The 43,307-nt window shown below is 60.0% G+C and carries 43 protein-coding genes; 23 read left to right on the top strand and 20 right to left on the bottom strand.

Annotated elements, in window-relative coordinates; translation table 11 throughout:
- Positions 1–122: 122 nt before the first annotated feature.
- The 5 genes from HMPREF3096_RS08745 (at position 123) to yciA (ending at position 4,852) form a co-directional block, all read left to right on the top strand.
- Positions 123–536, top strand: a complete 414-nt coding sequence (locus HMPREF3096_RS08745; RefSeq protein WP_008807763.1) for a YkgJ family cysteine cluster protein — start codon at positions 123–125, stop codon at positions 534–536.
- Positions 537–561: 25 nt separating this feature from the next.
- Positions 562–1,305 (top strand): YciC family protein, encoded by a 744-nt coding sequence (locus HMPREF3096_RS08750; RefSeq protein WP_008807762.1) that lies wholly within the window; start codon positions 562–564, stop codon positions 1,303–1,305.
- Positions 1,306–1,359: 54 nt separating this feature from the next.
- Entirely contained in the window at positions 1,360–1,899 is a 540-nt protein-coding gene (locus HMPREF3096_RS08755; protein ID WP_008807761.1) for a septation protein A, read from the top strand.
- Between the two features lie 271 nt (positions 1,900–2,170).
- The gene (locus HMPREF3096_RS08760) at positions 2,171–4,354 is read left to right on the top strand and encodes a TonB-dependent siderophore receptor (RefSeq protein ID WP_032730986.1); all 2,184 of its coding nucleotides are present in this window, start codon (positions 2,171–2,173) and stop codon (positions 4,352–4,354) included.
- 99 nt (positions 4,355–4,453) lie between these two features.
- A complete protein-coding gene (gene yciA / locus HMPREF3096_RS08765; RefSeq protein WP_008807759.1) occupies positions 4,454–4,852 on the top strand; it encodes an acyl-CoA thioester hydrolase YciA in 399 nt (132 codons plus the stop codon).
- A 29-nt stretch (positions 4,853–4,881) separates the two neighbouring features.
- On the opposite strand, the gene HMPREF3096_RS08770 is transcribed toward yciA, so the two are convergent.
- Positions 4,882–5,418: a YniB family protein gene (locus HMPREF3096_RS08770; protein ID WP_032730136.1), complete on the bottom strand. Its 537-nt coding sequence runs from the start codon at positions 5,416–5,418 to the stop codon at positions 4,882–4,884.
- Positions 5,419–5,606: 188 nt separating this feature from the next.
- Between HMPREF3096_RS08770 and hxpB the strand changes: the two genes are divergently transcribed.
- The 4 genes from hxpB (at position 5,607) to HMPREF3096_RS08790 (ending at position 9,395) form a co-directional block, all read left to right on the top strand.
- Entirely contained in the window at positions 5,607–6,275 is a 669-nt protein-coding gene (hxpB, locus tag HMPREF3096_RS08775) for a hexitol phosphatase HxpB (RefSeq protein WP_012968454.1), read from the top strand.
- Between the two features lie 149 nt (positions 6,276–6,424).
- Positions 6,425–7,186 carry a 2-dehydro-3-deoxy-D-gluconate 5-dehydrogenase KduD gene (gene kduD / locus HMPREF3096_RS08780; protein ID WP_032730134.1) on the top strand — a complete coding sequence of 254 codons (762 nt, stop codon included), beginning with the start codon at positions 6,425–6,427 and terminating at the stop codon, positions 7,184–7,186.
- Positions 7,187–7,277: 91 nt separating this feature from the next.
- Positions 7,278–7,868: a metal-dependent hydrolase gene (locus HMPREF3096_RS08785; RefSeq protein WP_032730133.1), complete on the top strand. Its 591-nt coding sequence runs from the start codon at positions 7,278–7,280 to the stop codon at positions 7,866–7,868.
- Between the two features lie 135 nt (positions 7,869–8,003).
- Positions 8,004–9,395 (top strand): L-cystine transporter, encoded by a 1,392-nt coding sequence (locus tag HMPREF3096_RS08790; protein ID WP_008807755.1) that lies wholly within the window; start codon positions 8,004–8,006, stop codon positions 9,393–9,395.
- A gap of 57 nt (positions 9,396–9,452) precedes the next feature.
- Here the strand turns inward: HMPREF3096_RS08790 and cedA are convergent, their stop codons facing one another.
- Positions 9,453–9,692 carry a cell division activator CedA gene (cedA, locus tag HMPREF3096_RS08795; protein WP_004151919.1) on the bottom strand — a complete coding sequence of 80 codons (240 nt, stop codon included), beginning with the start codon at positions 9,690–9,692 and terminating at the stop codon, positions 9,453–9,455.
- Between the two features lie 205 nt (positions 9,693–9,897).
- On the opposite strand from cedA, the gene katE reads away from it, so the two are divergent.
- Complete coding sequence (katE, locus tag HMPREF3096_RS08800) at positions 9,898–12,156, top strand: catalase HPII (RefSeq protein WP_032730131.1); 2,259 nt, start codon at positions 9,898–9,900, stop codon at positions 12,154–12,156.
- 57 nt (positions 12,157–12,213) lie between these two features.
- On the opposite strand, the gene chbG is transcribed toward katE, so the two are convergent.
- From chbG to osmE, 8 genes are all read right to left on the bottom strand, one after another.
- Positions 12,214–12,972, bottom strand: coding sequence for a chitin disaccharide deacetylase (chbG, locus tag HMPREF3096_RS08805; RefSeq protein ID WP_012542072.1), 759 nt, complete (start codon positions 12,970–12,972; stop codon positions 12,214–12,216).
- A gap of 12 nt (positions 12,973–12,984) precedes the next feature.
- Positions 12,985–14,331, bottom strand: coding sequence for a 6-phospho-beta-glucosidase (locus HMPREF3096_RS08810; protein ID WP_008807751.1), 1,347 nt, complete (start codon positions 14,329–14,331; stop codon positions 12,985–12,987).
- A gap of 110 nt (positions 14,332–14,441) precedes the next feature.
- On the bottom strand, positions 14,442–15,266 hold the full coding sequence (chbR, locus tag HMPREF3096_RS08815; protein WP_012968458.1) for a transcriptional regulator ChbR: 825 nt from the start codon (positions 15,264–15,266) through the stop codon (positions 14,442–14,444).
- A gap of 27 nt (positions 15,267–15,293) precedes the next feature.
- A complete protein-coding gene (gene chbA / locus HMPREF3096_RS08820) occupies positions 15,294–15,641 on the bottom strand; it encodes a PTS N,N'-diacetylchitobiose transporter subunit IIA (protein ID WP_004140356.1) in 348 nt (115 codons plus the stop codon).
- 53 nt (positions 15,642–15,694) lie between these two features.
- Positions 15,695–17,053 (bottom strand): PTS N,N'-diacetylchitobiose transporter subunit IIC, encoded by a 1,359-nt coding sequence (gene chbC / locus HMPREF3096_RS08825; protein WP_008807749.1) that lies wholly within the window; start codon positions 17,051–17,053, stop codon positions 15,695–15,697.
- Positions 17,054–17,064: 11 nt separating this feature from the next.
- A complete protein-coding gene (locus tag HMPREF3096_RS30830) occupies positions 17,065–17,181 on the bottom strand; it encodes a hypothetical protein (protein WP_012542074.1) in 117 nt (38 codons plus the stop codon).
- Positions 17,182–17,200: 19 nt separating this feature from the next.
- Positions 17,201–17,521, bottom strand: a complete 321-nt coding sequence (chbB, locus tag HMPREF3096_RS08830; RefSeq protein ID WP_016160760.1) for a PTS N,N'-diacetylchitobiose transporter subunit IIB — start codon at positions 17,519–17,521, stop codon at positions 17,201–17,203.
- A 278-nt stretch (positions 17,522–17,799) separates the two neighbouring features.
- Complete coding sequence (osmE, locus tag HMPREF3096_RS08835; RefSeq protein WP_008807747.1) at positions 17,800–18,138, bottom strand: osmotically-inducible lipoprotein OsmE; 339 nt, start codon at positions 18,136–18,138, stop codon at positions 17,800–17,802.
- A gap of 282 nt (positions 18,139–18,420) precedes the next feature.
- Between osmE and nadE the strand changes: the two genes are divergently transcribed.
- Positions 18,421–19,248, top strand: a complete 828-nt coding sequence (gene nadE, locus HMPREF3096_RS08840; protein WP_008807746.1) for an ammonia-dependent NAD(+) synthetase — start codon at positions 18,421–18,423, stop codon at positions 19,246–19,248.
- Between the two features lie 98 nt (positions 19,249–19,346).
- A complete protein-coding gene (cho, locus tag HMPREF3096_RS08845) occupies positions 19,347–20,210 on the top strand; it encodes an excinuclease Cho (protein ID WP_032730128.1) in 864 nt (287 codons plus the stop codon).
- 88 nt (positions 20,211–20,298) lie between these two features.
- Here the strand turns inward: cho and spy are convergent, their stop codons facing one another.
- The 6 genes from spy to HMPREF3096_RS08875 form a co-directional block, all read right to left on the bottom strand.
- Positions 20,299–20,784, bottom strand: coding sequence for an ATP-independent periplasmic protein-refolding chaperone Spy (gene spy / locus HMPREF3096_RS08850; RefSeq protein WP_008807744.1), 486 nt, complete (start codon positions 20,782–20,784; stop codon positions 20,299–20,301).
- Between the two features lie 343 nt (positions 20,785–21,127).
- Positions 21,128–22,093 (bottom strand): succinylglutamate desuccinylase, encoded by a 966-nt coding sequence (gene astE, locus HMPREF3096_RS08855; protein ID WP_022065123.1) that lies wholly within the window; start codon positions 22,091–22,093, stop codon positions 21,128–21,130.
- Positions 22,094–22,102: 9 nt separating this feature from the next.
- Positions 22,103–23,428 (bottom strand): N-succinylarginine dihydrolase, encoded by a 1,326-nt coding sequence (gene astB, locus HMPREF3096_RS08860; protein WP_032730126.1) that lies wholly within the window; start codon positions 23,426–23,428, stop codon positions 22,103–22,105.
- Positions 23,425–24,903: a succinylglutamate-semialdehyde dehydrogenase gene (gene astD, locus HMPREF3096_RS08865; protein WP_008807741.1), complete on the bottom strand. Its 1,479-nt coding sequence runs from the start codon at positions 24,901–24,903 to the stop codon at positions 23,425–23,427. The genes astB and astD overlap by 4 nt, the downstream gene beginning before the upstream one ends.
- Entirely contained in the window at positions 24,900–25,934 is a 1,035-nt protein-coding gene (gene astA, locus HMPREF3096_RS08870; protein WP_002901491.1) for an arginine N-succinyltransferase, read from the bottom strand. Before astA ends, astD begins: the two co-directional genes overlap by 4 nt.
- Positions 25,931–27,151 (bottom strand): succinylornithine/acetylornithine transaminase, encoded by a 1,221-nt coding sequence (locus HMPREF3096_RS08875; protein ID WP_032730119.1) that lies wholly within the window; start codon positions 27,149–27,151, stop codon positions 25,931–25,933. The genes astA and HMPREF3096_RS08875 overlap by 4 nt, the downstream gene beginning before the upstream one ends.
- Before the next feature lie 438 nt (positions 27,152–27,589).
- On the opposite strand from HMPREF3096_RS08875, the gene xthA reads away from it, so the two are divergent.
- From xthA to HMPREF3096_RS08915, 8 genes are all read left to right on the top strand, one after another.
- Positions 27,590–28,396 carry an exodeoxyribonuclease III gene (xthA, locus tag HMPREF3096_RS08880; protein WP_012968464.1) on the top strand — a complete coding sequence of 269 codons (807 nt, stop codon included), beginning with the start codon at positions 27,590–27,592 and terminating at the stop codon, positions 28,394–28,396.
- A 213-nt stretch (positions 28,397–28,609) separates the two neighbouring features.
- A complete protein-coding gene (locus tag HMPREF3096_RS08885; protein ID WP_048293447.1) occupies positions 28,610–29,266 on the top strand; it encodes a TVP38/TMEM64 family protein in 657 nt (218 codons plus the stop codon).
- Positions 29,253–29,963: a TVP38/TMEM64 family protein gene (locus tag HMPREF3096_RS08890; protein ID WP_012542083.1), complete on the top strand. Its 711-nt coding sequence runs from the start codon at positions 29,253–29,255 to the stop codon at positions 29,961–29,963. The genes HMPREF3096_RS08885 and HMPREF3096_RS08890 overlap by 14 nt, the downstream gene beginning before the upstream one ends.
- Complete coding sequence (locus tag HMPREF3096_RS08895; RefSeq protein WP_032730114.1) at positions 29,960–30,520, top strand: carboxymuconolactone decarboxylase family protein; 561 nt, start codon at positions 29,960–29,962, stop codon at positions 30,518–30,520. Before HMPREF3096_RS08890 ends, HMPREF3096_RS08895 begins: the two co-directional genes overlap by 4 nt.
- Positions 30,521–30,522: 2 nt before the next feature.
- A complete protein-coding gene (locus HMPREF3096_RS08900) occupies positions 30,523–31,701 on the top strand; it encodes an ABC transporter substrate-binding protein (RefSeq protein WP_012542085.1) in 1,179 nt (392 codons plus the stop codon).
- The gene (locus HMPREF3096_RS08905; RefSeq protein ID WP_032730112.1) at positions 31,674–33,209 is read left to right on the top strand and encodes an ABC transporter permease family protein; all 1,536 of its coding nucleotides are present in this window, start codon (positions 31,674–31,676) and stop codon (positions 33,207–33,209) included. The genes HMPREF3096_RS08900 and HMPREF3096_RS08905 overlap by 28 nt, the downstream gene beginning before the upstream one ends.
- Positions 33,209–33,841, top strand: a complete 633-nt coding sequence (locus tag HMPREF3096_RS08910; RefSeq protein WP_023297432.1) for an ATP-binding cassette domain-containing protein — start codon at positions 33,209–33,211, stop codon at positions 33,839–33,841. Before HMPREF3096_RS08905 ends, HMPREF3096_RS08910 begins: the two co-directional genes overlap by 1 nt.
- Before the next feature lie 93 nt (positions 33,842–33,934).
- On the top strand, positions 33,935–35,242 hold the full coding sequence (locus tag HMPREF3096_RS08915) for a rhodanese-like domain-containing protein (RefSeq protein ID WP_070544393.1): 1,308 nt from the start codon (positions 33,935–33,937) through the stop codon (positions 35,240–35,242).
- Between the two features lie 49 nt (positions 35,243–35,291).
- Here HMPREF3096_RS08915 and HMPREF3096_RS08920 read toward each other — a convergent pair whose 3' ends face one another.
- Entirely contained in the window at positions 35,292–35,906 is a 615-nt protein-coding gene (locus HMPREF3096_RS08920) for a CDP-alcohol phosphatidyltransferase family protein (protein WP_032730109.1), read from the bottom strand.
- Between the two features lie 86 nt (positions 35,907–35,992).
- Between HMPREF3096_RS08920 and HMPREF3096_RS08925 the strand changes: the two genes are divergently transcribed.
- Positions 35,993–36,403 (top strand): pyrimidine (deoxy)nucleoside triphosphate diphosphatase, encoded by a 411-nt coding sequence (locus tag HMPREF3096_RS08925; protein WP_064180204.1) that lies wholly within the window; start codon positions 35,993–35,995, stop codon positions 36,401–36,403.
- A gap of 182 nt (positions 36,404–36,585) precedes the next feature.
- Positions 36,586–37,929 (top strand): NADP-specific glutamate dehydrogenase, encoded by a 1,344-nt coding sequence (gene gdhA / locus HMPREF3096_RS08930; protein WP_008807617.1) that lies wholly within the window; start codon positions 36,586–36,588, stop codon positions 37,927–37,929.
- A 43-nt stretch (positions 37,930–37,972) separates the two neighbouring features.
- Here gdhA and HMPREF3096_RS08935 read toward each other — a convergent pair whose 3' ends face one another.
- The 3 genes from HMPREF3096_RS08935 to selD form a co-directional block, all read right to left on the bottom strand.
- On the bottom strand, positions 37,973–38,953 hold the full coding sequence (locus tag HMPREF3096_RS08935; RefSeq protein WP_012968472.1) for an NAD(P)H-quinone oxidoreductase: 981 nt from the start codon (positions 38,951–38,953) through the stop codon (positions 37,973–37,975).
- A gap of 170 nt (positions 38,954–39,123) precedes the next feature.
- Positions 39,124–41,070, bottom strand: coding sequence for a DNA topoisomerase III (locus tag HMPREF3096_RS08940; protein WP_023297427.1), 1,947 nt, complete (start codon positions 41,068–41,070; stop codon positions 39,124–39,126).
- A gap of 4 nt (positions 41,071–41,074) precedes the next feature.
- Complete coding sequence (gene selD, locus HMPREF3096_RS08945) at positions 41,075–42,118, bottom strand: selenide, water dikinase SelD (RefSeq protein ID WP_012542093.1); 1,044 nt, start codon at positions 42,116–42,118, stop codon at positions 41,075–41,077.
- A gap of 225 nt (positions 42,119–42,343) precedes the next feature.
- Here selD and phoC point away from each other — a divergent pair, with 225 nt between their 5' ends.
- On the top strand, positions 42,344–43,090 hold the full coding sequence (gene phoC / locus HMPREF3096_RS08950) for an acid phosphatase PhoC (protein WP_008807621.1): 747 nt from the start codon (positions 42,344–42,346) through the stop codon (positions 43,088–43,090).
- The last annotated feature ends 217 nt before the right edge of the window (positions 43,091–43,307 follow it).

The raw sequence follows: 43,307 nt of genomic DNA on the forward strand, positions 1-43,307 counted from the left end.
CTTCTCACATCAATTTTCACTTTCCGTGAAAAAAATATTTCTCCCCCTCTTGCCGCCGCAAAAGCGGCTGGATAAGTTAACTGCCGACAATCTGTGTTGATGCGTTTTTTTCAGGTGTAATTATGAGTGAAATCAACCCGTGCATGACGTGCGGTGCCTGTTGTGCGTATTTTCGTGTCTCTTTCTACTGGGCGGAAGCCGACGACGCGGGTGGCCTGGTGCCTTCCGCGCTGACCGAGCCGCTGACCCCTTTCCTGCGCTGCATGAGCGGCACCAACCAGCGCCAGAGCCGCTGCGCGGCGCTGTCAGGCGACATCGGTGACGCCGTCCACTGCACTATTTATGAAAACCGTCCCTCACCGTGCCGCGAATTCGCCATGTCCGGTGAGAATGGTGAGGAAAATGACGCCTGCAACCGGGCGCGGGCGCGCTATGGCCTACCGCCATTGCGGCCTCTTTACAAAGATATACCTGCCCTGAATGGTGCAGAGAGTGCTACGAGGGAACGATTTGCGGTACAATCGCCGGCTAGTTAACACCTGCGACACTCAAGGAGAATGCATGTCTATCACGGCGAAGTCCGTCTACCGTGACACCGGGAATTTTTTTCGTAATCAGTTCATTACCATTTTGCTGATTGCGCTGTTGTGCGCGTTTATTACGGTAGTACTTGGCCATGCCTTTTCACCCAGTGACGAGCAGCTGTCGATACTCAGCGAAGGCGATAACCTCGCCGGTAGCGCCGGGCTGTTTGAGCTGGTGCAGAACATGACGCCGGAGCAGCAGCAGGTTCTGCTGCGCGCCTCGGCGGCATCAACCTTCTCGGGTCTGGTGGGCAATGCGATCCTCGCCGGCGGCGTTCTGCTGCTGATCCAGCTGGTCTCCGCCGGTCATCGCGTTAGCGCCCTGCGTGCCATCGGCGCCTCAGCCCCGGTGCTGCCGAAGCTGCTGCTGTTGATCCTCTTCACTACCTTCCTGGTGCAGATGGGGATGATGCTGGTCCTGGTGCCCGGCGTGCTGCTGGCCATCGTGCTGGCCTTTGCGCCGATCATGCTGGTGCAGGACAAAATGGGTATCCTCAGCGCCATGCGCAGCAGCATGCGTCTGGCGTGGGCCAATCTGCGGCTGGTGGCGCCGGCTATCATTGGCTGGCTGGTGGCAAAAACCCTGCTGTTACTGTTCGCTTCCAGCTTTGCTGTCCTGACGCCAAACGTCGGCGCGGTGGTCATCAATACCATCAGCAACCTGATATCCGCCCTGTTGCTGATCTATTTATTCCGCGTGTATATGCTTATCCGCAACTAATCTTAACCAGGATCGGGGTCTTCCCCGGTCCGTCCTGAAAGACGGGATCGATGTATGAAGCAGTTTCTGGATTTTTTACCGCTGGTGGTCTTCTTTGCCTTCTATAAGCTTTACGATATCTACGCCGCCACCACCGCGCTGATCGTCGCGACCGCTATCGTGCTGATCTACAGCTGGGTACGCTACCGTAAAGTCGAAAAAATGGCGCTGATCACCTTTGTGCTGGTGGCCGTCTTCGGCGGGTTAACTCTCTTCTTCCACAATGATGAGTTTATTAAATGGAAGGTGACGGTGATCTATGCCCTGTTCGCTGGCGCGCTGCTGTTCAGCCAGTGGGTGATGAAAAAGCCGTTGATCCAGCGCATGCTGGGCAAAGAGCTGGCCCTGCCGCAGCAGGTCTGGTCGCGGCTTAACCTGGCCTGGGCGGTGTTCTTTATCCTTTGCGGGCTGGCCAATATCTATATCGCCTTCTGGCTGCCGCAGAATATCTGGGTGAACTTCAAGGTCTTTGGCTTAACCGCCCTCACGCTGGTCTTTACCCTGCTGAGCGGGATCTACATCTACCGCCATATGCCGCAGGACGACCACCACTAACTCCTCCACCGGCGCGCCATCGCGCGCCGCGCGCGCCCCCTATAATCTCACTGCGCTGGCAAACATTCCCTGCAACCACACAACCTCAGCGCATACGCTGACAGCTTCCTGGCCACACTGTGCAGGCTCTCTTCACGATTTCTCTCAACTGCATAAAAAGTTGCGGTAATTGTGAGGATTTTATGGAGATTCATCTCATTACATTGTAATGATAATGGTTATCATTAATATTCTCGATCTCATTTTGAATTGCTTTGAAAAGGATATTTACATGAGATCGCCGCAATATTCTGTCCCCACGACCCTGGCGCTGGTCATATCCAGTCTCCTCGCCCCTAACGCCTTTGCTGAAGAATCAGAACAAGATACCGAAACGATGATTGTGCGCAGTACGGCGGAAGAGGTGCTTAAGCAACAGCCCGGGGTGTCGATTATCACGGCAGATGATATTGCTAAGCAGCCGCCGGTCAACGATCTCTCAGACATCATCCGTAAAATGCCCGGGGTGAACTTGACCGGCAACAGCGCCAGCGGCAGTCGGGGCAACAACCGCCAGATTGATATCCGCGGCATGGGGCCGGAGAACACCCTGATCCTGATAGATGGGGTACCGGTCACGTCACGTAACGCGGTTCGCTATAGCTGGCGCGGCGAACGCGATACCCGGGGCGACAGCAACTGGGTACCTGCAGAGATGGTCGAAAGGATTGAAGTTCTCCGCGGTCCGGCAGCCGCGCGCTATGGTTCCGGCGCGGCGGGCGGAGTGGTCAATATCATTACCAAACGCCCGACCAACAACTGGCACGGTTCGCTGTCTTTCTTTACCAACCAGCCGGAAAACAACAAGGAAGGCACGACCAATCGCGCTAACTTCAATCTCAGCGGCCCACTGGCCGGGGAAGCGCTGACGATGCGCCTGTATGGCAATATCAATAAAACGGAACCCGACGCCTGGGATATTAACCATGCGCAAAACGGCTCTTACGCTGCGGGGCGCGAAGGGGTACGCAATAAAGATATTAACGCCTTGCTGTCATGGAAAATGACCCCGCAACAGATCCTCGATTTCAGCTACGCCTATAGTCGCCAGGGGAATATCTATGCTGGTGATACCCAGTACAGCAACGGCAATCTTAGCCCGAACGGGCTGGTGGACTCCCTGTACGGCCACGAAACTAATCGCCTCTATCGCCAGTCCTGGGGACTGACCTACAACGGTCTATGGGATTGGGGCCAGTCCAAAGCCGGTGTTTACTACGAGAAAACCAACAATACCCGCCTGCAGGAAGGCTCCACCGGCCGCGTCGAGGGCATGATCAACAGTGAGGATTATGCCACCAGCCGTCTGGAATCCTGGCGTACTACCTCGGAATTCAATGTGCCTTTCTTCTGGCTGGCGGACCAGACGCTGACGCTGGGAATGGAATGGAACCATGATCAGCTCGACGACCCGGCATCAATGCAGGCCACTAACAGCAACGGCGAGACTATCCCTGGGACCTCGGGCGACCCTACGCAACGTAGTACCAAAAACAGCGCCACCCTCACCGGTATCTATCTGGAAGATAATATCGAAGCCGTGCCTGGCACCAACCTGATCCCCGGCATCCGCTTCGATTATCATAATCAGTTTGGCAGCAACTGGAGCCCAAGCCTCAATCTGTCTCAGGCGCTGAGCGATATGTTCACGCTGAAGGCCGGTATCGCGCGCGTGTTTAAAGCGCCTAACCTCTATCAATCCAGTGAAGGCTATTTGCTCTCCACCCGCGGCAACGGTTGTCCGAACACTATAGCTGAAGGCAGCTGCTATCTGCTGGGCAACCCTGACCTCGATCCGGAGATCAGTATTAACAAAGAGATCGGTATCGAATTCAACCTTAATGGTTACGCTGCCGGAGTCACCTGGTTTCGCAACGATTACAAAAACAAAATCGTCTCCGGAACAGAGGTACTGGGCTATACCTCCAGCGGCAATAATATTTTGCAGTGGCAGAACGGCGGCAAAGCCGTGGTCGAGGGGCTGGAAGGAAATCTGCTGATCCCGGTGCTGAGAGATGTCCTCAGCTGGCGGACCAATGCCACCTGGATGCTCAAATCTGAAAGTAAAGAGACTGGCAACCCGCTGTCGGTTATCCCGAAATATACCGTTAACACGATGCTCGACTGGCAGGTAAACGACGCCCTGTCTGCGAATGTGAACTGGACGCTTTATGGCCGTCAGAAGCCGCGTCAGTATGCGGAGATCCGCAACGAAACCGGGACCCTTGCCACCACCGAGGTTGGCGCCTATTCCATCGTGGGTATTGGTACTCAGTATCAGCTAAACCGGGATATTCGCCTGAATGCCGGAATAAGTAATCTATTTGATAAACAACTGTATCGCGAAAATGCCGGCGCCTCGACCTACAATGAGCCTGGCCGCGCGTATTACGCCGGCGTTACCCTCTCCTTCTGAACCACCGCGCCCGCCTCTGCGGGCGCTTTCCCCTATTCTCTCCGCCCCGTTTTCATAGTAGCATCCCGCTGATCGTCTTTGACCACAACAGAGTAGAGCATGACAACTACAGATCTTGCCCCGAAGGGCGAAATGGTTTTACGCACCCTGGCGATGCCGGCGGATACCAATGCCAACGGGGATATTTTTGGCGGCTGGCTGATGTCGCAGATGGATATCGGTGGCGCCATCATGGCCAAAGAGATCGCTCAGGGTCGCGTGGTGACCGTGCGCGTGGATGGGATGACCTTTTTACGCCCGGTCGCCGTCGGCGACGTGGTGTGCTGCTACGCCCGCTGCGTGAAGCGCGGCAACACCTCGGTGACGATTAACATCGAAGTGTGGGTGAAAAAAGTCTCTTCTGAACCGATTGGCCAGCGCTATAAGGCGACGGAAGCGCTGTTTATCTACGTTGCCGTCGATAATCAGGGTAAACCGCGGGCTCTGCCGGCAGAATAATATGGTGCCCGGCTAACCGGGCACCTGGCTTACAGAAAGCCCAGCAGCGAGAAGAAGAAGTAGCCGATAATAATCACGATCACCGGCAGCACATACAGCGGGAAATATTGCACCAGGATGGTATGGCGCGGTATCACGATCCGCTCAGCGAGCTGCTCACGGGATAACCCTTCTGCGCCTTTGGCCTGCTCGAGGATCAGCTGATCCTCAATCCCCTCGCGAAGAAATTTCGCCTGCCTCGCCATCCGCGCGCCGGAGGCCTGCAGCGCCATGCCGACAAAAACCAGAATGAAGATGATCCAGAAGCCGATGTTCAGGCTGTGGTGGAAATCCGGCAGCGGCGAGTTGTACCAGAAAAAGTTCAGGAACGGCGTGTTAAAGCGCATCATCTCAATCATGACATGCGCAAAATCCATCATTACCGCGTCAATGCCGGGTTTCTTTTCACTGTGCTCATACATAAATTTGAGGACAGAAATCAGCGTCGACAGCACGGCGGGAATAAAGATGACCCATCCCAAAATGCGTTTGATAACCGCTATGCGTCCAGCTTGTTGGTACGTCATGAGTTCCCCTTGTTAAAGACGCGTTGGTGATTCGCCTGCCGCCTGTTGCGTGGCGCAGGCGCTCCTCGCTGACCCGAATGTGTCGGGTATAAGTCTATCTTCCACGGCGAATTTCGCCCAATAACGCGCGGTATGATATACCATGAATGCCGATTCGTTTATCTGATTACGCAACAGGAGAAGGACATATGTCAGCGAAGCGCCGCATTGAGGCCGCGATTTTTGATATGGACGGGTTGCTGATTGACTCTGAGCCGCTCTGGGATCAGGCGGAGGTCGAGGTCATGGAAAGCCTGGGGGTGGATACCCGCCGCCGCGATGAACTGCCCGACCTGCTTGGTCTGCGAATCGACCTTGTGGTGGATCTGTGGTATGCCCAGCAGCCGTGGCACGGCGTCGATCGCGCAGAAGCCACCGCGCGCATTATCCGCCGGGCCATCGAGCTGGTGGAAGCCTCACGCCCGCTGCTACCGGGCGTACGCGAGGCGGTGGCCCTGTGTAAAGCGCAGGGCTTGAAGGTGGGCCTGGCCTCGGCCTCGCCGCTGGTGATGCTGGAGAAAGTGCTCAACATGTTCGAACTGCGTGACCAGTTTGATGCGCTCGCCTCCGCGGAACATCTGCCCTGGAGCAAACCGCACCCGCAGGTATACCTCAACTGCGCCGCTGCCCTGGGAGTCGACCCGCAGCGCTGCGTCGCGCTGGAGGATTCGGTCAACGGCATGATCGCCAGCAAAGCCGCGCGCATGCGCGCTATCGTGGTACCGGAAGCGGAGAACAGCCGCGACCCGCGCTTCGTGCTGGCGGACGTCAAGCTCCCGTCACTGCAGGCCCTGACTGCCGAAGCCCTGCTCGGGTAAGGACGCTGGCGGGTGACGCGATCGCTGTCACGCCGCCGGCAATAAAATCAAAACGTCGTTTCACTTTTATTGTAATTTTGTTTTCCTGCCTCTATGCTGGTCACAGGTGGCGTCATCGTACGCCTGAAGATCAGCTGACAGAGGTGAATATGGTACTGAACGCCTTCGACCTGACGGGTAAGGTCGCCATCGTGACCGGTTGCGATACCGGACTGGGACAGGGAATGACGCTGGGCCTGGCGCAGGCCGGGTGCGATATCGTCGGCATCAACCGTAAAATTCCCCATGACACGGCAGCACAGGTTCAGGCGCTGGGTCGCCGCTTTCATGCCATTCAGGCGGATCTCAGCCTTCAGGATGAGATGAGCGTGCTGGTCGACCAGGCGGTCGCGGCGATGGGTCGGGTCGATATTCTGGTCAATAACGCCGGGATTATCCGCCGCCATGATGCCCTGACCTTCACGGAAAGCGACTGGGACGCGGTGATCGATCTGAATCTAAAAGCGGTTTTCTTTCTCAGCCAGGCGGTCGCCAGGCAGTTCATTCGCCAGGGCGATGGCGGCAAAATCATTAACATCGCCTCGATGCTCTCGTTTCAGGGTGGGATCCGCGTCCCCTCCTACACCGCCTCGAAAAGCGGCGTGCTGGGTTTGACCCGTCTGCTGGCCAACGAATGGGCCGGCCAACGCATCAACGTCAACGCCATTGCGCCAGGATATATGGCCACCAATAACACCCAGGCGCTGCGCGAAGATGAAGAACGTAACCAGGCGATCCTCGAGCGCATTCCCGCCGGTCGCTGGGGAGAACCCAAAGACCTGCAGGGGCCGGTGGTGTTTCTCGCCTCGGCCGCCGCCGACTATATTAACGGCTATACCCTGGCCGTCGATGGCGGATGGCTGGCACGCTGAGAATTTGTGACAAAGAGTTACACCGTCACCTCTTCCGTACACTGTATAAAAACCCTATACTGTATGAATCGACAGTTTAGGGTGTGTTATCATGACGGCGGAAGGCCATCTCTTCTTTTCAATCGCCTGCGCAGTATTTGCCAAAAACTCAGAGTTAACGCCGGTGCTGGCGCAGGGCGACTGGTGGCATATTGTGCCCTCTGCGGTATTGACCTGCCTGCTGCCGGACATCGATCACCCTAAGTCATTTCTCGGCCAACGACTGAGCTGGATCTCAAAGCCCGTGGCGCGGGCCTTTGGCCACCGCGGCTTCACCCACAGCCTGCTGGCCGTCTTTGGCGCGCTGACGCTATTCTACCTCAAGGTGCCTGACAGCTGGATTGTCCCGGCGGACGCCCTCCAGGGCCTGGTGCTGGGCTATCTCAGCCACATCCTCGCCGATATGCTCACCCCCGCCGGGGTGCCGTTGCTGTGGCCCTGCCGCTGGCGCTTCCGGCTGCCGATCCTCGCGCCGCGCAAGGGTAACCAACTGGAGCGCGCTTTATGCATGGCGCTGTTCGTCTATGCCGTCTGGATGCCGCAGACGCTGGCGGACAACAGCGCAATACGCTGGTCTTCCGGAGTGATCAATTCCCTGCAAATCACCTTCAATCGCTTCATTAGTCATCAGAGTGGCCGATAAACCGCCGGAAAACACCATTTGGTTATAACCCATTCCATTTGAATATAAGTCCTTGATAACGCCTTCTGCTAACCTTGCCGTCATAAGAGCTGGTTATCCACCAGCCCAGGTTATAAAAATATCAGGAGAACGGGGATGAACTTTCCATTAATAGCGAACGTAGTCGTGTTCGCCGTATTACTGTTTGCGCTGGGGCAAACTCGCCATAAACAGTGGAGCCTGGCCAGGAAAGTGCTGGTTGGTCTGGCCATTGGTGTGGTCTTTGGTCTGGCGCTGCAGCTGATCTACGGGTCTGACAGCCAGGTGCTGAAGGATTCCATCCAGTGGTTCAATATCGTCGGTAATGGCTATGTCCAGCTGCTGCAAATGATTGTGATGCCGCTGGTCTTCGCCTCGATCCTGAGCGCGGTGGCCAGGCTGCATAATGCCTCTCAGCTGGGAAAAATCAGCTTCCTGAGCATCGGCACTCTGCTGTTCACCACGCTTATCGCTGCGCTGGTTGGCGTGCTGGTGACCAATATGTTCGGCCTCACCGCCGAGGGTCTGGTTCAGGGCAGCGCAGAAACAGCCCGTCTGAACGCCATCCAGAGCAACTATGTGGGAAAAGTGGCCGATCTCAGCGTACCGCAGCTGATCCTTTCCTTTGTGCCGAAGAACCCGTTTGCTGACCTGACCGGGGCTAACCCGACCTCCATCATCAGTATCGTCATTTTCTCGGCATTCCTCGGCGTGGCAGCGCTTAAGCTGCTGAAAGAGGATGTGGAAAAAGGCCAGCGCGTGCTGACGGCCATCGATACCCTGCAGGGCTGGGTGATGAAGCTGGTTCGTCTGGTGATGCAGCTGACCCCTTACGGCGTACTGGCCCTGATGACCAAAGTGGTTGCCGGGTCGAATCTGCAGGACATCATCAAACTTGGCGGCTTCGTGGTAGCTTCGTACATTGCGCTGGGCATTATGTTTGTCGTCCACGGCCTGCTGCTGGCGATTAACGGCATCAGCCCGCTGAAGTACTTCCGTAAAGTCTGGCCGGTGATCACCTTCGCCTTCACCAGCCGCTCCAGCGCCGCGTCGATTCCGCTGAACGTGGAAGCGCAGACCCGACGCCTGGGCGTACCGGAGTCAATTGCCAGCTTCTCCGCCTCCTTTGGCGCCACCATCGGTCAGAACGGCTGCGCCGGTATCTACCCGGCCATGCTGGCAGTCATGGTCGCGCCGACCGTGGGCATTAACCCGCTGGATCCGATGTGGATTGCCACCCTCGTGGGCATCGTCACCGTCAGCTCGGCGGGCGTCGCCGGGGTGGGCGGCGGGGCCACCTTCGCCGCGCTAATCGTTCTGCCGGCGATGGGCCTGCCGGTGACCCTGGTAGCGCTGCTGATCTCCGTCGAACCGCTGATCGACATGGGGCGTACCGCGCTGAACGTTAACGGCTCAATGACCGCCGGGACCCTGACCAGCCAGTGGCTGCGCCAGACCGACAAGTCGATTTTCGATAGCGAAGAAGAGGCCGAGCTGGCGCATCGCTAAACGGTAAGCACAAAAAAACCGCTGATTATCAGCGGTTTTTTTATTTCTGCAGCAGACTCAGGCTTCAATCTCACCTTCCTGACGCACCTGGTTAGCCCAGCGCTGGGCCGACTCCGGCACGCTGAACGCTGGCGAGCGGCGAAAATGCTCCCCCATCAGCAGAAAGGCGACATACTTCCCGCGCAAAATCCAGACATCGCGAAAATGGTCCATTTTCACGGCATGTTCCGGAGGCGCAGGCTCCACGCGCGGCACGTAGCTAATGACAGGGCGATTTTGTTGGCGCAATGGTTTCATAACAAATGGATTCACTAAACAGAGCGGGAAACAGAAACCTCTATCATAGCCGATTGTGGGCCCGTTCGTCGCCCCCCTGCCGCCGATGCGCATTTTAGGATAACTCCCTGCCCCTGCGCCGAGCGCAGGCAGCGTAATGTTCTATAGTTAGAAGGGTTTTGGTTTATCAACGACCACTTTTAGCAATGAAAGCAGGAGACGAGTAATGTCTGATAAGCACCCAAACCCTCACCACCAGCAGGCACCGGTCCACGACAGCGAAGAAGCGAAACCGGGGCTCGACTCGCTGGCGCCGGATGACCAGGAGTGGCGCCCCACGCCGAAACCCACCGCCCCAGGCGCCGAACCGACCGCCCCTGGTAGCCTGAAAGCACCGGAAACCCACAGCAGCAAACTTGACGCCCTGGAGCCGCAGCGTAAAGGCGGAGAAGACTATCCGCTGACCACCAACCAGGGCGTACGTATTGCCGATGATCAGAATTCGCTGCGCGCCGGCGCCCGCGGCCCAACGCTGCTGGAAGATTTCATTCTGCGGGAGAAGATTACCCACTTTGACCATGAGCGAATTCCGGAGCGTATCGTTCATGCCCGCGGCTCTGCCGCCCACGGTTACTTCCAGCCCTACAAAAGCCTGACAGCGTTGACCAAAGCCGATTTTCTCTCGGCAGCCGATAAGATCACCCCGGTCTTTGTGCGCTTCTCCACCGTGCAGGGCGGCGCGGGGTCGGCGGACACCGTCCGCGATATTCGCGGCTTCGCTACCAAGTTTTACACTGACGAAGGGATTTTTGACCTGGTCGGCAACAACACACCGGTCTTCTTCATCCAGGACGCGATGAAGTTCCCCGACTTTGTCCACGCCGTGAAGCCTGAGCCTCACTGGGCCATCCCGCAGGGACAGAGCGCCCACGATACTTTCTGGGACTATGTCTCCCTGCAACCGGAAACGCTGCACAATGTGATGTGGGCGATGTCGGATCGCGGCATCCCGCGCAGCTATCGCACCATGGAAGGCTTTGGGATCCACACTTTCCGTCTGATCAACGCCGAGGGCAAAGCCACCTTCGTTCGCTTCCACTGGAAACCGGTGGCCGGCAAGGCGTCGCTGGTGTGGGATGAAGCGCAGAAGCTGACCGGCCGCGACCCTGATTTTCATCGCCGCGACCTGTGGGAGGCCATCGAAGCCGGGGACTACCCGGAATTTGAGCTTGGCCTGCAGCTCATCCCCGAGGAGAACGAGTTTGATTTTGACTTCGATCTGCTCGATCCCACCAAGCTGATCCCCGAGGCGCTGGTGCCGGTCTTACGGGTTGGCAAGATGGTCCTCAACCGCAATCCGGACAACTTCTTTGCCGAAAACGAACAGGCGGCCTTTCATCCCGGGCATATCGTACCGGGCATTGATTTCAGCAACGATCCGCTGCTGCAGGGGCGCCTCTTCTCTTACACCGACACGCAAATTAGCCGCCTGGGTGGGCCGAACTTCCATGAAATCCCCATCAACCGTCCAACCTGCCCGTATCACAATTTCCAGCGCGACGGGATGCACCGGATGGACATTGACACCAATCCGGCCAACTATGAGCCCAACTCCATTAACGACAACTGGCCGCGCGAGACGCCGCCAGCGGCCAAACGCGGCGGCTTTGAGTCCCTCGCCGAGCGCGTCGACGGCGAAAAAATCCGCCAGCGCAGCCCTTCGTTCGGCGAATATTACGCCCAGCCGCGTCTGTTCTGGCTGAGCCAGACGCCGATTGAGCAGCAGCATATTATCGATGGTTTCAGCTTTGAACTCAGCAAAGTGGTCCGCACCTGGATCCGCGAGCGGGTGGTCGATCATCTGGCCCACATTGATACTAAGCTGGCGGAAGCGGTCGGGGCGAACTTAGGTATCGAACTGAGCGACGATCAGCGTAACATTACCCTGCCTTCCCCGGTCAACGGCGTGGAGAAAGACCCCAGCCTCAGCCTCTACGCCGACGCCGAAGGGGATGTGAAAGGCCGTGTAGTGGCCGTCCTGCTCAACGAACGCACCTCGGCGCAGGATCTGGTCCATCTCCTGCAGGCGCTGCAGGCCCAGGGCGTGCACAGCAAGCTGCTCTACTCGCGGATGGGCGAAGTCATCGCCGACGATGGCTCTCCCCTGCCGATCGCCGGCACCTTCGCCGGTTCCCCATCGCTGACGGTGGATGCGGTAGTGGTGCCTGGCGGCGACCTCAGCGCCCTGAGCCAGAGCGGCGACGCGCGCTATTACCTGCTGGAAGCCTATAAGCATCTGAAGCCGATCCTGCTGGCAGGGGATGCGCGACAGCTGACGTCCGTTCTGCAGGTCCCAGCCCAGGGTGAAGAGGGGGTCATCGTCACCAATGCTCTCGACACGCCAGCGGCGGACACACTGCTCGCCCTGATGACGGCGCATCGCGTGTGGTCGAGAAGTCCAAAAATCGCCGCTATTCCGGCGTAGTAAAAAGCCCGGCACACGGTGCCGGGCTTGATTCACTTTCCCTTTCCCCCATCGGGCTTACACGTCGCGGTAGGTTCCCAGACGATAACCCCGGTCGGCTACCGCCGCTTTCAGCGCGGCAGACGTCAGCACATCAAGCTCACCCAGCCGCGGGTAGCAGTAGGCGCTGCCCATAATGGTCTGATCGACAAAAGCCGGATGACACATCACCTCCAGGGAACGCTCCCCGCGGGCGATTGAGGCATCCAGCGTCTGCAGAAACAGTTCCTCAGAGACAGCTTCGCCGTAAAACTCGCTGCTGAAGCCTGCGCTGCTGCGCGCCGCCTGTTGATCGAGCCCACTCTGCGCCGCCACCTGGCGGTCAATACGTAACGCGATACCCTTCTCGCGGGCAAAGGCCGCCACGATGGGATAGATCGGGGCGATCATATGCACATGGTGGTGGCTGTCGAGATGCGTCGGCTCATGACCGAAGAGATCGACAAAACGACGGTACTGACACGCCAGCTCGTGGGCGATCTCCTCCAGCGGCAGGCGACCTTCTTCTGCCTGCTGCCAGATCCATTTGCCCAGCCGGCCTTCGCGGGTTAATCCCGGCATGGCCGACAGCGGCTCGCCCAGCGTCAGCACAAAGTGCATGCCGACCGCCAGCTCCGGGGTACTGCGGCTTAGCTGGGCGGCGTGGTCAATGGCCGCGCCGTTGACCAGCGCCGTGGTCGATGTCACCACGCCGTTGCGGCAGGCCTCGATAATGCCGTAGTTCTGCCCTTTACTGAGGCCGAAGTCGTCGGCATTGACGATCAATACGCGTTCCATTGGCCGCTCCTGTTAAGATTTCAGTTTTTCGATAGTCGCCGCAAAGTTCGGCAGCCATTTTTCATGCGCCAGAATCATCTCCCGCGCCAGCTGCTCGGCGTCACGATCGGAATGGATCAGCGGGCTTAAGTTCAGCGCCAGCAGCACATCATTCAGCTCGCCGCTGATCGCCGCCTGGCTGGCCGCCACTTCGAACCCCTTGATGGTGTAGATAAGCCCCAGTACCTTCTCATCGAAATGGGTGATGCGCGGCGTCGGCTTCGCGCCGTCGCGACCTAAGGTGCAGCTCATCTCGACCGCCCAGTCCGCCGGGATATTATCCACGTGGCCATGATGCGGGATATTCACATAGTGCTCAGTCTGCTTGTCGTTATAGATAGCGTTGATCACTTCGCAAGCGGCATCGGAGTAGTAGGCGCCGCCGCGCTGCTCCAGCTCCTTCGGCTTGACCTTGAGATCCGGATTTTTATACAGCTCGAACAGCTGTTTCTCCACCTTCTGCACCACCTGGGCGCGCGCGCCGCCCTTATAGTACTCGCCCATCTCAATCGCCAGCATCTCTTTTGGCTTAAAGTAGTAGAGCAGATAGGAGCATGGGATCAGGCGCAGGGAGCGGATCAGCCCCTCGCTAAACGGCAGGTCGAAAATATTTTTCACCGAGTTCGCGGTCAGGCGGCCAGAGGCCACGCCGTCCAGCAGTTCATCGAAGCGCGAGACGCCGTTAACCAGCACGTCGCGGACGAACACCAGATGATTCAGACCGAACAGGTCGATATTCAGCTCATCGCTCGGGCTGAGCTGCAGCACGTCGGTGATGAACATCTTCATGCCGATAGGAATGTTGCACACGCCGATAAAGCGTTTGAAACTGGTGTGGCGATAGACCGCCTCGGTGACCATGCCCGCCGGGTTGGTGAAGTTGATGATCCACGCGTCCGGGCAAATCTCCTGCACATCTTTTACGATATCAAAAATCACCGGGATGGTGCGCAGCCCTTTAAACAGCCCACCCGCCCCGTTGGTCTCCTGGCCCAGGTAGCCGTGGCTCAGCGGAATACGCTCATCTTTTTCACGCGCCTTCAGCTGGCCCACGCGCAGCTGGGTGGTGACAAAATCCGCGCCCTGCAGCGCCGCACGGCGATCCAGCGTTTTATAGACCTTCATCGGCACGCCGGCTTTTTCCACCATCCGCTCGCACAGCGCATGGATAATATCGAGCTTCTCCTGGCCCTCTTCCACATCCACCAGCCACAGTTCAGTGACCGGCAGTTCATGGTAACGTTTCAGAAAGCCTTCCAGTAATTCCGGGGTATAGCTGCTGCCGCCGCCAATAGTGACTACTTTTAATTTCTGGCTCATCTTTTTCTCCCTTGGGCGCTACGCCTGGACGCAGGCCGCTCTCCGCAACAATGCGGACAGTTAATTTGAATGATTTACGGTATAAACCTGGCGGATAAAACCGCGCGGGTTTAATTAATACTGGTCAAATGTTTGCGATAACTGCTCGGCGTAAACGACGTCAGTTTTTTAAAGGTTTTAATAAACAGGCTCGGGCTACTGTACCCGGATTCATACGCAATATCCGTCACCGAATAGTTGGTAATTTCCAGCTGCTTTTTGGCAAAGTTAATACGGATATCATTAATTATCTGCATCGGCGTTTTACCATAATAGCGCTGGGTCGCCCGGGTTAAATATTCCTGCGTTTTTCCCGAGAGACGAACCATATTCTCGAGCGCGCCCTCACCGAATTTCAGCTTATCGTGCATGGCCTCAACGGTATTTTTTAGCCATTGCGGAATAACATCGGCAACCGGCTCTTCGCGATAGTGGCGTAAACGGTTAATGACATAAAAGGAAACCAGCTCGATAAATTCGTCAAATTCCGTTTCGCGAAAATTGAGTGAGGCGATAACCGACTCAACGTAGCCGAGAAAAGCGCTCTGCACGGCGTAAACCTGTGAGGCCACCAGGCCAAACGGCAGCAGCGGCAGATAATGTTTCTCAAAGAAGCGTCTGCTGATGCCGACGTTAAGGATGCGCGTCGCCCCAAATTCGTAAAAGCTCTGGTGGTGCGACCCCATCGGGATAAAGACGAAATCCCCGCGCTCCAGCAGCACCCGTTTGCCATTGATCTCCTGGTAATAGCGCCCGGTTAATACCACGGTAAATTCGTAGTAATCATGCTGGTGAAGCCCGCTCACGCTTTCCGTTTTGTTATAGATGACCACATGAAAGTTCTTCCCGTTGAACAGCTGTTGTTCTCTGGCGGTACTGATCTCGGTGGTCATCATCCTGGGCTGCCTCATCGTCGCGATGGCCTATTGTACCTTCTCGTGCAGCTCAATCAATTCGGCGACCAGCTCACGGGCCAGCATCGAGGTCATCAGATGGTCCTGAGCATGCACCAGCACCAGGCTGACCTTCATTTTGCCTTCGCCCTCGTCGCTTTCGATAAGCTGGGTCTGCACGCGATGCGCCTCGCTCAGCGCCTGGCGCGACTGCTCCATCATCGCTTTCGCCGCGGCAAAATCGCCCTGCTTCGCCTGCTTCAGCGCGCCATAGGCCAGGCTGCGGGCCTGTCCGGAGTTGATAATCAACCCCATCACCACCTCTTCGAGGTCATTTTCCGGGGTTTCTACCGCGTCGATGTTGTCCAGATCAAACATAATATTTCCCTCATTTATCAGGCGGTACGGGGCACTGCCCGTACCGCGCGGTATCAGAATTTCAGTGCGTTAGCGATGTCTTCTTCGCTCTCTTCCTGCTCGATGACGGTCTGCGCTTTATTCGACAGCACCACAAACGGCAGGTAGACCAGAGTCGCGACGCCAAGGTTGAACAGGGCTACCAGCAGGGCGGCCACGCTGCCGTTACTGTTAAAGAACGCTCCCAGACCGGTCGGCATGGTCCACGGCGCCAGGTTGGTCACCGGAGGGATAATCCCCAGGCTATAAGCCGCCAGCGTAATGGCTGCCAGAATCGGCTGGACCAGCACGAAGGGGATAAACATCACCGGGTTCATAATGATCGGCAGACCAAACAGAATCGGTTCGTTAATCTGGAAGATGCCTGACGGCAGTGCCAGCTTCGCCACCTGACGATGGTCAGCGCGACGGGAAGCGATAAAGATGGCGATAATCAGACCCAACGTTGCCCCGGAGCCACCCAGCAGGATATAGGAGTCGAGCATCGGCTTGGCCCAGAAGTGGAACTGTTTGCCTGCTTCGATAGCCGCATCAACCGAGCCGTACTGGTTGTACAGCGCGATGTTTTCCAGCGCCCACGGGGTCATGATGCCGTTATCCAGCGCCGTCAGCGCCAGGGAACCGTGCACGCCGAAGAACCACAGCAGGGAGTTAAAGATAACGTATGCCCAGCCGACCACGCTGCCCATCGCCGCCAGCGGCGTGGAGATCGAGTCCATGATGATCTGGTGGAAGTTGCTGCCGTAGCTCGACAGGGCCCACGAGATAATGCCGAAGATAGAGAGGATCAAGAAGCCCGGGATCAGCGCGGAGAAAGAGCGCGATACTGACCCTGGCACGCTGTCCGGCAGTCTGATCACCCAGTTACGACGGATCACGAAGGTGAACAGTTCCGCGACAACCAGACCGATAATCATCCCGGAGATGATGTTCTGCCCGCCCAGCCAGTTGGCGCCCACCGCATAGGCTTCGCCCACGCTATACGGGGTCACGGTCATGAAGGCCGCCACCGCCAGCAGGCCCGCGGCCATCGGGTCGACTTTGCGCTCTTCCGCCAGCGCGGAGCCGATAAAGAACGGCGCCATCAGCGACATAATGCCGAGGGTACCGTTATAGACGTTCCCGCCGATAGCCTTAAAGCCGTTTAAGGTTTCAATGGTGGAGGCATCCAGTCGAATGCCCATAGAATAAAAGAAAGAGCCTTCGCCGAAGCTCAGAAAAACGTTGTTAATTAATACAAACATGGCCCCGGCGAGGGTCAACGGCATTAACTTAATAAATCCGTTTTTAATCGCATTAATATGCGGCTGCTTTCCTATTTTCACTGCAAAAGGAAGGAGTACCTTTTCAAGCGAGTCGATCACTTTACTCATAGTCAATACCCTTAAAAGCCGCAATAAACTATTACGGCGATGATGTATGAAATTACTCTTTGACGGGAAAATAAACTCTTTATTTTTTGACGTCCGGCAACAGGGTGCCGCCAGGCGTCAAAATACATCGAGTTTTAAAAGTTAAAATTATTGTGCTGCAGCTTTCTTAATGGCCGCGACGGCGGCTTTCAATACACCTAAACCATCCACCTTGCCATACAGAAGAGAATCGATGACTTCTACCGGTTTATTCGGCAGCAGGCGCTGAATTTCCGGTAACATATACGCAATTTGTGGTCCTAATAATACCACGTCGGCTGCCGGTCCCTTTTCACCTGCCAGGGTTTCGGGATAGGCTTCAATAATGACCGGGACTTCGTATTTTTCTGCCTGCGCGCGCATTTTGGAGACCAGCAGTGATGTAGACATGCCTGCCGAGCAGAAGAGATAAATGTGTTTCTTTTCCATGAACGCTTCCTCAATGTGTGAGACCAGGGCCTTCAGCAACCGCTGAGAGCCGGTAAGACTGGTAACATCCGGTTAATTCTGTTTATGGGTTGAGTATACGGCAAGCTGAGCCGCCAGGATAATTCGCTGTTGAACAGAATTGTCTCTCATTGACCTCTGGTTTTGACTACCCTCACATTTTCACCCAAATAATTCGCGCAATTAAATAAGCATCAGTACTCACAAAAAAGCCCGACCAGTGGTCGGGCTTACGTAGGGCTCAGTAAACAGTAGGAAGCTTACTTGGCGTTGCGCGGGTCAGTATCATACTCGGCGCAGGTCTGGTAGCCGGAGTTAATCACATGGCCGGTGTCGTCGAGGGCCACAAAGTAGGTCTCTACTTTACCATCCCGTTGACCGAGGATGTAGGTCTGGCAGGTGCCGCGGGCATGAACCATGGTCACTTCCGTTGAAGGTTTGCCAGCGATCTGCATCACCTGCTGACGCGACATCCCTTTCTTCACATCTTTCACCACCGGCTGGGTAAACTGGTCTTTGGTACGATCGTAAGCGGTACAGCCCGCCAGTAAGGTTAACGCGACGGTGACGCCCAGTATTCCTGCTAAGCTTTTGTTCATTTTGGTTCCTCTTTTCTACTGTGTAACGATAAGCCTGGAATAAATAGTGTTATTTTTCAAGCCGAACAGCGAAATCATGTCTGATTGTGTTATTGCGTAAACAGGATTGACGCGCCGCTGCCGATCGGCGGTTTCTCCCGCGCAGTGGCATCTATAATGAAATCCTATGTCATTGATTGCCTTCTTTTCCGGCAGTCAAAACCCCGGTCCTTGTCGTTTCAGCGGCAAAGAGGTAGCTTTAAGCCAACAGCTTGCCAAACAGATTCACTTTCGGAGGGCGCGATGACGCTACAACAAGAGATTATTCAGGCGCTGGGCGCAAAGCCGCAGATTGATGTCGCCGGCGAGATCCGCCGCAGCGTCGATTTCCTGAAGTCCTACCTGCAGACCTACCCGTTTATTAAATCGCTGGTGCTGGGTATCAGCGGCGGCCAGGACTCCACCCTGACGGGGAAACTGTGCCAGATGGCGATTAATGAACTGCGTGCCGAAACGGGCGACAGCAGCCTGCAGTTTATTGCCGTTCGGTTGCCCTATGGCGTGCAGGCGGATGAGCAGGACTGCCAGGACGCCATCGCCTTTATCCAGCCTGACCGGGTGCTGACGGTGAATATCAAAGCCTCGGTACTGGCCAGTGAACAGGCGCTCCGCGAAGCGGGGATCGAACTGAGCGACTTTGTTCGCGGTAACGAAAAAGCCCGTGAGCGGATGAAGGCCCAGTACAGCATCGCCGGAATGACCAAAGGGGTGGTGGTCGGCACCGACCATGCGGCGGAAGCGATTACCGGCTTCTTCACCAAATATGGCGACGGCGGCACCGACATCAACCCAATTTTCCGCCTGAACAAACGTCAGGGCAAACAGCTGCTGGCCCATCTCGGCTGCCCGGAACATCTGTATAAGAAGCTGCCGACCGCCGACCTGGAAGACGATCGCCCCTCCCTGCCGGATGAAGTGGCCCTGGGTGTCACCTACGAGAACATCGACGATTATCTGGAAGGCAAAACGCTGGACCCCAGTATCGCTAAAACGATCGAAGGCTGGTATCTGAAAACCGAACACAAGCGTCGGCCACCGATCACCGTCTTTGACGATTTCTGGAAAAAATAGTCCCTCCCCGCCCCGGCCCGCGCCGGGGTTATTTTTTGCGCTTTTCGCCGCAAAAACCGCCTGCTATACTGGATAGATAGACAGTATCAGGAGTTATTGTGGCCAGAAAGCAATCTGCCCCGCGTCTGGAGTTTGAAGCGGCGGCGATCTATGAATATCCCGAACATCTTCGCCCGTGGCTGGAGGCGCTGCCAAAGCTGCCGGGCGTCTATCAGTTTCACGGCGACAGCGACACAATGCCGCTCTATATCGGTAAGAGCGTCAACCTTCGCAGCCGTGTGTTATCTCACCTGCGCACGCCCGAAGAGGCCGCGATGCTGCGTCAGTCGCGGCGTATCACCTGGCAGCGCACCGCAGGCGAGCTGGGAGCGCTGCTGCTGGAGGCGCGGCTGATTAAAGAGCAGCAGCCGCTGTTTAACAAGCGGCTACGGCGTAACAAGCAGCTCTGCGCCTGGCGACTTGCGGACCACCGGCCGCAAATTGTCTATGCCCGCGAGGTTGATTTCTCGCACCAGCAGCATCTCTATGGCCTGTTCGCCAACCGGCGGGCGGCGCTGCAGATGCTGCAGAGCCTTGCCGACGAACAGCGCCTCTGTTATGGCCTGCTTGGTCTGGAACCGCTCAGCCGCGGCCGCGCCTGCTTTCGCTCCGCGCTGGGCCGCTGCGCCGGCGCCTGCTGTGGAAAGGAGAGCGTGGAGGCGCACAGAGATCGCCTGCTGGCGCAGATGAGTAAACTGCAGCTGGTGTGCTGGCCGTGGGCGGGACCGGTGGCGCTGGAGGAGCGCGGCCCGGATATGACGCAGTATCACGTCATTCATAACTGGCTGTGGCTGGGCGCCGTCGACTCGCTCGACCAGGCCGCGGAGTTGACCCGTCTGCCCGCCGGATTCGACCAGGATGGTTACAAGATCCTCTGTAAGCCTTTGCTCAGCGGTCACTATCCGCTGCACCCGCTTGGCTGAGAAACCACCAATAAAAAAACCGCCGGCCCTGCCCAACGCCTGATGGCATTATTGGGCAAGACCGGCGGTCTTGATTCAGTTCGCTACATTATTCAGCAGGTGCAGGCATTTTACCTGCCGGCGCGTTGCGTTCTGTCAGATGCTTCTCAAAATTAGCATTGAACTGTTTTTTCTGCTCTGGAGTCAGAATGTTGTAGATCTTGTTCTGCGTTTCCAGGCGGGACAGCGCCATCGCTTTATGCTGCGCTTCCATCTTATCGATCTGCGCTTCCGCTTTCGCCTTATCGAAGGTGTCGCTGGCGATCAGATCGTGCATCGCGCGGCGTTCGTCGAGGGACGGACGCTTCATGTTCTCACGCTGGCTCTTCATGATGTCGCGGATCTGTTGTTTCTGCGCATCGGTCAGGTTCAGGCCTTTAAACATCATGTCATGCTGACCCGGGCCGCCTTTATGATGCATCATCATCGGCTTGCTGTCGCTCGGCGCGGTGGTGGTATCGGCGGCGTGTGCCAGGTTAGCCGCGCCCAGAGCCAGAGTAGAGGCAACAAACAGTGCAGTGAGTTTCTTCATCATTCAATCCTTACTTTACGTTATTCTTACGGCGCGTTGCCGTGTTGACGAGATTAACTTTACGACGTTAATCGTCAATTAGTCAGAGCAAGAGTAAAACAATGAAAGTGTAAAAAACAGTTTCTCGCCAATTATGGAGAAAATAAGGAATTTAGCCGAAGAATTGCAATAAAAAATAAATAACCTACTGTTTTTCAGAGAAATTATGGAGAGTATAAAGGAGGGGAGATTAAAAACAAAGCATTTTACCAGGAATAATCTGCAAATTTACACTGGCGCACGAAAAAATAAGATGGTGAAAAAAGACGCGCGAAATAAAGCAGGCCGCCCGGCGGACGGCTTGCCCTCAGGATAATTTCTCCAGCATCAGGCCGGCGCGCAGTCCCTTAGCCACCGTCGGATTGGGAAACAGGACATACTCCGGCTCAGGCCCCACCACATACCGCGTCTCGCCCTCCTCCGCCAGCAGCGTGCCGGGTTCGAAGGGGGTGAAGTTCAGCGTCTGATCCGCCATATGCAAGTGGAAATCATCGCTATGGCGGGTGATCTGCTGTACCACCCGGTAGCGCAGCGGCGCCGGGGCGTCGGCAATGGCCAGATCCCCCACCAGCAGCCGGGAAAGCGCGCCTTCGGCGGCGGCAAACTGCGTCAGATCGTTTTCACCCAACGGCAGCGCTTTGCCCAGCTCAAGGGTGCAGGCCAGCGCCGCGAACCGTTCGCAGCTGAAGTGGGTAAAGGTCCCGCCAGGCTGACGATGAAACACCAGCGCCTCCAGCCCGGCGCCGCCCAGCCAGTGAAGAAAATCCTCCTCCCACGGCGTATCGCGGGCCGGGAGCACGCCGAAGCGCGGATGTAGCGACCCGCGGATCGCGGTATGCAGATCGAGGTGCCAACGAGGACCATCGTGGTCGCGATAGAAGCGGGCCACCGCCTGCTCCAGCCGCTGCGCCCGCTGCGTCTCCTCACTGAGCGGAAACTGCCGCCAGCGCTCGCCAAACATCCGGTTCATATCACTGTGCAGATAGCGCTTATTCGCCCGCAGCGCCGGTGGGTTGCCAACGATCACCAGCAACCGCCAGCGCAGCGGGAGTGCCTCCCGGACCAGTCGCTGCACCAGGTGGTCGACTATCTCCACCGGTGCCGTTTCGTTGCCATGAATGGCGCAGGAGAGTACCAGCCCGCGCTCGCAGCGCGCATGCGGCGTCAGCTCGAGGATCCCCTCTCCCAACCAGTGCCAGCGAAAGTGCGCTGTCTCGCCGTGAAAATGGTGGGGCAAACGCCCCGCCAGGGTTAATGCCAGAAAATGTTCCACCGCGCCCCCTTATTGCTGAAATGGATAAACCGAACCGAGCTGCAGGATCTGGGTCAACCGATCCAGCGCGTCACGCCCTTCCCGCAGCAGTTGCGGGTCGGCGAGGTCGGCCTGGGTAAGGCGATCGCGATAGTAGCGATCCACCCAGTCATTGAGGGTGGCAAACAGCGTATCGTTCATCAGGACGTGCGGATTGACGGCCTGATACTCCTCGGCCGTCAACACCACCCGCAGGCGCAGGCACGCCGGACCGCCGCCGTTGGCCATACTCTCGCGCAGATCGAACACCTGTAGCGCGGCGATGGGGTTGTCCCCGGCCAGCAGCTCATTGAGGTATTCCCAGACGCCGGCATGCTCCTGCGCTTCGTGGGGCAGGATCAGCGCCATGCTGCCATCCGCCCTGCTCAGCAGCTGGCTGTTGAACAGATAGGTGGCAACCGCCTCTGCCACCGTGACCCGACTGGCGGGGACCACCAGCGGCGTAAAACCCGGCACCCGCTGCGCCAGCTGCTGGAGAAGCGCGGTCTGGTCGGCAAAGGCCTGCTCATGGCAGAACAGGACCTGACGGTTGCTCACCGCGATAACATCGTTATGAAAAACCCCCGTGTCGATCGCCGTCGGATGCTGGCGGGCGAAGATCAGCTGGCGGGGATTGACCTGATTGAGGCGCGCTACCGCCTGGCTGGCCTCAAGGGTTTGCCGCGCCGGATAGCGACGCGGCGCCTCCTTGCTCCCCCGGCGGCGGCCATAGACAAAGAGCTGGACGCCGGGGGCGCCATACGCGCCGCCGAGACGGTTATGGTTCGCCGCCCCTTCGTCGCCAAACCAGGCCGAGGCGGGCAGCGACGGATGGATGGCAAATCGCGTGCGGTCGGGGAATATCGCCTGCAGCAGCGCCTCTGTGGTCGGTGCTTCGCTGGCGCGGTGGAATTTATCCTGCAGATTCGCCACCGTCAGGTGCACCAGGCCATCCAGCGAATCGGCGGAGGGACAGACCGTCGCCGCGTTCGCCACCCACATTGCCGAGGCCGAACTCACCGCCGACAGCAGATCCGGATCCTGCTGCGCCGCCCGGGCCACCACCTGCTCATCGCTGCCGCTAAAGCCCAGCTGCCTCAGGAGTGGCACATTGGGCCGCTCCTGAGGCGGGATCACTGCCTGCGGGTAGCCGGCGTCGGCGAGGGCTTTCATTTTTTTCAGCCCTTGCTTTGCCGCCAGCTGCGGGTTCGACACCCGGTGGCGGTGCCGGGTGGAAGCCTCGTTGCCAAAGGAGAGCCCGGCGTAGTGATGGGTCAGCCCGGGCAGACCGTCAAAGTTGACTTCGCGGGCGGTCATGACGCCTCCCCGGCCAGAAAGTCGAGCCCCGGGTTCAGGCTGGCGGGCAGCGTCAGGGTCGGCGATTCAAGGCTGGCCATCGGCCAGGCGCAATAATCGGCGGCATACCAGGCCCCCGGACGATGGTTACCGGACGCCCCGGTGCCGCCGAACGGCGCGGTACTCGCCGCCCCGGTCAGCGGTTTGTTCCAGTTGACTATCCCTGCCCGCGCCTCGAGCAGCAGTCGATCAAACTTCTCCCGTTCCGGAGAGATTAACCCACAGGAGAGGCCGAAGCGGGTGGCGTTGGCTAAGGCAATCGCCTCCTCGAACGTGTCGTAGCGCCAGACGCCAAGCAGCGGGCCAAACACCTCTTCATCTTCAACATTGGCCACGTCGCTCATGTCGACAATCCCCGGCGTTAGCAGCGACGTTCCGGCCTGCAATAAACGTGGCTCCAGCAGCGTGACCGCGCCAGCGGCGACCCGCTGCAGCCATGCCTGATGCACTTTCTGCGCGGCCGGTTCAGAGATAAGCCCGCCGAGAAACGGCTGCGGCTCGGCGTCCCACGCCGCCGGGATCAGCCGCTGGCACACCGTCACCAGCCGGGAGAGGAAGGCATCGCCCGCCTCGCCGCGCCGGACCAGCAGACGGCGGGCGCAGGTGCAGCGCTGGCCGGCGGTAATAAAGGCGGACTGGATGGTCAGATGCACCGCGGCATCCACGTCCCGCGGATCGTCGACGATCAGCGGGTTATTGCCGCCCATCTCCAGCGCGAGGATCTTCTGCGGCTGCCCGGCCAGCTGGCGATGCAGATGAAAACCGGTGGTTGAGCTGCCGGTAAACAGCAGCCCGTCGATATCCGCCTGACCGCTGAGCGCCTCGCCGGTTTCCCGACCGCCCTGCACCAGGTTGAGCACCCCGGCGGGCAGGCCGGCCTGCTGCCATAGTTTCACCACCGCTTCGCCGCTGCACGGGGTGAGTTCGCTGGGTTTAAAGACCACAGTATTGCCCGCCAGCAGCGCCGGCACGATGTGCCCGTTCGGCAGATGGCCGGGAAAGTTATAGGGGCCAAACACCGCCAGCACGCCGTGCGGCCGGTGACGCAGCGTGGCGGCGCCGTCGGGCAGATCGCTGTGCTGTTCGCCGGTGCGGACGTGGTAGGCCTTCACCGAGATCGCCACCTTGTTGATCATCGCCGTCACTTCCCCGGCCGCCTCCCAGCGCGGCTTTCCGGTCTCGGCGCCGATCATCGCCGTCAGCTCCGCCTTACTGGCCTCCAGCAGGGCGGCAAACTTTTCAACGATCGCCTGACGGGCGGCAAACGGCAGCCGCGCCCAGGCCGGGAACGCCTGGCGGGCAGCCGCCACCGCCTCAGCAACCTGCCCGGCATCCGCCGCTTCGCCCTGCCACACAACCTTCAGGTTAACCGGATCCTGTTTACTGAAACCTGGCCCACGACCGGGTCGCCACTCGCCATTAATCCACAGACTCATGCGGTTTTCTCCTCAGGGATCAGGCGCACCATGCGTACCTGGTCGCCGGCATGACACTTCAGCATATCCAGTTCGCGGGCGCTGAGGGTCAGGGTGTCGCCATCCGGGTCGGCATGCACCAGCAGAGCGCGGAACTGGTGATACTGTTCATTCGCCACCAGGCACAGCGGCCAGTCACCGGGTGGGGTTTCACCGGCCTCGGTGGTCACCAGACGGCTTTTGCGGATCGCCCGCACCCGGTCGATGTCGCACTCCAGAGTCGGGCCGCCGTCGAAAATATCGATGTAGTTCAGGTAGCGGAACCCCTCTTTCTCCAGCACCGTCCGGGCCGGGGCGGTCTGCGGATGAACCTTGCCGATCACCGCCTGCGCCTCAGGGGAAAGGAAATCGATATACAGCGGATGCTTGGGCATCAGGGCGGCAATGAAAGCCTTCTGTCCGGTGCCGCACAGGTAGTCGGCGCGGGAAAACTCCATGGCGAAAAAGCGTTTGCCCAGGCTCTCCCAGAACGGCGAGTAGCCCTGCTCGTCAATCACCCCGCGCATCTCGGCGACCACCTTCTCATTGAAGCGCTCGCGAAAGGCGGCCATAAATAAGAAGCGCGATTTCGACAGCAGATAGCCATTGCCCTCTTTGCGCCACTGCGGGTCGAGGAACAGGGTACACAGCTCACTGCTGCCGGTATGGTCGTTGCTGAGAAACAGCGTCGGCAACGCCTGATAGACGTTGAGCTCCTTCGAGGCATGGACCTGGGTGCCGACCCGGTAGTTATACCAGGGATCGTTGAGCCCCACCGCCACCTCGATCGCGCAGATGCCCACCACCGCGCCGCTTTCGCTCTCCTCCAGCACAAAGACATAGCCCTGCTCGCTTTTCGGTAGCTCGCCGCGCCAGGTCTGCTGCGAGCGGGCGATCCGCGCCGCGAGGGTCGCTTCATCCACCGGCAGCGAGGTCAGCCCGCCGCCGGTCTCCGCTGCCAGCTTCAGCAGCCCGGGCAAATCGCCCGGCTCCACCGGTCGAATAACCATCATGATGAGACTCCTGCCACGAAACGCGCGCAGGCCCGCTCGACGCGATCCAGCCCGTTATTCACCTCTTCTTCACTGACGTTCAGCGCCGGCGCAAAACGCACCACATTAGCGCCGGCGATCAGGATCATCACCCCCTCTTCCGCCGCCAGGTTGCTGAGCGTTTTCGCCTTCCCGGCCCAGGCGTCGTTCAGTACGCAGCCGAGCAGCAGTCCCAGGCCGCGGATCTCCTTGAACAGACCATAGCGGGCGTTGATCGCCTGCAGACGCTCGCAAAACCACTGGTGGCGCTGTCTGACGCCGGAGAGGACTTCCGGGGTGTTGACGATCGACAGCAGCTCGCCGGCCACCGCCCCGGCCAGCGGGTTGCCGCCGTAGGTGGTGCCGTGGGTACCGACGGTCATCACGCTGGCGCAGGCCTCTGTCGCCAGCAGCGCGCCGATAGGGAAACCGCCGCCCAGCGCTTTGGCGGTGGTCAGCACATCGGGCGTCACGCCGTAGTGCATATAGGCATACAGCTCGCCGGTGCGCCCGACCCCGGTCTGCACTTCATCGAAAATCAGCAGGGCGTTGTGCTGGTCGCAAAGCTGGCGCAGGCCGCGTAAAAACTCGCCGCTGGCCGGCACCACGCCCCCTTCGCCCTGCACCGGCTCGACGATCACCGCGCAGGTTTGGTCATTGATTAAGGCCTTTGCCGACTCGAGATCGTTAAACACCGCATGCTGGATCTGCGGCGGCAGCGGGGCAAAATCCCGGGAATAGGCCGGCTGACCGCCCGCCGAGACAGTGAACAGCGTCCGCCCGTGGAAAGCGTTCTGAAAGGCGACGATGCCGCTTTTCTCGCTGCCAAAGCGATCGTGGGCAAATTTACGCGCCAGCTTGAGCGCCGCCTCATTGGCCTCGGCCCCGGAGTTACAGAAGAAGACCCGGTCGGCGAAGGTGGCATCGATAAGCATTTTGGCCAGACGCAGGATCGGCTCATTGGTGTAGCCGTTGCCGGTATGCCAGAATTTGCCGGCCTGGTCGGTCAGAGCTTGCACCAGACGCGGATGGGCGTGCCCCAGCGCGTTCACGGCGATGCCGCCGGCAAAATCGATATACTCTTTGCCCTGCTGATCCCACAGCCGCGACCCGGCGCCCCGCACCGGAATAAACGCCGCTGGCGCGTAGACCGGCATCATCCATTCATCAAAGTGGTTACGCGTAATTGACTGAGACATATCGACCTCTTCCGGTAAATTAAAAGTAGCAATAATGTTAATAAATATGAGTTATTACGCTGTAAATGTAGATTGCACGGTTCGTGCCAGCCAGCGATAAAAATGCATAAACCGGTTGAGATAACGCAGAATCAAGGAGTTACAGCCGAACGCTATTCACATAAAATGCATATTTAGTGAATAAGTATCCGATAAAGGGGGATAAACAGTGATTAAAGAAGATAAGTTATGCAACGGTAAGATATAATTCTGTAATTGTGATCCTCTGCGAAATTTATCGTAGATATTTGCCCTTTTTTGGCGCGGCATGCCCGTAAAAGGGGCAACTACGGCACGCTCATGCGCAGCGATTGGCAGAATGACGCATCCGGTGGCAGCCAGCCAGGCGAATTTCTGCTACCATCCCTGCACTATTCACCTTGCACAGTGGCAGCGACTATGAAATTCGTCTCTTTTAATATCAACGGCCTGCGCGCCCGCCCACACCAACTGGCCGCCATCGTCGAAAAACACCAGCCGGACGTGATTGGCCTGCAGGAAACCAAAGTTCACGACGATATGTTCCCTCTCGAAGAGGTCGCCAAACTCGGCTATAACGTCTTTTATCATGGACAAAAAGGCCATTATGGCGTCGCGCTGCTGACCAAAGACACGCCGATTGCCGTCCGCCGCGGTTTCCCGGACGATGGCGAAGAGGCTCAGCGCCGCATCATCATGGCGGAGATCCCGTCGCCTTTCGGCAACGTCACGGTGATTAACGGTTATTTCCCACAGGGTGAAAGCCGCGATCATGAAACCAAATTCCCGGCCAAAGCGGCGTTCTATCAGAATCTGCAGAACTATCTGGAGACCGAACTCAACAAAGAGAATCCGGTGCTGATCATGGGCGATATGAACATCAGTCCCACCGATCTCGATATCGGTATTGGTGAAGAGAACCGCAAACGCTGGCTGCGTACCGGCAAATGTTCCTTCCTGCCGGAAGAGCGGGAGTGGATGGATCGCCTGCTGGGCTGGGGCCTGGTGGATACCTGGCGTCAGGCTAATCCGGACAATCAGGAGCACTTCTCGTGGTTCGATTACCGCTCCAAAGGCTTCGACGATAACCGCGGGCTGCGCATCGACCTGCTGCTGGCCAGCCAGCCTCTGGCCCAGCGCTGCGTGGAGACCGGAATCGATTATGAGATCCGCGGAATGGAAAAACCGTCCGACCACGCGCCGGTGTGGGCCACCTTCCGGCCATAATTTACGCCCTTCTCTCGCCTCCCGCTGTGCGGGGGGCAGAATTTCCTGAGCAAAATCAACAAAGCGACGGTAAACCATTGTGACGGTCGTCGGAACAGGATACTGTCGCGCGCACTTTTTGATGTCCACTGCGTCCAGACTGTACAGGAGCACCCCTCATGCAAAAGAAGCCGTCATCCGGCCATTGGTAAAGGGCTGGGACTTCTCGCGCTGGTGGCCACGCTGGCCGTTATCAGCCATCGCGTCGGTCTCCACGATCTGCTGACTCACCTTCATCTGCTTCAGGACACCCTGCGCCATCAGGGCGCCTGGGGATATCTGGTCTATGTCGCGCTGTTTATCATTGCCACCCTGTGTCTGATCCCCGGCAGCCTGCTGGTGATCGCCGGCGGGATGCTCTTCGGCCCGCTGACAGGCTCCCTGCTCTCGTTTGCCGCCGCCACCCTCGCCTCCGCGCTGTCGTTTTTAATCGCCCGCTGGCTTGGGCGCGATCTGCTGCAGCGCTATGTGGGCCATACCGCCGTCTTTCAGGCGATTGAGCGCGGTATCGCCCGCAGCGGCTGCGATTTCCTGATCCTCACCCGCCTGGTGCCGCTCTTTCCCTACAATATTCAGAATTACGCCTACGGCCTGACGGCGATCCCTTTCTGGCCCTTTACCCTGATCTCCGCCGTGACTACCCTGCCGGGCCTGGTCATCTATTCGGTAATGGCCAGCGAGCTGGCCCGCGAGGGCGTAACTCTCGCCTTCGCGCTCAAACTGAGCCTCGCCGGCGGGCTGCTGTTTGCCCTGGTGCAGATGGGCAAACGGTTTGCCCGCGCCCGCCGTATGGCAACGCCCGGCGAGGAGGTGCGCCATGACCCAACCTGATCGCCGTCACCTGCGCCGCGCCCGGCTGGCCCTTGCCGTGGTGGCCGTCGCCGGGCTGGCCGCCTGGTGGTGGTTCCCCGGCGGGCGAACCTTTCTGCAGCAGAGTCTGACGGCGTTAGCCTCCCTGGATCCGCAGCAGGTCAGAGGGTTTATCGCCGCCTGGGGGCCGCAGGCCGCGCTGGTCTCATTTGCGCTGATGATCCTCCAGGCGATCGTCGCTCCGCTGCCGGCTTTCCTGATTACCCTGGCGAACGCCGCCCTGTTCGGCGCCTTCTGGGGCGGTGCGCTGTCATGGTTCAGCGCCATGGTCGGGGCCGGGCTCTGCTTCTGCATCGCCAGAGCGCTGGGGCGCGAAGTGGTGGAAAAACTCACCGGCCGCGCGGTGCTGCGCAGCGTCGACGGCTATTTCACTCGCTTTGGCCCGCAGACGATCCTGGTCTGCCGCCTGCTGCCGTTTGTCCCGTTTGACCCGGTCAGCTATGCCGCCGGACTAACCTCGCTGCGCTTCTGGCCCTTTATGCTGGCCACCGGCGTGGGCCAGCTGCCGGCGACTATCGTCTATTCCTGGGCCGGGAGTCTGCTCACCGGGGGCACCTTCTGGCTGGCCACCGGGCTTTCGCTGCTTTTTGCCCTGGCGGTGGTCATCTCTATCGCCAAAAATATTTACCGTGAACGTCATAAGAGATCGTCGCCATGAGCTTACCCCCGCTGGATTCTGTCCCCCTGATCCTTCGTCCGCAGGCCTGGCTGCACCGCCGGCATTACGGCCAGGTGCTAAGCCCCATTCGCTGGTGGGGACGGATCCCGTGGCTGTTTTACCTGGTTTCGCTGTTCGTGGGCTACATTGAACGCCGCCGCTCGCCGCTGGATCCAGTGCTGCGGTCGCTGGTCAGCGCCCGCATCGCCCAACTGTGCCACTGTGAATTCTGTATCGATATCACCAGCATGACCCTCGCCGCGCGGAGCGGCAGCCAGGACAAGCTGCTGGCGGTCGCCGACTGGCGCAGCAGTACGCTGTTCAGCGAAAAAGAGCGTCTGGCGCTGGCCTATGCCGAAGCCGCCACCCAGACGCCGACGGAGGTGGATGATGCCCTGCGCAGCGCGATGGCCGCGCATTTTGACGCCAGGGCGCTCACCGAGCTGACCGCCCTGATCGGCCTGCAAAATTTATCAGCGCGGTTCAATGCCGCGATGGCGATCCCGGCCCAGGGGTTGTGTCAGATGCCCACCTCTTCCCCGCAGAATAAGGAGTAACGATGCGCCGTTTGCGTGATTTCAGCCTCTGTCTGTGCCTGCTGCTGCTCTGGCCGCTGGCGGTTAATGCCAACGACAGCTGGCGGCAGATCCAAACGGAAGCCCGCGGGCAGACCGTCTGGTTTAACGCCTGGGGCGGGGACCCGGCCGTCAACCGCTATCTGGCGTGGGTCAGCGAGGAGGTCAAACGCCACTACGCGATCGACCTGCGTATTGTCCCCATCGCCGACGCCGCCGACGCAGTGAAACGCATCCAGAGCGAGGCGCAGGCCGGCCGTCGCCGGGGCGGGTCGGTGGATCTGCTGTGGATCAACGGCGAAAACTTTCGCACGCTTAAGCAGGCCAACCTGCTGCTCACCGGCTGGGCCGAATCACTGCCCAACTGGCGCTTTGTCGATCTGCAAAAGCCGGTTCGGGAGGACTTTTCTGTCGCCACCGACGGTACGGAGTCGCCGTGGGGCAGCGCCCAGCTGACGTTTATCGCCCGCCGCGGGCAAACGCCGCAGCCACCCACCAGCCCGCAGGCGCTGCTGGCCTTCGCCAGGGCCCATCCCGGCAGCGTGACCTACCCGCGGCCGCCGGACTTCACCGGCACCGCCCTGCTGGAGCAACTGCTGATCGCCCTCACCGACCAGCCGGCCGCCCTGCGCCAGCCGCCGCAGACGGCGACCTTCGCGGCGGTCACGGCCCCGCTGTGGCGCTATCTCGATGCGCTGCACCCGGCCCTGTGGCGGGCGGGCAAGGATTTCCCGGCGTCGCCGGCACGGATGGATACCATGCTCAACAATGGCACCCTCCGCTTATCACTCACGTTTAACCCGCTGCACGCCCGGCAGAAAGCCGCCAGCGGCGAATTACCGACGGACAGCTACAGCTTCGGCTTCACCGCGGGGACCCTCGGCAACGTCCATTTCGTTACCATCCCGGCTAACGCCCGCGCCGTCGCTGGCGCCAAAGTGGTGGCCAATTTCCTGCTCTCGCCTGAAGCGCAGCTGCGCAAGGCCGATGCCGCCGTCTGGGGCGATCCGAGCGTACTGGACCCGCAGCGTCTGCCTGACGGCCAGCGTCAGGCGCTGGCGGCTACCGTGCCGCAGGATCTACCGCCGGTGCTTGCCGAGCCGCACGCGGCATGGGTTGACGCGCTGGAGCAGGAATGGCTGCGCCGCTACGGTACCCACTGATCCTGCTGGCCTGGGGGACGATGGCGGCGATCTATCTGCCGTTGCTCCCCGCCGCCGGGGAACTGGTGGGCGCTGCGCGCTCCCCGGCCCACTGGCGGGCGCTGTTCGCCGACCCGCAGCTGGGCCAGGCGCTGGCCGCCACGCTCGTCTCGACGCTGCTGTCCGTCGGCGGCGCGCTGCTGATCGCCCTGACCGTCGTCGCTGCCCTCTGGCCCTCGCTCCGCTGGCGGCGACTGGCTTCCCGTCTGCCGCTGCTGCTGGCGGTACCCCATCTTGCCCTGGCGACGGCGGCGCTGCTGCTGTTCGCCGAAGGGGGTTGGATCTGGCAGTGGCTGCCGCTTCTGACGCCGCCGGTCGACCGGTATGGCATCGGGCTTGGCCTGACGATGGCCCTGAAAGAGAGCGCCTTTGTGCTGTGGGTGATCTATGGCCTGCTGGGGGAGAAACGCCTCGCCGACCAGGCGACCGCGCTGAAGAGCCTCGGCTACGGCCGCTGGCAGTGCCTGCGCTGGCTGGTGCTGCCCGCCCTGCTGCCCGCCCTCGGCATGGTGCTGCTGGCCGCCACCGCCTGGAGTCTGTCGGCGGTCGATGTCGCCCTGGTGCTGGGGCCCGGCAATCCGCCCACTCTCGCCGTGCTGGCGTGGCAGTGGTTAAGCCAGGGCGATGACCTGCAGCAGGCCAAAGGGGCGCTGGCCAGCCTGTTACTGATGACGATCCTCGGCGGGCTGGCGCTGGTGGCCTGGGGAGGGTGGCGGATACAGCGCCAGTACCAGCCCAATCTGCGCGGTATTCGTCACCCTCATCCTCATGCCCTGCCCGGCCGCCTGCTGGCGGCGCTGCTGCCGCTGAGCGGTCTGCTGGGCGCGCTATTGCTGGCGGGGCTGGCGCGCTCAGCGCCACCGCAGATGGATGCCCTCGGCAACAGCCTTGGCCTGGCGCTGGCGGCCTGCGCCCTCGGCGCGGCTGTCTGCCTGCTGTGGCTGGCCTGCGGCCCGACGCGGGGAGATGGCTGGGTCTGGCTGCCGCTGGTCCTCCCGGCCCTGCCGCTGGCCGCTGGCCAGTACCGGCTGGCGCTGTACGCCTGGCTAGACGGCGAATGGTGGACCGTTCTGTGGGGCCATCTGCTGTGGGTGGTGCCATGGATGCTGTTTATTTTGCGCCCGGCCTGGCGCCAGCGCGACCCGCGGATGGCGATTATCGCCCGCACGCTCGGCTGGGGGCCCACGCGTATTTTCTGGCTGCTGACCCTGCCCTCGCTGACCCGCCCGCTGCTGACCGCGCTGGCGGTGGGCTTTTCCGTGAGCATCGCGCAGTATCTGCCGACGCTATGGCTGGGGGCAGGCCGTATCCCGACGCTCACCAGTCAGGCGGTGGCGCTCAGCAGCGGCGGCGAGGTGCAGACGCTCGCCGCCCAGGCGCTGTGGCAATTACTGCTGCCGGCGGTATGCTTTACCCTGACGGCCCTTCTCGCCTGGCTGGCGGGCCGCTATCGACGAGGACTTCGCTAGTGCTAACCGTAAACCATCTGACCCTGAGCGTGAAACGTCAGCCGCTGCTGCGGGAGGTCGCCTTTTCGGTGGCGCCTGGAGAAGTGCTGACGCTGATGGGCCCCTCCGGTAGCGGAAAATCGACGCTGTTTGCCTGGATGATTGGCGCCCTGGCCGGCGACTTCCGCGCCGAGGGCGAGCTGTGGCTCAATGGACGTCGCTGCGATACGCTGCCGACGGAGCATCGACGCATCGGCATCCTGTTTCAGGACCCGTTACTGTTCGACCATTTCAGCGTCGGGCAAAATTTACAGCTGGCGCTGCCGGAGAGTGTGCGCGGCGAGGCGCGAAAAGCCGCAGTGGAGCAAGCGCTCAGCCGCGCCGGGCTGCATGGCTTCGCCCCACGCGACCCGGCCACGCTCTCCGGCGGGCAGCGGGCGCGGGTGAGCCTGCTGCGCGCCCTGCTGGCGCGCCCCGAGGCGCTGCTGCTCGATGAACCCTTCAGCCGTCTGGATGCCACCCTGCGCGCCGCGTTCCGCCGCTGGGTTTTTGAGGAACTGGCCCGCCAGGCCATTCCGGCGATCCTGGTGACCCACGATCGCGAGGACGGTCCGCCGGCGGGACGCTGCCTGGCGATGGAGACCTGGCAATGAAGAGCAATAGCGTGCAAACCTGCGTTACCGCAAAGAAATCGGCGCCTGGCGAGCGGAGAATACGCCCTCCACTTTTTACCGTCGGGCATTTCGATGAAACGTGTTTCTCAATTGACCGCACTCGCCCTGCTTATGGGGCTTGCTGCTTCCACCACCTGCGCCGCTGAAACCATGCCAGCGCTCACTCTCTCCCACCTGCAACAGCAGCACGGCGTGGTCATTGACACCCGCCTGAGCGCTTATTACAACGGCTGGCCTCAGCGCGCCAACGGCCCCGAAGGTCATGAGCCGCAGGCCCTGAATCTTTCCGCCCGCTGGCTCGGCGCCATGAGCGACGATCAGCTCCGCGCCTGGGCTAAGCAGCACCAGATCCAGCCAGATACCCCCGTCGCGCTGTACGGCAACCCGGAAGATAATGCCAGCGTCGCGGCGCGGCTGAAACAAGCGGGCTTCACCCGGCTCAGCACCCTGAGCGATGCGCTGAGCCAGACCGACCGCCTGCAAAAGCTGCCGCACTTTGAACAGCTGGTCTACCCCCAGTGGCTGCACGACCTGCAGCAGGGAAAACGCGTAGCCGCCGCCCCGACCGGCGACTGGAAAGTGTTCGAAGCCGCCTGGGGAGCGCCGAAACTCTATCTGCTGAGCCATATCCCTGGCGCGGGCTATATCGATACCAATGAGGTGGAAAGTGAACCGCTGTGGAATAAAGTGTCCGACGCACAGCTGAAAGCGATGCTGGCGAAGCACGGCATCCGGCATGACACCACGGTGATCCTCTACGGTCGCGACGTCTACGCCGCAGCGCGGGTGGCGCAGATCATGCTGTACGCCGGGGTCAAAGACGTGCGCCTGCTTGACGGCGGCTGGCAGACCTGGTCCGACGCCGGGCTGCCGGTCGAGCGCGGCATGCCGCCGGCGCAGCAGCCGGCGCAGGACTTCGGCGCGCCGATCCCCGGCCAGCCGCAGCTGATGCTGGATACCGAACAAGCCCGCGGGCTGCTGCATCGTCAGGACGCCTCGCTGGTCAGCGTCCGCTCGTGGCCGGAGTTTATCGGCACCACCAGCGGCTACAGCTATATCAAGCCGAAGGGTGACATCGCCGGCGCCCGCTGGGGCCACGCCGGGAGCGACTCCACGCACATGGAAGACTTCCATAACCCGGACGGCACCATGCGCAGCGCTGACGATATCGCTACGCTGTGGCGCCAGTGGAACATTCTGCCGAGCCAGCAGGTGGCGTTCTATTGCGGGACCGGCTGGCGGGCCTCGGAAACCTTCATGTATGCCCGCGCCATGGGCTGGCCGCACGTCGCGGTGTACGACGGCGGCTGGTACGAATGGAGCAGCAACCCGCACAATCCGGTCGCCCGCGGCGAACGCGGCCCGGAAAGCAGTCAGTAACACGCCCCACCAGCGCGTCGCCCCCAGCCAGCGACGCGCGCTTTCCCGCTCACACCACCCGCTTTAAGGTCTGGTAGCCACTGCAGATGCGCGTCGCCGTCGTCAGCCAGCACAGCGCGCCAAACAGCCACGCAAGCCAGGCGAAATGCGCCGGAAACAGGCAGCAGAGGACAAACAACAGGATGGTCTCCGTCCCCTCCGTCAGGCCCCCAAGATAGTACAGCGATTTATGGGCGTAGCCGGGATTGGCGATCTGATGCCTGGCCGCCAGTGCGGCAAAAGCGAGAAAGCTGCTGCCGGTGCCGATAAAGGCAAACAGCAGCCAGGCCCCCGCCAGGGCATTGTTCAGCGGATCCGCCAGAATAAAGCCGAACGGCACCAGGGCGTAGAAGAGAAAATCCAGCGCAATATCGAGAAAACCGCCGGCGTCGCTGAGCCCGCGCCGCCGCGCCAGAGCGCCGTCCAGACCATCCAGCAGGCGGTTGAAGAGAATAGCGACCAGCGCCGCGCTATACCACCCCAGCGCCAGAAAGGGCAGAGCCAGCACGCCGATGGCAAAACCGAGGAGCGTCAGCCCGTCCGGTGAAATACCCGGGCGGTCAAGCGCGCCGGCGACAGCGTTAAGCAGGGGTTTGAGGCGCGGATGCAGGTGGCTATCAAGCACGGAGGTCTCCAGCAGGGTTGGCGGTTGTCAGTCAAGGTCTATGGCGGTGATAATAGGCCAGATTCGTCTTATTCACGTTGATGCTTATGCTAAAAATGATTGATGTTGTCGCAGCCATTATTGAACAGGATGGCAAGATTCTGCTGGCGCAGCGTCCACCCCACGCCGACCAGCCGGGGATGTGGGAGTTCGCTGGCGGCAAAGTGGAGCCTGGTGAAAGCCAGCCGCAGGCGCTGGCCCGCGAGCTACAGGAGGAGATGAGCATCATCGCCCACCCGGCATGCTATATTGCCAGCCATCAGCGGGAAGTCTCCGGCCGCCAGATCCATCTGCACGCCTGGTGGGTGCCGCACTTTCAGGGCATACCGCTGGCCCACTATCACACTCAGCTGCGCTGGTGCCTGCCCGCCGACGCCTTAACCTTCGATCTCGCCCCGGCCGATATTCCTCTGCTGCATGCCTTTATCGCCCAGCGCCCGACCCTTTCCGGCCGCTGATCCGCCCGCCGCCTCGTCATCGTTTTTAGTTATGACGGGCGGACAATTATAAATTTTGTTGTCGGCTTAATTTTTCCTTGCTTGCCTAAGGATTAGCGGTGTTATAGTCGGAAAATCGGTTTTTTCAAGGACCGAATCATAATAAATACATGCAACCACAACCATAAGGGGAACTTATATCTATGGATCAGACGTGCACTCTGGAAGGCTTTCTCACCCGCGTTCAACAGCGCGATCCTCATCAAACCGAATTTGCTCAAGCCGTCCGGGAGGTGATGACCACCCTGTGGCCTTTCCTTGAGGAAAATCCGCGCTATCGTCAGCTTGCTTTGCTGGAACGTCTGGTGGAACCGGAGCGCGTGATCCAGTTCCGCGTGGTGTGGGTGGATGACCGCAATCAGGTCCAGGTCAACCGCGCGTGGCGCGTGCAGTTCAACTCGGCCATCGGCCCGTATAAAGGCGGGATGCGTTTCCACCCGTCGGTTAACCTGTCGATTCTCAAATTCCTTGGCTTCGAGCAGACCTTCAAAAACGCCCTGACCACCCTGCCGATGGGCGGCGGGAAAGGCGGCAGCGATTTCGATCCTAAAGGCAAGAGCGATGGCGAAGTGATGCGCTTCTGCCAGGCGCTGATGACCGAGCTCTATCGCCACCTTGGCCCGGATACCGACGTACCGGCGGGCGATATCGGCGTCGGCGGCCGCGAAGTCGGCTTTATGGCCGGGATGATGCGCAAGCTCTCCAACAACAGCGCCTGCGTCTTCACTGGTAAAGGCCTCTCCTTTGGCGGCAGCCTGATCCGTCCGGAAGCCACCGGTTACGGTCTGATCTACTTCACCGAAGCGATGCTCAAACGTCACGGCCTCGGCTTCGAAGGCGCTCGCGTGGCGGTTTCCGGCTCCGGCAACGTCGCGCAATACGCCATTGAGAAAGCGATGGAGCTTGGCGCGCGGGTGGTCACCGCCTCCGACTCCAACGGCACCGTCGTTGACGAAGCGGGCTTCACCAAAGAAAAACTGGCCCGCCTGATCGACATTAAAGAGCGTGCCCATGGCCGCGTGGCCGACTACGCCCGCGAATTTGGCCTTACCTATCTTGAAGGCCAGCAGCCGTGGTCAGTGCCGGTGGATATCGCCCTGCCTTGCGCGACCCAGAACGAACTGGACGTCGATGCCGCCCGCCAGCTGATTGCCAATGGCGTGAAGGCCGTGGCGGAAGGCGCCAACATGCCGACCACCATCGCCGCAACCGACCTGTTCCTGGAAGCTGACGTGCTGTTTGCCCCGGGCAAAGCGGCCAACGCCGGCGGCGTGGCGACTTCCGGTCTGGAGATGGCGCAGAACGCCGCGCGCATGGGCTGGAAAGCGGAAAAAGTGGATGCCCGTTTGCATCACATCATGCTGGATATCCACCACGCTTGCGTGCAGTACGGCGGCGAAGCGAAGCAGACAAACTACGTGCGCGGTGCGAATATCGCCGGTTTCGTGAAAGTCGCGGATGCCATGCTGGCCCAGGGCGTGATTTAACCTCCCCTGACGCCATCCCGGCGGCTGCCCGCCGGGATGCGTCTCACGACGTCATCGTGATCACCACTTTCCCCAGATGCTGACCACTGTCCAGACAAGCATGGGCCTCGGCAACCTCCGCCATCGGGTAGCTGGCGTAGATCATCGGCTTGCATTTCCCTGCCTCAAGCAGCGGCCAGACGTGGCGCCGCAGCGCCTCGGCAATCTCCTGTTTCTCCGCCGCCGTCCGGCCGCGCATGGTTGAGCCGGTGATGGTGGCTCGCTTGAGCATCAGGGTCTGAATATCAACCTCATGAGCGATTCGTCCGCCCATAAAGCCGATGATCACCAGCCGTCCATCCTTTTTCAGTATCCCAAGGTTGCGGTTAAAGTAAGGGCCGCCAACGATATCCAGAATGACATCCACGCCTTCATCGTGGGTCAACTGGCCGATTTTTTCCGCAAAATCATCGGTTTTGTAGTTAATCGCCGTAGCATAGGGACGTAGGGCAGCGATTTTTTCGTCCTGGCCAACGGTGGCATAGACGGTCATCCCCAGCGCGTGGCACAGCAGGACCGCGGTGGTGCCAATCCCGCTGGCGCCGCCGTGGATCAGGATGCTTTCGCCAGGCTGCAGCTTACCCAGCTGGAAGACATTCGCCCAGACGGTGAAGAACGTTTCCGGAATGGCGGCCGCTTCGCTAAAGCTGAGGCCCGCCGGGATCGGCAGCGTCTGGCCTGCCGGCACGGCGCAGTATTCGGCATAGCCGCCGCCGTTGGTGAGCGCACAAACGCGATCGCCGGGCGTAAACGCTGTGACCTGCGCGCCGACCTCAACCACAACGCCCGCCACCTCCAGGCCAGGTACGGGGGTGACGCCCTTGGGCATAGGGTACAGCCCCTGGCGCTGCAGGATATCCGGCCGGTTGACGCCGGCGGCCTTCACCTCAATGAGCACCTCATTCTCCCCAATAGCAGGGATTTCTCCTTCGCGGATCTGCAATACCTCCGGGCCGCCCGGTTGGCTAATAGCGATATATTTCACGGGTCCTCCTTATCGCCGGTGAGAGAAATGAGCAACATTATCGGCAAGCGCGAAGACGCATTCAGGGGGGAAGTCGTCAAGCCCTGCCCGGCTGTTTAGTGTAGACCATTGACCTGGCTGGCGGAGAAGCGGTGGCCGCGGGGATTCGCATCCTCGCGACCACCGGCGGGTTACTGCGGCGGCGGCGCAGCATCGTCTGCCGCTTTTTTCCCTTTCGGCTTGCCTTTACCTTTAGTGAAGGATTTTTTCGCCCCGGCTGGCGCGGCCAGGCCGCGGAACTGGCGCACTGGCGTGCTCCGCGCCTGATCGATCAGCTGGAACAGCGTCCCCACCAGCGGCTGCATAAAGTCCTGATAGCGGCACTGCTTTTCGCTGATCTGCGTCAGGACCGATTCCCAGTGGGCGGTCATATCCGGACGCGCGGCCATCTCCGGCAGGGAGTGAATCAGCGCCCGGCCAGCGTCCGAGGAGTGGATATAACGCCCCTTTTTGGTCAGGAAACCGCGCTTGAACAGCAGCTCGATAATCCCGGCACGGGTCGCTTCTGTGCCGAGACCGTCGGTGGCGCGGAGGATCTTCTTCAGATCTTTATCCTGCACGAAACGGGCAATCCCGGTCATCGCCGACAGCAGCGTGGCGTCGGTGAAGTGGCGCGGCGGCTGCGTCTGACGCTCCACCACTTCGCCCTTCTCGCACAGCAGTTCATCGTCTTTGGCCACCACCGGCAGCGGCGTGCCGTCGTTCTCTTCATCGCGCTCTTTGCTGCCCAGCAGCGTCCGCCAGCCAGCCTCTGCCAGAAAACGCGCCTTGGCGACAAACTTGCCGTTGGCGATCTCGAGGTCAATCTGGCATTTGCGGAACACCGCGTCCGGGCAGAACTGCATCAGATACTGCCGGGCGATCAGGTGGTAGACCTTCGCTTCGTTATCGGTGAGCTTGACCTGGCTGCTGCGGGCGGTCGGGATAATCGCATGGTGCGCATCGACCTTTTTATCATCCCAGCAGCGGTTGCGGATCTCCGGATCCATCACCGGCTGCGGCAGCAGGTCCGCCGCATGGACGGCAATCGCATTCAGCACCGCATGACGGCCGGCGAAGTGCTCTTCCGGCAGGTAGCGGCTATCCGAACGCGGGTAGGTAATGAGCTTGTGGGTTTCGTACAGCTTCTGGCAGATATCCAGCACGTTTTGCGCGCTGAAGCCGAAACGTTTGGCCGCCTCAATCTGTAGCGCCGACAGCGAGAATGGCAGCGGCGCGGGTTCGGAATCGCGCTTATCGTTATAGCCGGTCACCAGCGCCGGCTGGCCTTCGATGCGCTTAACCACGTGCTCAGCCAGTGGACGATGCAGCAGACGCCCTTCTTCATCCTGATAAGGTTCGCAGGCTTCGCTTGGCACCCAGGTAGCGACAAAACGTTCCTCCTGCGGCGTGACGATATGCGCCTTCACGTCGAAGAAGTCTTTGGCGACGAAGTTTTCAATCTCTTCATCACGGCGAACCACCAGGCCAAGTACCGGGGTCTGCACCCGCCCCACGGACAGTACCCCCTGATAGCCGGCGTTGCGCCCCAGCAGAGTATAGGCGCGGGTCATATTGATGCCGTACAGCCAGTCGGCACGCGCCCGCGCCAGCGCCGACACGCAGAGCGGCACGAACTCGCTGTTGGCGCGCAGGCGATTGATCGCCCGCTCCACCGCCTGCGGGTTGAGATCGTTAATCAGACAGCGCTGCACCTGCTGACGCTTCTCCGGCGCCAGCTGCAGGTAATCGAGTACTTCGTCCACCAGCAGCTGCCCCTCACGGTCGGGGTCGCCGGCATGGATCACTTCCTGCGCCTCGCCAAGCAGACGCTTGATCACATTGAGCTGTTTGGTGACCGAGGGTTTGGGTTGTAGCTGCCATTTCTCCGGCACAATCGGCAGGTCGGTGAGATTCCAGCGGGCATAGCGGCTGTCATAGACGTCCGGCTGCGCCTGCTCCAGCAGATGGCCGATACACCAGGTGACCACCTGCCCGTTGCCGCACTCAATATAGCCATCGCCTTTGCGGTGCGGTTTAGGCAACACATCGGCGATAGCCCGACCGAGACTCGGTTTTTCCGCAATAAACAACCGCATCGAATCAACGGATCTCGATCATGGGTCGTCCGCCGCGGGCGGTGACCAGCTCGCCGATGGCGGCCAGCTTAATGCCGAACTCCGCCGCAGCGGCCTGGACTTCGGCTTCCGCTTCCGGAGTCACCGCCAGCAGCAGGCCGCCGGAGGTCTGCGGATCGCACAACAGGTCCCGCCACTCCGCCGGCATCTCGCCCATCAGATGGCCGTAGCTGGCAAAGTTGCGCCCGGTGCCGCCCGGCACCGCGCCGGCGGCAATATAGCCTTCCACCCCCGGCAGTTTTGGGATATCGGCATAGCGCAGCTGCGCCTGCACGCCGGCCCCGCGGCACACCTCGCTAAGATGGCCGAGCAGGCCAAAGCCGGTGACGTCGGTCATCGCCTTCACCCCGTCGATGGCGGCAAACGCGGCGCCGGCGAGGTTCATCTGGCACATGGTTTCAGTCGCCAGTCCCTGATGCTCTGGCTTGAGCAGCGATTTTTTCTCCGCGGTGGTCAGCACACCGATCCCCAGCGGTTTGGTGAGATACAGTTTGCAGCCCGCCTGCGCAGTGCTGTTTTTCTTGATGCGCTCGGTGGGCACCACGCCGGTGACCGCCAGACCGAAGATCGGCTCCGGAGCGTCAATGGAATGGCCGCCTGCCAGCGCGATCCCGGCCTGCTGGCAGGCAAAGCGCCCGCCCTCGACCACTTCACGGGCAATTTCCGGCGCCAGGGTGTTGATCGGCCAGCCAAGGATGGCAATCGCCATAATCGGTTTCCCGCCCATGGCGAAAATATCGCTGATGGCGTTGGTGGCGGCGATGCGGCCAAAGTCGAACGGATTATCGACGATCGGCATAAAGAAATCGGTGGTGCTAACGATTGACGTGCCGTTACCAAGATCGTAGACGGCGGCATCGTCGCTGGTTTCGTTGCCGACAAGCAGGTTCGGATCGACAAACTTCGCCTGCTCGCTATGCAGGATGGTTTCCAGCACCTTCGGGGAAATTTTACAACCACAACCGGCTCCGTGGCTGTATTGCGTTAAACGAATGGCTTGCTCGCTCATGGACATCTCCTGTCATTGCAATCCCGCTATGTTAGCGCCCAAACGCCAGGGTGGTAAGTACGACAGTCTGAAATCGCGTATGGTTGCTCATTAAGCAGACAAAAAGCCGTTTTTGCGAGACACGGCAATTTTTTCCCGACCATTTTCACTTTTACTTAAAGATGACAGAAATGTGACAACACAGAACTGTCTTCTCTGGAATGATTATGACGTAAGGAAATTCTAATGAAAAAGCGTGTTCTTGCCCTTTGCCTGGCCAGTTTCTTCTCCGTTAACGCCTTTGCTCTGGTTCCCCCCGGGAACGATGTCACCACCAAGCCCGATCTCTACTATCTGACCAATGCCCAGGCCATCGACAGCCTGGCGCTGTTGCCGCCGCCGCCGGCGGTGGGCAGTATCGCGTTTTTAAACGATCAGGCGATGTATGAGCAGGGGCGTCTGCTGCGCAATACCGAGCGCGGGAAGCTGGCGGCAGAGGATGCCAACCTCAGCGCGGGCGGCGTGGCCAATGCCTTCTCCAGCGCCTTTGGTTCCCCAATCACCGAGAAAGACGCGCCTCAGCTCCACAAACTGCTGACCAATATGATTGAAGACGCCGGCGATCTGGCGACCCGCGGCGCGAAAGAGAAATACATGCGCATTCGCCCGTTTGCGTTCTATGGCGTCTCCACCTGCAACACCACCGAGCAGGACAAGCTGTCGAAAAACGGCTCTTACCCGTCCGGGCATACCTCTATCGGCTGGGCCACCGCCCTGGTGCTGGCGGAGATCAACCCGCAGCGGCAAAATGAAATTTTGAAGCGCGGCTATGAGCTCGGCGAGAGCCGGGTGATCTGCGGCTATCACTGGCAGAGCGATGTCGATGCGGCGCGCATCGTCGGCTCCGCGGTGGTCGCTACGCTGCACACCAACCCGGCCTTCCAGCAGCAGTTGCAGAAAGCCAAAGACGAATTCGCCAAAACGCAGAAGTAACGTCATCGCCGTTGAACTCCCGGATGCGGCGCCTGGCGCGCCTTGTCCGGGCTACAAAAACCGCGATTGATTCGAATGGTAGGGGTTGTAGGCCGGGTCAGGCGCGAGCTGCCACCCGGCATAGATGCGGCTCCGAGCCTGCTGCCATCGCCCGGCGGCGCTGCGCTTGCGCGGCCAGCCGGACAGTTCCCTCTCCCTCCGGGAGAGGGCCAGGGTG

The organism is Klebsiella sp. HMSC25G12 (assembly GCF_001807705.1).
Classification (GTDB): domain Bacteria; phylum Pseudomonadota; class Gammaproteobacteria; order Enterobacterales; family Enterobacteriaceae; genus Klebsiella; species Klebsiella variicola.

Bases quoted from the DNA above. Each gene is read 5' to 3' on its own strand.
- HMPREF3096_RS08745 (WP_008807763.1), top strand. From the start codon at position 123: ATGAGTGAAATCAACCCGTGCATGACGTGCGGTGCCTGTTGTGCGTAT.
- HMPREF3096_RS08750 (WP_008807762.1), top strand. From the start codon at position 562: ATGTCTATCACGGCGAAGTCCGTCTACCGTGACACCGGGAATTTTTTT.
- HMPREF3096_RS08755 (WP_008807761.1), top strand. From the start codon at position 1,360: ATGAAGCAGTTTCTGGATTTTTTACCGCTGGTGGTCTTCTTTGCCTTC.
- HMPREF3096_RS08760 (WP_032730986.1), top strand. From the start codon at position 2,171: ATGAGATCGCCGCAATATTCTGTCCCCACGACCCTGGCGCTGGTCATA.
- yciA (WP_008807759.1), top strand. From the start codon at position 4,454: ATGACAACTACAGATCTTGCCCCGAAGGGCGAAATGGTTTTACGCACC.
- HMPREF3096_RS08770 (WP_032730136.1), bottom strand. From the start codon at position 5,418: ATGACGTACCAACAAGCTGGACGCATAGCGGTTATCAAACGCATTTTG.
- hxpB (WP_012968454.1), top strand. From the start codon at position 5,607: ATGTCAGCGAAGCGCCGCATTGAGGCCGCGATTTTTGATATGGACGGG.
- kduD (WP_032730134.1), top strand. From the start codon at position 6,425: ATGGTACTGAACGCCTTCGACCTGACGGGTAAGGTCGCCATCGTGACC.
- HMPREF3096_RS08785 (WP_032730133.1), top strand. From the start codon at position 7,278: ATGACGGCGGAAGGCCATCTCTTCTTTTCAATCGCCTGCGCAGTATTT.
- HMPREF3096_RS08790 (WP_008807755.1), top strand. From the start codon at position 8,004: ATGAACTTTCCATTAATAGCGAACGTAGTCGTGTTCGCCGTATTACTG.
- cedA (WP_004151919.1), bottom strand. From the start codon at position 9,692: ATGAAACCATTGCGCCAACAAAATCGCCCTGTCATTAGCTACGTGCCG.
- katE (WP_032730131.1), top strand. From the start codon at position 9,898: ATGTCTGATAAGCACCCAAACCCTCACCACCAGCAGGCACCGGTCCAC.
- chbG (WP_012542072.1), bottom strand. From the start codon at position 12,972: ATGGAACGCGTATTGATCGTCAATGCCGACGACTTCGGCCTCAGTAAA.
- HMPREF3096_RS08810 (WP_008807751.1), bottom strand. From the start codon at position 14,331: ATGAGCCAGAAATTAAAAGTAGTCACTATTGGCGGCGGCAGCAGCTAT.
- chbR (WP_012968458.1), bottom strand. From the start codon at position 15,266: ATGATGACCACCGAGATCAGTACCGCCAGAGAACAACAGCTGTTCAAC.
- chbA (WP_004140356.1), bottom strand. From the start codon at position 15,641: ATGTTTGATCTGGACAACATCGACGCGGTAGAAACCCCGGAAAATGAC.
- chbC (WP_008807749.1), bottom strand. From the start codon at position 17,053: ATGAGTAAAGTGATCGACTCGCTTGAAAAGGTACTCCTTCCTTTTGCA.
- HMPREF3096_RS30830 (WP_012542074.1), bottom strand. From the start codon at position 17,181: ATGTATTTTGACGCCTGGCGGCACCCTGTTGCCGGACGTCAAAAAATA.
- chbB (WP_016160760.1), bottom strand. From the start codon at position 17,521: ATGGAAAAGAAACACATTTATCTCTTCTGCTCGGCAGGCATGTCTACA.
- osmE (WP_008807747.1), bottom strand. From the start codon at position 18,138: ATGAACAAAAGCTTAGCAGGAATACTGGGCGTCACCGTCGCGTTAACC.
- nadE (WP_008807746.1), top strand. From the start codon at position 18,421: ATGACGCTACAACAAGAGATTATTCAGGCGCTGGGCGCAAAGCCGCAG.
- spy (WP_008807744.1), bottom strand. From the start codon at position 20,784: ATGATGAAGAAACTCACTGCACTGTTTGTTGCCTCTACTCTGGCTCTG.
- astB (WP_032730126.1), bottom strand. From the start codon at position 23,428: ATGACCGCCCGCGAAGTCAACTTTGACGGTCTGCCCGGGCTGACCCAT.
- astD (WP_008807741.1), bottom strand. From the start codon at position 24,903: ATGAGTCTGTGGATTAATGGCGAGTGGCGACCCGGTCGTGGGCCAGGT.
- astA (WP_002901491.1), bottom strand. From the start codon at position 25,934: ATGATGGTTATTCGACCGGTGGAGCCGGGCGATTTGCCCGGGCTGCTG.
- HMPREF3096_RS08875 (WP_032730119.1), bottom strand. From the start codon at position 27,151: ATGTCTCAGTCAATTACGCGTAACCACTTTGATGAATGGATGATGCCG.
- xthA (WP_012968464.1), top strand. From the start codon at position 27,590: ATGAAATTCGTCTCTTTTAATATCAACGGCCTGCGCGCCCGCCCACAC.
- HMPREF3096_RS08890 (WP_012542083.1), top strand. From the start codon at position 29,253: ATGACCCAACCTGATCGCCGTCACCTGCGCCGCGCCCGGCTGGCCCTT.
- HMPREF3096_RS08895 (WP_032730114.1), top strand. From the start codon at position 29,960: ATGAGCTTACCCCCGCTGGATTCTGTCCCCCTGATCCTTCGTCCGCAG.
- HMPREF3096_RS08900 (WP_012542085.1), top strand. From the start codon at position 30,523: ATGCGCCGTTTGCGTGATTTCAGCCTCTGTCTGTGCCTGCTGCTGCTC.
- HMPREF3096_RS08905 (WP_032730112.1), top strand. From the start codon at position 31,674: ATGGCTGCGCCGCTACGGTACCCACTGATCCTGCTGGCCTGGGGGACG.
- HMPREF3096_RS08915 (WP_070544393.1), top strand. From the start codon at position 33,935: ATGAAACGTGTTTCTCAATTGACCGCACTCGCCCTGCTTATGGGGCTT.
- HMPREF3096_RS08925 (WP_064180204.1), top strand. From the start codon at position 35,993: ATGCTAAAAATGATTGATGTTGTCGCAGCCATTATTGAACAGGATGGC.
- gdhA (WP_008807617.1), top strand. From the start codon at position 36,586: ATGGATCAGACGTGCACTCTGGAAGGCTTTCTCACCCGCGTTCAACAG.
- HMPREF3096_RS08940 (WP_023297427.1), bottom strand. From the start codon at position 41,070: ATGCGGTTGTTTATTGCGGAAAAACCGAGTCTCGGTCGGGCTATCGCC.
- selD (WP_012542093.1), bottom strand. From the start codon at position 42,118: ATGAGCGAGCAAGCCATTCGTTTAACGCAATACAGCCACGGAGCCGGT.
- phoC (WP_008807621.1), top strand. From the start codon at position 42,344: ATGAAAAAGCGTGTTCTTGCCCTTTGCCTGGCCAGTTTCTTCTCCGTT.